The organism is Embleya sp. NPDC005575 (genome assembly GCF_040605455.1).
GTDB lineage: Bacteria > Actinomycetota > Actinomycetes > Streptomycetales > Streptomycetaceae > Embleya.
Map to the genome: position 1 here is coordinate 1 of NZ_JBEXCV010000014.1, position 57,671 is coordinate 57,671.

Consider the following 57,671-nt stretch of genomic DNA (forward strand, 5'->3'; position numbering starts at 1 on the left):
CGGCCGAGCCGGCCGCCGGGACGCAGCCGGCCCGGGCCACCGCTCCCGCCGCTCCCGTCGCGTCCTCGCCGGCGCGCGTGGTCGACCCCGAGGAGCGGATCGACGTCGGCGGCGGCAACTCCACGTGGCTCACCACGAGCGGCTTCCACTTCGTCCAGGACGCGGCCCAGGGTGCACAGTTCGGTAAGGCCGTGCTCTTCAAGGACTTCCCGGTCGGCACCGTCGACATCCGCGCGTACGCAGGACGAGGGTCCAACCTGTACGCCGGTGCCTACCGAGGCAACGGCGTGGTCGCCCGGGTGACCGTAGAAGTGGCCGGCCGGACGCTGGAGGCGAAGCTGCTGACCCTCGCGGGCTCCCCGGGCTGGTCCGCGTTCTACGTCGACGGCCCCGTGGTGCCCCTCCCGCAGTCGAAGCTCGACCCCCCGTTCACCGCCCCCGTCAAGGTCTACGCGGCGGACGGCACCGTGCTCGCGAGTCTGTAGACCCGCTCGGCCGACTCCTCGCCCAAGCGCGCGGGTTCGCACGATGACGTGCCGGTGCTGCGAGGCGAGCGCTCGCCTCGCAGGACCGGCACGCCGTCCGATCTCCGGCGCAGCCGGGCCATCCTGTTGAGGAATCGCTTGAACACCACGAAGGACGCGGAATTCCGGGACTTCATGACCAGCCGCTGGCCGCACCTGCTGCGGACCGCGTTCCTCCTCACCGGCGGCCACCACCACGACGCCGAGGACCTCGCGCAGAGCACGTTGGCCAGGGTCTACGCGAAATGGGAGCGGGTCCGACGCACCGAGAACATCGACGGCTACGTACGGCAGATCATGGTCAACGTGCACACGGATCGGCATCGACGACGCCGCGTCCGGGAGTGGATCACCGCCCGCGTACCGGACGTTGCCGCCGCCGACCGAACCGTCCGGCTGGCCGACCGCGACGTGCTGCTGACGGCTCTCGCCCGGCTGCCCGCCCGGCAACGCGCCGCGGTGGTGCTGAGCTATTTCGAGGACATGTCGCAGGCGGAGGTCGCGGCGGCCCTCGGGGTCGGGCTGGGCACGGTGAAGAGCCAGGTCTCCCGGGGGCTGGCGAAGCTGCGCCAGGACGGCGCGTTGAACGATTTCCGGGGCACGGACGCGTCGGCGAAGGAAGAAGTCCGGTGAACGAGGAACGTGACGTACTGCGCGCGATGCTCGGCGAATCCGCCGCGCGAACCCCGGTGGGCGCCGCACCGGTCGAGGCGACGATGCGCCGTGGCCGAGCACTGCACAAGCGCCGTCGGGCGGCCGGCCTGGCCGCGACGGTGGTCGCACTCGGCGTGCTGGGCCTGGGCCTGGGCGACGTGTTCGACTCCTCGCCCTCCGCACACCAGTCGGCCGTCGCGCCGGAACAGACCCGCCGACCTCTGCCGCCGCCCACCGTGCAGCCGCTGGTGGTCGCCGCCGAGCAGCGCGTCGACACGGGCTTCCGGCACAGCACGTGGCTCACCTCGAACGGCTACCACTTCGTGTCGAACGCCGCGCCCGCCGGCGCCCAGTACGCAGAGGCGGTCCTGGAGCCGAGGTCCCACCCCGATGGCGTCGATCTGCGCGTGTTCCGAGGCCCCGTCTCGACCCTGTACACCGGCGCGTACCGAGGCGTCGCCCCGGTCGGCCGAGTGTTCGTCACCGTGAACGGTCGGACCCTCGAAGCCCGAACCCTCACTCTCGCCGGAAAGCCCGGCTGGTTCGCGTACTACCTCGAAGTACCCACGGCCGAGACCCACTTCCCGACGACCACACCCGAGACGCCCGACGGCGCCGACGTCTACACCACCGACGGCACACTCCTCACCCACACGTCCTTGTTCGAGCCGACCGTCGACCTGTAACGGGGCTGCGTCGCCCGGAACTGAGCCACGCAGCCTATGCTCGATCGTGCAATTGGCCCACTCGCTGGGCCTGCGCGTGGTCGCCGAGGGCGTCGAGAACGAGGCCACCTACCAGCGCCTGCGCGAACCGGGCTGCGACGCGGCCCAGGGTTGGCTGATGTCCAAGGCGCTCCCCGGCGACGAGGCCACCGCCTGGCTCCTTCGCCACGGCGCAGGCGCGCACGCGACTCCTGCGGCACCGACGGAGCTGCACCACCACCGCCGAGCGGACGTCGGCTGAGCCGCCGGCCGACGACGCGCACCCGGTTGCCGCACCGGCCGCCGGGCTGCACGCCTCGCGTGCCGAACAGGCGGCCCGGCGGCCGGCCCGGTACGGAGTCGGACTGTTCGCGGATGCTCCGGCAACGCCGGTGTGAACTCGGGCGAGACTCGCATACCTCCCACAGGACGGGCCGCCCCCATCGTGGGCAACACCGGGCCGGGCGAACTGCGCGATTCCGGCCGAGGTCCGGTCGTTCGGCGATTGCCCGCACCGGGGTCGCCAATCCGCGCCGACGGGCCGTGCCTACACTCTGGGTCCATGACCTCGACAGCACACACCGCGGCGGACTCGGATCGGGCCACCGAGCACGTCCTCAACTTCGCTTCCGAGTCGGCGGCACGTGCGGCGGCGGAGGAATTGGCGTCGCTGGGACACCTGTTGGTCGCGGTTCGGGTGGCGGATGAGCGGGCGAGGACCTGGGACCGGTTGCCGGCGGGGTGGTGGCAGGTTCGGTCGGTGGCAGCGATCGTCGGGGACTCGGACGACGCGCGGCACTGGGCGTCCGTCCGGATCCTCATCCGGGTCGCGGCCGCGGCGCGGCGGCACGGCGGTTTCGCGAGCGGGGGCGACAACGGGAACTGCGAAAGCATGCTCCGCGGGTTCGACCGCGACGGGTTGGTGTACGAGGCGCCGGTCGGGATGTCGATGCCGAGCGTGGCCGTCGTGCCGTCCTCGGAGGTACCGGTGCCCGGGTGGACGTGCGGCGGGTTCGGCGCCGGTTCGGATCTCGTCGATGCCGTTCGCGCGGTGGCACAAGGGCTGTACGGCGATGCCTCCGGTCTGCCGGAAAGCCTGGATTGGCTGTTCGACGACGACCGTTTCGACTCGCCGTCCGAGCGCGACGCGGAGTTCATGGCCCGTCTGTGCGAAGCCGTGTCGTCCGACGGACAGGCGTGCGACGTCGAGGCCGACGCCGTCGAGTTCGTGGCCGCGTTGGCGGCCGACGACCACGTAGCCGCAGGCGAACGTGCGCACTTTTTGTTCGCGTTGTTGAAATCGGCGACCTCGGCACACGCCTACCAGGTGGACATGATGGACCAGGCCGCCGCGCTCGGGGAGAGCACCGACGAGAGCGCGGACGAGCGTGCGGTACGACTGGCCGTGCAGGCGCAGATCCCCACTCTGCTGGCCCACTGGGACACCGAAGTCGACGCGGGCCGCCTGCTGTTGGCGGCGCTGGCAACTCTGGTGCCCGAGTCCGCAGCCTTCGTCGGGCCCCGGCTCGCGGCGCTCCCGGCTCCGGCCGAAACCCGGCGCGCCGACGTGATCGGGCTCATCCACGCCCTGCTCCACGACGAGCACGTCGCCGACGCGCTCGACGCCGTGGCGCGGTGGGAGGGCGAAACCGCCATTCGCGCCGCAACCGAGGTGGATCGCCGCACGGTGGCCCTGGCCATGCTCGCGGACCTGGTCGTCGAGGAGACGGGCCCGACCACCCACCGCGACGAGGTTCACCACGCCTAGTACCGCAACGGTGTGTTGGCGGCGGACCTGGTAGTCGTCCGGGCCGCATTGAGTGCGTCGAGCCTGTACGTGGGCGCCTATCGCGGCGAGCCGCCGGCCGCCCGCTCCCGTGCCGACACTGCGGCGCGGTCCGCCTGGCTCGCCTCGATGCAGAACTCGTTCCCGGCGGGGTCCGCGACGACCGCCCAACCACGGCCGTTCGGCTTACGCCGGTCGTCCACGAGCACACCGCCGAGCGCGAGCACCCGCTCGACCTCCTCTTCCCGCGAACGCCCGGGCTCCAGGTCCAGGTGCACCCGGTTCTTCAGCGTCTTCGCCTCCGGCACGCGCAAGAACAGCAGCGTCGGCTGCCCGGCGGGTGCCTCCAGCGCGACCTCGTCATCACCGGGCGAGTCGTCCGGGTGCACCGGCAGATCGAGCACCTGCCCCCAGAAGCGGGCAAGTTCGTAGGGCTCGTGCGGCGGGGCGCAGTCGAAGGTGATGTGCCGGATCGTGGATCCCACATGCTCTCCCGAATTCGAAAGGAACCGAACACCACCCACCGAACACCAAAGCGAGCCGCCCGTCTCGGCAATTTCGCCGGACCGACGCCAATCGGCCACACCGTGCCGGGTCGCAGGTCCGCCACCCGGCCACGCGCCCTGCCGCCTGCCGCCTGCCGCCTGCCGCCTGCCGCCTGCCGCCTGCCGCCTGGCCGAAACGGTCGGCGGAGCAGGGACGTTCGTTGGGCTTGGCACGGGGGGCGCCTGGCTCGACAGCCCGAACACGGCGCCGTCCCAACGCCACACCCTCGGCCCCGACCGCATGAAGAAACAGCCTCCCGCCGCCATTGTCGAGCAGTAACCTGCATCATCGGTTGGGATCGGCGGAAGCCGCACGCTCGTACGAACTTTCGCGGATCACCCGGACACCGAATCCAAGGGGGCGAAATTTATTCGTATCACGTAGGGGCGATTCCGTCCCTGGCCACCGGATTGACTGCCGGAGCGGCGGCGATTCCGTGGATTCGCAAGGAAAATCGACTCCAATTGTCCTTCGCGGTGGGCGTGGCCGCGGCAGTGGCCTCTCTCGTATACGCCCTCCTGAACCCGGCGCTTCAGACCGAGCATCTTTCCGCTGAATTCCTCCAGGCAGAGATCGCGAACGGGCGCCTTGCCCTCAGAGCCACATCCGTCATCGCCGGCATCTCGTTCTGCTTGTAGCTCTGGCGGGTCTCCCGGGAGCCGCTGCCCGAGTGGACCGGAGGATCCGATCCCGAGGAGGACTACCAAACCTTCCTCGAAGAGATGAAGAGGGGAAAGTGGCCACCGGAGCGGGCCGCCGCACAGGGCGTGCTCTTCATGGTCGTCCTCGTCGGCCTCTGGATCTTCGCGGTCACCTCGCGATCGTCGACGCTGATCGCCGTACTCAACTGGACGTTCGCTTTCATCGTGGACGACTTTGCGATGAGCGCGAACTATGCAACCGATCGGCGTGTCGCCCCGCCATTTCTGGATGCCGTAAAAATCATCGCCGGCTCACTGGCGACCGTCGTTCTTTTTCTGATCGTCCTATTCCGAGAGTATTCCACTGGGTGGGATGGACCACCTTGGCTTTCACTCTGTTCGTGGCTCTCTCGGCAGTCATCCGGGCCTACGAGCCGCTGGTCAGGGCGGGGATATCCACATTCGGCATTCTCCCGGACGAAGACGACTGGCTATCGGAGGAAGAAATACGATCGCTCGAAGAGAAACTGAGATTTCTGCGGGAACAGAGGGTGCTTACGGAGGAGGAACTACTGGCCAAGCTACGCCTCCTCCCGACGCTCCCCAGGCTCGGTACGCAGACCCACGAAATCGCTCGCGGCGAGGCTGAGCCCTCGGAACCACGCGCCACGGACGGCACCGCCGACACGTCCGACGGAGGAATCGACACCGCGTTCACCGCCTGAAGTCCGCCCGGGGACTCGTGCTCCCCAGGCAGCGATCCGGGCTCCGCCCCCATGAAGTGGGGGGCGGAGCCCGGTGGTTCGTCAGGCCGTGCGCAGGGTGGTCAGCAGGGCCGACCACGAGGCGGGGGCGATGGTGAGGTGGCCGAGGGCGGGGGCCTTGCTGTCGCGGACGGGGACGGCTGCACAGCCGTCGGCGACCTCGACGCAGTTGCCACCGTTGTTGCTGCTGTATGTACTTTTGCGCCAATGCTCGGACGCAGTGGTGTTTGTGATCACGGGCTCACAGTTCCTTCAGCGCGGAAGCAATCAGATCGATTGATCGCGTGGTCGAGAGGGCCTCGGCGGTCAGCAGATCGTAAGTACGGTGAGCCGCCTTCACGTCTGCTGGTTCGGCCATGATCTGCCCTTGCAGAAATCCGTCCACGTAGACCACGTCTGGTCCTTCGTCCAGCGTAAGCGCTGCGAACGGCCCGCCGACCCCCGCGTGGCTCCCCGATTCGTAAGGGATCACCTGAATCACGAAGCGAGGCTGCTCGGCCAGCTCAATCACGCGTTCGAGCTGTGCTCGCGTTACATCACGCCCGCCCCACGTGCGACGCAGTACGTTTTCGTCCAGGACTACACGCAACTCGGGTGGGTCCGCCCGTTCGAATACGCGCTGGCGCTGGAGGCGTGCACTCACTTGCTCGTCCAGATCCTTCAGGTCCAGACGTCCCGCCGCCAGGACTGCCCGCGCGTACCGCTCCGTCTGAAGCAATCCCGGCACGACCTGCACCTCGAACGACCGAATGATCGAAGCAGCCTCCTCCAGTTCCACGAACGGCCTGAACCACGCCGGATACGCGTACCGGATCACCAGCGGCCACAGCCGCTGGAACCGGTCGCCCGTCCCGAAGAGTTCGTCGGCCAACTTCGAGAGGTCCTCCGTCGGCAACCGCTTCGCCGACTCGATCTTGTTGAGCAGCGACGGCGCCATCCAGGCCCGTTTCGCCATCTCGCGCTGAGTCATCCTGATGCGCTCACGCTCGCGCCGGAACTCGGTCGCGTAGAAGGTGAGTACGGACGCCGAGGGGTCCAGCTCGGTGGCAGCGGACACATTGCCCCCAGAAAGGGTTGAAAGCGAACGAAGTCAATCCCCGGCCCCTGCCGATCGTAGACGCCCACCGTCACGCTTGGCGTACAAACAACTGCATTGAGCTTGTATGCCAACGAAAGGCGCATCGACATGAGCCACCACCGCCGGGCGTCCGCCGCATCCCAACTCGCATCCACGGACGGCGAACCGTATCCGGAACCGCCGGGCAGCGGCATCATGATCGCCGTCTACCGGGTGGGCCCGGACGGTACGCAGGTCGTCGTACCGCCCCAACTCCACAAGCGTTCCTCGCGCGATCCGTGGCCGAGCCCGAACCCGCCCTGTACGTGCTCGCCCAACTGCCCGATGCGGTGAGCTGCGCGCGGTGAACCGACCGTCGCCGCAGGGCCGGACGACCGCCGACCGGTCATGGAACCGGCGCGGGCGGGGCCGGGCCACGGACGTCGGGCCCGGCTCTCTTCACTCTCGGCTCTCCCGATTCTCGGGACATTTCCGGCTAGGGTTGCCGTGTCAGGGATCGGCCCGAAGGGACGTGGGATGACATGTTGGTGATCCGTGCCGCACGCGCCTTCGACGGCGAACGGGTTGTCCCCGAACCGGTGTCCGTCTTCGTGGCGGACGGCCGAATCGTCGGGGTGGAGCCCGGCGCAGCCCCCGTTCCGGACGGCTGGCGCTCGGTCGAACACCCCACGGCGACCGTCCTCCCCGGCCTGTTCGACCTGCACAGCCACCTCGGCGGCGACAGTCGAGACGGCGCGCTCGACCGGCTCCCCGACTACTCCCCAGACGAACTCGACGCCGTGATCGACGATTCGCTGCGGCGCGAACTGGCCGCCGGGGTGACCGTGGTGCGCGATCTCGGCGACCGCGACTGGTCGGTGTTGCGGCGCCGGGATCGGGTGGTCGACGGCCTGCCCGCGCCGGCGATCCTGGCCGCCGGGCCGCCGATCACCAGTGCCAAGGGGCACTGTTGGCGGTTCGGCAGCGAAGCGGTCGGCGCCGACCAACTGCGCGCGACCGTGCGGGAGCGGGCCGAGCGCGGTGCGGACGTGGTCAAGGTAATGGCCAGCGGCGGCACGATGACCCCGGGTACCGACGTGATGCGCTGTCAGTTCACCCTGGCCGAACTGCGCCTGATCGTGGACGAGGCACACGCCGCCGGGTTGCCGGTGACGGTGCACGCACACAACCTGCCCGCCGTCGAACAGGCCCTCGCCGCGCATGCCGACGGCATCGAGCACTGCACCTGCCTGACCGACCGGGGCGTCGAGATCTCCGACGACCTGCTGCACCGGCTCGCAGCGCGGCGGGTCGCCGTGTGTCCCACACTCGGCACGGACCCGGACGCGCTCCCGCCGCCGGCCGTACGGCAGTTGCTGGAGCACTTCGGAGCGACCCGGGAGGTCCGGCTCGCCCACGCGGCCCGCGCACACCGGGCCGGGGTCCGCATCGTCTCCGGAGCCGACTCGGGGATCAGCGCCGCCAAGCCGCACGGCAGCCTGCCGGTGGCCATCGCCGATCTGGTCGCCGGCGGCGTCCCGGCCGCCGAAGCCCTCGCGTCGGCCACCTCCGTCGCCGCCGACGCGGTCGGCCTCGGCGGGCGCAAGGGTCGACTCCGGGCCGGCCACGACGCCGACCTCCTACTGTGCGACGGCGACCCACTCGACCGCATCGAGACACTCACCGCCGTCACGGCGGTCATGATCGGCGGCACCTGGGCGAATCTCGCCTGAGCCGCTATCGCGACCGACGTCCGTTCGCCTCCTGGCGCAGCCTCGTGGCCAGGGCCACGAAAACCGACCGATTCCGGACCGCCTCCACGGGGAGCGTGGCCCATGGTTTCCGTCGCCGCGCCGATGGATCTCCAGCCGGCCCTGTTTCACCGCGACCCGATCGACCTCGCGAAGAGCGGAAAACCGGCCGAAGCATCGGTTGCACAATTGACCCATCCCGCGCTCTCGGCCGGAACGGGCCTCCCGCCTCGTGGGCTGAGCCGCGTCGTGCGATGCCGCGCCTCGGCCGTTCCAGGGGAGCGGCGGGGTGCGACGACGCGTACCCAGCGGGGAGCCCGACGAGCCAATGCCCGGCAGCCGCCGGTTCGCCAAGCTCCGCCGCGCAGGACGCCCGGCGCCGCAGGCGGTGGATCAGCTCGGCGCGTACGTCGGGCGCGGCGGGATCGGCCCGGGTGCGATCGGTGGCCGGCGGCGGGCGATGCGACGTCGCCGCCATACGAGGACCGCGACGAGCAGCACGACGAGCGCACCGAGTACCGACAGGAGCCAGACCGGGATGCCGGCGACGGTCAGCAACTCGTCACGGTAGTCGGCCCGTTGATAGCCGTCGTCCCGTGCCGTCGGATGCAGTTCGTGGTCGTCGACGATGCGTGCCGGAGTCGGGAAGTTCTGGTCGATCGCGGTCAGGAAGGCCGGCTTGCCGTCGATCGGGGCCAACCGGTCCGCGATACCCGTCGACTGCCCCGGGCCCGCCGATCGCCCGGTGTCCGGCCGGCCCGCGTACAGCACCTCCGGCGGCGCGCCGCCGATGTCCGAGCGCGGCTGCATCCGGTGGGCGGCGACCACGTACAGCCGCAAGTGCTGCGGCACCTTGGCCAGTTGGGACAGGCGCATCGGATAGACGAGGCGCTCCGAGGCGAAGCTCAGGTGCAGCGGATCCAGGCTGCCGCGCAGCGTGGTCGGCCGAGCGCCGCCGCCGGCGGGCGCCTCGGGCGCGAGCCGGATCGCCACGTACTCCCAGTGTTGCCGCACGTACGGCTCCAGCGCGGTCGTGAGCGCGGCAGGCAGATGGAAGCCGTTCTGGGTGAGCCAACTACCCAAGACCTGCGGGTTGTCGGCCGCGAGACGAGCGACATCGAACGGGCCCAACCGCTCACGCCCGACCACCTCGACCCCACCGGCTCCCGGCGGCGCACCGGCGCGAGCGGACTTTTCACCGCCGCCCGAATCCCCGGAGAAGGGCCAGTCACCCGACTTCGGCCAAAAGTAGTGCCGAACCCGCTCGACGGGTGCCACCACGTGCTCCAACTCGTCGAACATCGCGCTGTTCCCGAGCGTCACGCTCGCCCGCGACGGCACAGGCATGATCCACGCCGCCTGCTCCGCGTCCCCCGACACGGTCAGTTGCATGTCGATCTCCTCGACGCGCCCGTCCCAGCGCACCACGGACGTCTCCTGCCCCACCGTCAGCGTCCGCCCACCCGCGGGCACCGCCGCCCCACACCCACAAGCCCACGCGGGCTGCGCCACCATCAGCACCTGAATCGACACCACCGCCAACAACAACCGCAGCACCCGATCCCACCAGGCCCCCCGTACACCCATCACGCACGCACCATCCCCATCGCCGCACAGCCGAACACCTCTGCGACGCAACACCGGCCAATCCGGTTCCACGCCACGCAAAGCGCAAGAGGCGAGGGCGCGGGACGCGGAGCCGGAGGAGACGGGAGGCGGGCCGCCGGAAGCCGGACGCGGGACGCGAAGGCGAAGCCGGACGCGGGACGCCCAGCGTGAAGACGGAGGCGCTCAGGGGTTGGAGGGCAGGGGGTTGGGGGGTAGGCGGGGGCGGAGTCGGGGGGTGTATTCGACAACTTTTGGATGGGCGGGATCAACTTTCGATACTGCCGTGTCCCTGTCGGGGCCGGCATCGTCGGTGGCGCCTAGACAGCCCGCACGGTGCCGAAGGCGGTGCGGGCAGCGCCGTGCGGGCACCCATCGGCCCCCGGGTACACCCCCGGCTCGGGGGCCGACCCCCGGGACCGACGAGGGTGGCAGCGCCCCCACCGGCGCCTACCCGACGGGCGCCGCAGCGTGTGGGGCGCGGCCCCCCACCCATCCTCACCCGCCGCCGCAGACCCGCTCCCGCGTAGCCGCGTCAACGGCGGCGGGCAGGCCGCCCTCGCCTACCTGCGGACTCGCCAACGTGCCCGGCGCGGGCGGCCTCTCGTCCAAGCGGAGATACACCTCCCGGCCCCATGGGCGATCCCCGGCGCGGACGTACACAGCGCCCCACACCTCGTACGTACGCACCGCCTCTCGTCCCTTCACGAACACGAAGGTGACCGGCTCGTCGTCGCTGCTGCGAGGCAGCCGTACCGACTCGCCGTACTGCCGCACCATGGCGTCCTCCGCGGCGCCCAGATGGACGGCGTCCCAGGCGAAGTCCGTCACATCACGCAGCCGCAGCACCCCATCCCGACAGATGTCCCGCTGCGCCCGCTGCTGGAAGGAACGCTCGTCCTCCTGCCGAAACACCTCCGACACAAGGGATCGAAAACTCCCCGATACCGCATACAGCCCGCCCACCAGCACAAACGGCGTGATCAACACTCCGATCAGGCACCCCAGAAGGGGAGACTTCCAATCGATCGGCTCCCCAACCTCTTCGGCGGCCTCGTCGACCTCCCCAGCTTCCCCACCCTCCTCGACCCCACCGACTCCACCAACCCCGGAATCCGCGTCGTCCACCTCCTCAAACATCGAACGACTCCGTCTTGCCTTTTCGATCCGCTTCCCAAGTGCGACCGGGTGGTACGTAGTCGCTGTAGGTAAGTTGCCCATCGACCCCGACCACCACGGTCTGCCCGTTGCGCACGGCGTGTTCGACCATGTCCGCCAGCTCTTCGGTGGACTTGCCGTTCGCTTCGACGGCGACCCTTCGACCGACCTCGTTGTTGAAGAGGTCCATCGACTCCGCGGTGCGCTTGAGTGGATCCGGGTCCGGGCCCATCTCGTGCGCCGTCGTGTACCGCGCGGTCCATTCGGGCCCGAAATTCCGGACCAACAACGCGTTCCAATACGTGTGTCGAAACGCGTCGGCATGGCCCTCCAGCTCACCCTGGCCGGGGAATCGCTTGCGGCACTCCTCCCACGCCTGATTGCCGATCAGCATGTACAGGGCCCGTTCCTCGGTGGAGAGTTCGAGCAGCATGGCCTGCTCGGACGCGGGCCGCCGGTCGTTGAGATGGGGGATGCGACTCTCGATCGGGTTGGGCGCGAAGTCGACCAACTCCTGGTCACCGACCTGATATTGCGTGGCGATCTCGCTCAAGGGCACCCGCATGGTGCGTTCGAGCGCGTAGTCGGCCTCGACGGCCTTGCCCCGCGCGTCCGCGAGCAATCGGTTGAACTCCTCGGCCAGACCCGAGCGTTGTGCCATCTCGGCGTCGGTCAGCCGGCTCGTCGGACCGCAGTCGTAGGACTGCGGGATGAGCAGCTCCGGCCGCATGGCGGACTGCTCGACCAGGACGGGTTCCATCCCCAACTGCGCGGCGATCTCCAGACAGCGACCGGCGGTCGCCTGGGCTGCGGCAAGCGTGTCGGCATAGCCGTACAGGGCCTGCACAATGACCCCGACGCGATCGGAGAGCTCGGTCAACCGGGCGCGCCGGAGACCCAGTTCGGCCCGCAATCCCTCGGCGGCCGCCCCCTGCCATGTGGCCGAGGTCTGTTCCACGACTCGGCCCAGCGTCTCATTGGCGCGGCCTGCGCCCATGCAGTTGAGAAGAAGGTTGCCGGCGCCGGTGCGCACGGACATCGGGTCGCCGGGGATGAGGGCCCGGACGTCGTTCACTGGCCCTCGAACATCGCCGCGATCCGGGACCGCGCGGGCGCGGGCGGGATCGCGAATGAATCCTTGTTCCGAATCTCCGTCGAGGTGTACTGCGCCGCGTTCGCCCCCAGCCCGCGACGCGCGCTCTCGACCTGCTCGGCAACAGTCGCATACGCCTTCGCCACGTACTCGAAGGCTCGCTCGGTGGTGGCGGCGGATATGGCCGAGTAAGTGTCGGGATGTGGCATCCGACCCACCAGATCGCCACTCGACCGTAACGCCCCCACCACTTCGCCCAGTTGTAATCCGGCCTGGGCCAACTGCTCGGCATCGACCTCGAAAGCTTGGGACATTCTTTCCTCCCCCATGGTTGGTTCACCAATCAGGAGAAAAGCTAGCGGCCCAACCCCACGGCCGGGAAGGACGCACGGCAACGGCACCCCCACAACGCGCGCTCACCCGCTGATGGCTTGGCCATAAACACGAGCTGGATCGCCCCCAATTCCCAACCCCGGCCACCCCCCCCCCGGCGTGTCAGCGCCCCCGACCCGCGCCCACCCAAGTGATCGAGCGCCAATGAAGGGTGACTAACTGATCGTTTCAGAATGAGGATTTGACCTTGATGTCTCGGCGGGGGCGGCGCCCGGTGGTGTCGCGGAACCGGTTGCTCTGCCTGGACGTTCGCTCGACAGACCTTTGATGGAGGAGAGCCTTGTCGAGTTTGAGCTTCCCGCCGCTACGGGCGTTGGGACGCGGGGCGGGCTGGTACCGCGGGGACTGCCACGTCCACTCCATTCACTCGGACGGAGAACTCGCTCCCGAAGAGTTGGCACTGCGGGCACGGGTTGCCGGCCTCGACTTCATCGCGACGACAGAGCACAACTCTGCCGCGACACCCGATGTATGGGCGCATCTGGCTGCCGATGACTTCTTGATAGTGCTGGGTGAGGAAGTCACCACGAAGACCGGGCACTGGCTTGCCCTCGGCATTGGCCCCGGTCAGGTCATCGACTGGAACCACCAGGTCAGGGACGGACTGATCGATCGGTGTCTGCATCAGGTCCAGCGAGTGGGAGGCCTGTGCGTGGCCGCGCATCCGCACACGCCCTATCCGTCGGGCGACTTCATGTTCCCCTTCCGGGGCTTCGACGTGGTGGAGGTGTGGAACGGGCAGTGGACTTCGGACCGGCCTTGGAACGCCGACAACGAGGCTGCCCTGGCCGAGTGGGGACGGAGCCTCGCAGCCGATATCCGGACGGGCTCCTGGCGGCCGGCGATGGGCAACAGCGACACGCATCTGGAGGGTCAGATCGGCATCCCGCACACCGTGGTCTTCGCCGAGGAGCTGAGTACCCGGGCGATCCTTGCCGGGATCCGCTCAGGGCGCAGTTGGATCGCCGAGTCGGCGGAGGTGGAAGTGTCGTTCACCGCCGGCGTCGACGGTCGCATCGCCGGGGTGGGCGAACAGCTCGCAACTCGTGGTGGGCGGGTCGAAGTGCGGGCAGCAGTACTTGGCGTGCCGGCGGCGACCGTCAGTTTCCACACCGATGGAGGGAAGGTCCATCGCGTGTCGCTTCCCGGTGACGCAGCAGGTGCGGTGCAGTGGTACACGACGGCGGAGGACTCGGCGTTCGTCCGCATCGAGGTCCGCCATCCCAACGGGCACGTCGCCGCACTCACCAACCCGATCGTCCTGACCTGACCAATCGCCTCAACATGCCGGAGCCGAGCGGCAGCGTGCTCCGACTTCGGAGGACCGCTACGCGTCGACCAGGTGGAAGCGGCTTCGGGCTGCGTTCATCTACGCGAACCCGTGGTGTGTGCTCTGCGCTCAACCCGCCGTTGTCGCCGACCACTTCCCGCTCAGCCGGCGGCAGCTCATCGACCAGGGCGCGACCGACCCCGACGCACCCGAGCGTCTGCGTCCGCTGTGCGTGCGCTGCCACAACCGCGAGACGGCACGACATCAGCCGCGCGGCTTCGCTGCCGAGCGTCGTTCCGAGCGTGAGTCCGGGCTGAGCTGAGCGCGCTGCCCAGGCGGGGATCCCTGCCGGGGCCTCATCAGTCGGCAGGAAGGGGACTTTCCCGTGCTCCGCGTTGTACCGGGTCAAGCCGCCGAGCCGACCCCCACGTACGCCGCCCCCGCGACCTCGCCCTACGCCGTCCCGTCGATCGTCGCCGACCCGATGACGCGCGTCCCGTCGTACAGGACGACCGCCTGCCCCCGGGCGATGCCTCGGATCGGCTCGGCCAGTCGGACGCGGACCTCGTCGCCGATCGCCTCCGCGATCGCCGGGGTCTCCTCGCCGTGCGCTCGGACCTGGGCCGTGCAGGCCACCTCGCCGACCGGGGCCGGACCGCACCACCTCGGGCGGATGCCGACCAAGCGGTCCACGTCCAGCGCCTCGACCGGGCCGACCGTGACGGTGTTGCTCACCGGCGAGATGTCCAGCACGTACCGGGGCTTGCCGTCCGCCGCCGGCCGGCCGATCCGCAGGCCCTTGCGCTGGCCGATCGTGTACGCGTACGCACCGTCGTGCTCGCCGAGCTTGGTGCCCGTCGCGTCCACGATGTCGCCGCGCTCGGTGCCCAGGTGCTTGGCCAGGAAGCCCTGGGTGTCGCCGTCGGCGATGAAGCAGATGTCGTGGCTGTCCGGCTTCTGTGCGACCGCGAGGTCCCGCCGCTCGGCCTCCGCCCGCACGTCGCCCTTGGTGTCGCCGCCGAGCGGGAACATCGCGTGCGCGAGCTGCTCGGTATCGAGCACGCCCAGCACATACGACTGGTCCTTGCCCATGTCGACCGAGCGGTGCAGCTCGCGCGAGCCGTCCGGGTGCTCGACGACCTGCGCGTAGTGCCCGGTGCACACCGCGTCGAAGCCGAGCCCGAGCGCCTTGTCGAGCAGCGCCGCGAACTTGATCTTCTCGTTGCAGCGCAGGCACGGGTTCGGCGTGCGCCCGGCCTTGTACTCGGCCACGAAGTCGTCCATGACGTCCTCGCGGAAGCGCTCGGCCATGTCCCACACATAGAACGGAATGCCGATCACGTCCGCGGCCCGCCGCGCGTCCCGGGAATCCTCGATCGTGCAACAACCGCGGGCACCCTCACGCAGCGTCGCGGGTTTCGCCGAGAGCGCGAGGTGGACACCGACCACGTCGTGTCCGGCCTCGACCGCTCGGGCGGCGGCAACGGCGGAGTCGACCCCGCCGGACATGGCGGCGAGCACCCGAAGGCGGCGGCCGTTGGCAGGGGGAAGCGTGTAATCAGACATGGCGCCTCAAGAGTACGTGGTCACCCCGCCGACCCCCGAGGGGATTACCCGAGCCGAACACGACCCGCCGATCGGCCCGATCCCAAGGAACCACCGGCCCCGCCCCGAAGGATCACCCGAACCGAATCCGCACCCGATCCCAGCCCCAGTCCCCGGCCCCACCCAAAGCGTGCCCTACCGGCGCGCCGCCACCGACCCCGCCGATCGGGCCCGGGTGACCACCGGCAGGATCGCCTCGGCCAGCTCGGTGACCTCGGCCTCGGTCGTGGTGTGCCCCAGGCTGAACCGCAGCGAGCCGCGGGCCCGGGCGCTGTCCGCGCCCATCGCGAGCAGTACGTGGCTCGGCTGGGCGACACCCGCCGAGCAGGCCGACCCGGTCGAGCACTCGATCCCGCGCGCGTCGAGCAGCAGCAGCAGCGAGTCGCCCTCGCAGCCCGGGAAGGAGAAGTGCGCGTTGCCCGGCAATCGGTGCGCCGGGTCGAGCCGCCGATCTCCGTTGAGCTGCGCGTCCGGCACCGCCGCCACGATCCGCCGCACCAACTCGTCCCGCAGCGCGCCCACCCGCCGCGCGTACTGTGTCTGTTCGCGCACCGACTCCTCGGCCGCCACGGCAAGCGCGGCGATCGACGCGGCGTCCAGCGTTCCCGAGCGCACGTCGCGCTCCTGGCCGCCGCCGTGCAGCACCGGCACCGGCGTGATACCGCGCCCGAGCACGAGCGCGCCGCAGTTCCCCGGGCCGCCCAGCTTGTGTCCGGTGACCGTCATCGCATCCAGGCCGGCCGCCGAGAAGTCGACCGGAATCTGGCCGACCGCCTGAACCGCGTCGGAGTGGAACGGGATGCCGAACTCGTGCGCGATCTCGACCAGCTCGGCGATCGGTTCGACCGTGCCGACCTCATTGTTGGCCCACATCACCGACACCAGCGCCACCGACGCCGGATCGCGTTCGATGGCCACCCGCAGAGTGTCCGGCTGCACCCGCCCGTCGGTGTCCACGTCGAGCCACTCGACCTCCGCGCCCTCGGCCGACTCCAGCCACAGCACGGGGTCGAGCACGGCGTGGTGCTCCACCGGACTGACGAGTATCCGCCGCCGCGCCGGGTCCGCCGCGACCCGCGACCAGTAGATCCCCTTGACCGCGAGATTGTCTGCCTCGGTGCCGCCGGCGGTGAAGACGATCTCGCTCGGTCGCGCACCCAGCGCATGGGCCAGCGACTCGCGGGACTCCTCCACCGTGCGGCGCGCGCGTCGCCCGGACGCGTGCAGCGAGGACGGGTTCCCGAGTCGGGCAAGCTGTACGGTCATCGCCCGGATTGCCGAAAGGCGCATCGGGGTGGTCGCCGCGTGATCGAAGTAGGCCATCGCACTGCGCAGCTTAGTCGGGTACGCGCGGGCGCCGGCGCGGACGGCCGTACACCCGTCCGTAACGCGGCCCTCCGGGCACGAATCGGCCGAGCCACAAGCGCCGGGACGGCAGCACCGCGCTCACGTACGCGACGATTCGCCGGCGCAGGCGCCCGTCCTTCGGATCCGGTTGTCCCGGCTCTGGTGGTCGTAGGTCAACGGCTGCCGGGTCTCCCACACATCCCGGTGCAACGCGCGCCGAGGCGGATCGGGCACGGTCCACCCTTATGAGTGGCGCATTGCGCCTGCCGGCCGACGACGAAGGCCGGTGCTGCGGGCCGGCGAAGTCGCCGGAAGAGGGTCGGTACGAGCGCATGCCGCCGGCTCACTGCTCCTCGGCGCTGGTGCCCGAGTTCCGGCGCCACGCGCGCGGCGCCCGCCACCCGCGCCGGAGCGCGAGCACCCGGAGCAGGAACGCGAAGGTCACCGCCGCCGTCGCGGTGACCGGCCCGAACAGGTCGAACTCGATCAGCGCGGCGGTGATGCCCGCGCCGAGCAGCGCCGGGAAGGTGTAGATCTCCCGGTCCCAGCGCAGCAGCGTGGGCACTTCGCGCGCCAGCACATCGCGCATCGCGCCGCCGCCGACGGCGGTGGTCACCCCGAGCGCGGCGGCCGGGATCGGATTCAGGCCGTACGCGTACGCCTTCGCGGTGCCGGTCACGCAGAACAGGCCGAGCCCGGCCGCGTCCAGCACGTCGATCGCCGACATGATGCGCTCGACTTGGGGGTGCAGGAAGAAAACCAGGCCCGCGGCGAGCAGTGGAGTGGAGAAGTAGCCGAGATCGGTGAAGGCCGCCGGTGGCACCGACCCGATGATCACATCGCGTATCACCCCGCCGCCGAGGGCGGTGACCTCGGCGAGCAGGGTGATCCCGATGACGTCGAAGTTCTTCCGGACGGCCATCAGCGCGCCGGCGGCCGCGAACACGAAGATGCCGATCAGGTCCAGGACCTGTTGCAGCGTGTGGTGGAAGATCTCGGGCGGCACCTCGGGCGACATAACGGATGTTCTACACCGCCGGGTACGGCCCGTTACTCACGGGGCAGATGTGGGCGGTGTGTCCTCCCGATCGGGCTTTCCATCCGGCTTCCCGTCGGCCTTCGCGTCGGTCCTGCCCTCGGCATTCCCGTCGGCCTTCTGCTCGACCTCCGGCGCGGTCTCCGGCTCGGCCTCCACGGCCTCGGGGGCCGCGTCCGTCGAAGGTGCCTCCGTCGCCGGCGCGTCCTTCGAGAGCGCGTCCTTCGAAGGCGCGTCCGCCGCCGGCTTCACCAGCTCCACCACCTCGACCGCGCCCTCCCCCGCAGGCACGTTCTCCGGGAAGTGGCAGGCCACCTGGTGCCGTCCGGCGATCTCGGTCAGCGGTGGCTCCTGGGTCTTGCAGATGTCCCGCACCTTCCAGCACCGGGTGTGGAACCGGCAGGCCGGCGGCGGGTCCATCGGACTGGGCACGTCGCCCTTGAGCAGGATGCGATCGCGGATCTCGCGCCGGGCCGGGTCCGGCACCGGGACGGCGGACATCAGGGCGACCGTGTACGGGTGCTTGGGCGAGGAGTAGAGGTCCTCGCGGTCCGCGATCTCGACGATCTTGCCGAGGTACATCACCGCGACCCGGTCGCTGGTGTGCCGGACCACCGACAGGTCGTGCGCGATGATCAGGTAGGTCAGCCCGAACTCGCTCTGTAGGTCGTCCAGCAGGTTGACCACCTGCGCCTGGATGGACACGTCCAGCGCGGACACCGGCTCGTCGGCGACCACCAGCTTGGGTCGCAACGCCAACGCGCGCGCGATGCCGATCCGCTGGCGCTGGCCGCCGGAGAATTCGTGCGGGTAGCGGTTGTAGTGCTCGGGGCTGAGCCCGACCAGTTCCAAAAGCTCCTGCACGGCCTTCTTGATGCCGCCCTCGGGGGTGACCTTCTGCAACCGGAACGGCAGCCCGACGATGGTGCCGACGGTGTGCCGGGGGTTCAGCGAGGACTGCGGGTCCTGGAAGATCATCTGGAAGTCGCGCCGCAGCGGCCGCAGTTGACCGCGAGAGAGTCCGGTGATGTCGCGCCCGCCGAACTCGATGGTGCCCTCGGTGGGCTCCAGCAGCCGCATCACCATCCGCCCGGTGGTCGACTTGCCACAGCCCGACTCGCCCACCAGACCCAGCGTCTCGCCCTCGCGGATGTCGAAGTCGAGACCGTCCACGGCCTTGACCGCGCCTGCTCGGCGCCGGGTGACCCCGGACCGGATCGGGAAATGTTTGCGCAGCCCGCGCACGCGCACCAGCACGTCCCGCTCCCGCACGGCCGGGGAATCGGCGGCCGCCTCGGCGGCCTGCGCAGCTTTCACGTCGTCTCCCGCTCGGGCGCCCTCGGTCACTTCAGCGTTCCCGTTCCCTTTGTTTCCGGCCGTGCCACCGGCCGTGTGCCCGTCCATGTGACCGGCCGTGTGCCCGTTCGCTTTCACGTTCGCCGTCTCGCTCACAGGCGCGGCCTGATGTCCTCGGTCCAGATCCGCTCGCGCTCCTGGATGTCCAGGTGGCATGCGGTCCGGTGGCCCGGCTCGATCTCGAGCAGTCGGGGGACCTCGGTCTTCTCGCGCCCGTCGTTGTGGTCCGCGTACGGGCAGCGGGTGCGGAACGCGCAGCCCGAGGGCAGCGAGATCAGGCTCGGCGGGCTGCCCTTGATCGGCATCAGCCGGTCCTGGCGGTCCCGGTCGAGCCGGGTCAGCGAGCCCAACAGGCCCCACGTGTAGGGGTGTCGGGGCTGCTCGAACAGGGTCCGCGAGGGGCCGTGCTCGACCGCCCGACCGGCGTACATCACCAGCACGTCGTCGGCGAGCTCGGCGACCACACCCAGGTCGTGCGTGATCATCACCACCGCGGAGTTGAACTCCCGCTGCAGGTCCCGGATCAGGTCCAGGATCTGGGCCTGCACGGTGACGTCCAGCGCGGTGGTCGGCTCGTCCGCGATCAACAGTTCCGGGTCGCAGCTGAGCGCCATCGCGATCATCGCGCGCTGGCGCATGCCGCCGGAGAACTGGTGCGGATAGTCGTCCACGCGCCGGTCGGGACGCGGGATGCCGACCCGGCCGAGCAGGTCGATCGCGTGCGTGCGGGCCTGCTTGGCGGAAACCTCGTTGTGCACCTGGTAGGCCTCGATGATCTGGTGGCCCACTGTGTAGTACGGGTGCATCGAGGACATCGGGTCCTGGAAGATCATCGCCATTCGACGGCCGCGCATCAGCCGGACCTGCTCGGGCGTCGAGCGCACCAACTCCTGTCCGTCCAGCCAGATTTCGCCGCCTATTCGGGCGCTGGTGTTGCCGTGCAGGCCCATGATCGCCAGCGAGGTGACGCTCTTGCCGGAGCCGGATTCGCCGACGATGCCCAGGGTGCGCCCGCGCCGGAGCGAGAAGTCCACCCCGTCGACGCTGCGCACCAAGCCGTCGTCGGTGGGGAAGTGCACGGTGAGACCGCGCACTTCCAGGAAGTTGTCGGCCTCCGGCGGCGGGCCGGCCGGGGCGAGCTCGGGTATATCGGCCGCGGTGTCCCGCTTGCGGCGCGGTAGCAATCTGGGCATCAGGTCCTCACCCGGGGATCGACGACCGCGTAGAGCAGGTCCACGACGAGGTTGGCCAGGATCACGAAGATGGCGGCGATCATCGTCACGCCGAGCACTTCGGGCAGATCCTGTTGCGTGATCGCCTCGACGGCGAACTTGCCGATTCCGTCGAGCGAATAGACCTGTTCGGTCAGGATCGCGCCGCCCAGGAGCAGGCCGACGTCCATGCCGAAGATGGTCAGGATCGGCGTGAGCGCCGCGCGCAGCCCGTGTTTGACGATGACGTCCCGTTCGCGCAGGCCCTTGGCCCGCGCGGTGCGGATGTAGTCCTCGCTCATCGTTTCGAGCATGCCGGCGCGGGTGAGTCGGGCGTACAGCGCCGCGTACAGGAACGCCAGGGTCAGCCAGGGCAGGATCAGGTTCCAGGCCCAGCTGCCGGGATTGTCGAAGAACGGCACGTAGTGCACGCCCTTGAAGATCGGCCATTGATAACTGAACAACGCCAGTGCCACCAGGCCGGTGAAGAACGGTGGCAGGGACACTCCCGCGAGCGCGAAGCCCATCGAGAAGCGGTCCCAGAGGCTGCCGCGTTTGAGCGCCGAGATCACCCCGATCGACACGCCCGCGAGCAGCCAGATCACCGCGGCGCCCGCGGCCAGCGACAGCGTGACCGGGATCCGGTCCTGCAACCGCGGCCACACCTCCAGGTTGTTGCGGAAGGAGAAGCCCAGGCACGGCGGCGCACAGTGCACCTTGCGTACGCCGGTGTCGTAGTCCTTGCCGGCGATCATGCCCTTGACGAATTTGCCGTACTGCTCGGGCACCGACTTGTCCAGCCCGAGACTGTGCTTTACCTGCGAAATCGCCTGCGGGCTGGGCGATTTGCCGACATACCGCGCGGCGAGTTGGTCGCTTGTGGCGCCTCCCAGACGCGGAATGAGGAAGAAGATGGCGAAGACCGCCATGGTGACGATCAACAGGAGCACCACCGCTCCCGCCAGTCGCCTGAGCAGATAGAAAATCATGAGCCGGCGACCCGGTCCGGTGCGGGGAGCGGGATCACCACTCCCCGCACCGGAACTGACGGGCCTTCACCTCTCCTTCGGGCTACTGACCTCGTCGCAGGCTTACTGGATACCGATGTTGAGGTAGTCGTACATCCCGGAGTACGCGGGCGTGACGACCAGGTTGGTCACGTTCGGCGGGCGGTAGAGCAGCGACTTGGTCCATGCGAACGGAACCATCACCGCCGACTCCATGACCTTCTGGTCCAACTGCTGCCAGATGCCCGCGCTCGCGTTCGGGTCGATCGTGCGGGTGGCCTGGTCGATCAGACCGTTGACCGCCGGGTCGTTCAGCTCGGACAGGTTCGTGCCACCGGCGGGCTTGATCGCCCGGCCGTCCACGATCTGCTGGAAGAAGCCGAACTGGGTCGGGAAGTCGGGACCCCACTGCATGAACATGATGCCGACCTTGTTGTCCGCCACCCACTTGGGCACACCGGCGAACTGGGTGAAGTAGTCACCCGAGGGGTACTGGCGGATCTCGATCTTGATGCCGACCTTGGCGAGCGCGTTCTGCACCGACGTGGCGCCCGCGACCTCCTTGGGCCGGTTGCTGCGCGCGGTGAGCACGGTGCTGAAGCCGTCCGGCTTGCCGCACTGCTTGAGCTCGTCCTTGGCCTTGGCCACGTCACCGGTGTGCTTGTCGCCGTTGGGGTACATGTCGGCGACCTTGGAACCGGCCAGCGTCGGCGGCATCAGGTTCGTCGCGATGTCGGCGCCGACCTCACCGCCGACCGCGCGCTGCATCTGCGCCTTGTTCACCGCGTACTGCACGGCACGCCGGCAGTGCACGTTGTCGAACGGCGGGGTCTTCGAGCTGATCGCGAGGTACGCCAGCGCACCGGAGACCGCGTCGTCCGAGTTCGCGGCGAGCTTCTCGTCGGTCAGGATCTTGTTCTGCGCGGCGGCCTGGACACCGGTACCGACCACGTCGAGCTGCGCGGTGTTGGCGAAGAGCCGGTTGTCGACGTCGTTCGCGTCCTGCTTCTCCAGGAGCTCGATCCGGTCCGGCAGCGCCTTGCGCAGCGGGTCGGTGCTCGGGTCCCAGTTCGGGTTGCGGACCAGGTTGACCGCCTTGCCGGGCTCGTACTGGCCGTCGACCATGTACGCGCCGGAGGCGAGGGGGTGCTTGACGTACTCCTTGCCGGTGTCCTTGGCGCGCGGTACCGGCGCGGTCTGCGGGAGCGCGGCGAGGTAGTTGAAGTCCGCGAACGGCTCCTTCATCTTGAAGATGATGGTGTAGTCGTCCGGCGTCTCGATCGCGCTCAGGCCCTGCTTGTCCGCGGAGTCCTTGTACGGGCCCTTGTAGGTGCCGTCCGGGTCCAGGTACTGGGTGAAGTACGCCGGGCCGTTGGGCAGGATCTCCTTGTCGAAGGTCCGCTCGACCGCGTACTTGACGTCCGCGGCCTTGACCTCGGTGCCGTCCTCGTACTTGACGCCCTTGCGCAGGTGGTACGTCCAGGTCTTGCCGCCGTCGTCGGTCTTGCCCACCTCGGTGGCCAGGTCCGGCGCGAACTCGTAGCTCGCGTTGCCCGGGGCGGGCTTGAAGGTCAGCAGCGGACGGGCCATCAGCCGGGAGAAGTTCCAGGCCGAGGCGTAGTACATGTCGCCCGGGTCGAGCGAGTCGAACTTGTCCGAGCTGACCAGCTTGAGCGTGCCGCCCTTCTTGGTCGACTGGTTGACGACCTCGGTGATGGCCTTGTTGCTCGGCGAGTACTTCTTCTTCGAGCCGCCGCCACCACCGCCACACGCGGTTGCGGCCATCGCGGTGACCGCAACGACGCCGATCAGCGCTTGGGCCCTGCGCCTGCGAGTTACCGGGTGTTTCATCGCTGGTCGTGCCTCCTCGTGGGGACTTGCGGGATATTCAGCGGCTGCGTGGGTCGAGGGCGTCTCGAAGCCCGTCGCCGAGCAGGTTGAACGCGAGCACGGTGATGAAGATCGTGACTCCGGGGACGACCATGAACATCGGTGCGTCCTCGTACCGGGAGGTGGCGCGCGCGAGCATGCCACCCCACGAGGCGGTGGGTTCTTGAACGCCGACCCCCAGGTACGAAAGGGCGGCCTCGAACAGGATGTTGGTCGGGATCAGCAGCGTGGAGTACACCAGGATCGGACCGACCAGGTTCGGCAGCAGTTCCTTGAAGATGATGTGCCGATCGGTGGCCCCGAGGCTGCGGGCCGCCTCGACGAACTCCCGCTCGCGCAGCGACAACGTCTGGCCGCGCACGATGCGGGCGATGTAGGGCCAGCTGAAGAAGCCGATCACGAAGATCAGCACGGTGACCCGGAGCGTGTCGCCCTTCATGCCGAACGCCTCGCCCTGGAGGCTGCTGCCGATCGCGATCGCGAACAGGAGCAGCGGGAAGGCCAGGAAGACGTCCATCGCGCGGCTGATCAGCGCGTCGACCCAGCCGCCGAAGTAGCCCGCCACGGTACCCAGTACGACGCCTATGACCACCGACAGGAGCGTGGCGAGGAAGGCCACGAGCATCGAGATGCGGGCGCCGTAGACGATGCGCGAGAAGATGTCCCGGCCGTTGACCGGCTCCAGACCCAGCGGATGGTCCCAACTGGCACCACCGAAGCTGCCATTGGGAATGTTCAACACCGGGTCGAGCAGATCGTCGTGGTACTCGGCGGGATCGCCGCCGACGAAGGAGGTGATCACCGGGGCGAAGATCGCCACGAGGACCATGAAGATGATCACCACGCCACCGGCCATCGCGACCTTGTCGCGACGGAATCGGGCCCACGCGATCTGGCCGAGGGAACGACCCTCGATGCGTACGCCGGCGGACTCGGCGATCGCTTCGGGGTGCGCCTCTCGGGCCACACCGGTGGTCTCGATCGGTGCCGTCATGGATCGACCCTCCCCGCTCACGGATGCGACGGCGGCTCGGGATCGCCGATCCCGTCGCCATACCCGGCATTGCGATCCCGATGATCTTCGGGATCTGTCGTCCGGGTGAGACTCCTCCGTGACGGGGGGCACCAACAGGGGTCGAGGGATACCTTTACTGAACCGTGATTACGGCGACACGATTCACGGGTTGATCCGCGTAGATCGGTCACGAAATCACAACAAGGCAGTGGTTGATGACGTGACGTCAGTTTTTTGGGGGCATCAGTGCCTGTTACCCCCTCCCGCCACTGTGTGCCGATCTTCGTTCACTGCGTGTTGCGCGCGGCCTCGTCGAGCATGTCGATGCCGATGAACGGCCGGGTGTGCTCGCGCATCCACGCGGCGACCGGGTCGAACGGGTCGTCCAGTGCGACCGAGGACAACGTCAGGCCGGCCGGCGCGGCGGCCGAGGCGGCCGCCATCGCGTCCCGCATCCGTTGCATCGTGGCGGGCTGATTGTCCGTCAGGCGCAGGCCGATCACGAGGCGTTCGGGTCCGACCGTGGGCCGTACCCAGGCCCGGTGCGCGGCTCGCACCACCTGGGTCTGGAACAGTTGGCCGCCGAGCAGGGCGTAGAACGCCGGGTCCCACAGGGTCGGTTCGCCCACTTCCAGGGGGCCGGCCATCAACCGGTCCAGGCCGCCGACGATCCGCCGGAGGTCGAGGTAGGGCACGCCGACGCCGCCGCCCTGAGCGTGCGGATTCAGCCACAGGCCCCAGTGGTCGGTGTACAGCGAGGAGGCGATCTCGGTGACCGGGCAGACCTCGAAGGAGCGATCCCAGCCACTGAGACGCAACTGCTCCTCGGACGTGAACGCCGGGGCGTAGCGCCACCCGGCCACGTCCATGTTCCCGTACTGGGCATCCGGGCTGCCCGGTTGTCCCTGCCACAGCAGCATCCACACGTGCGCGCCGGTGAGTGCTTCGAGCAACCGCTCGTAGGCGTCGTAACGCCCGGGCGTCACCTGGCTCAATGCCTGTTCGACCTGGTTCACGACGTCCTCCCCGAATCCGAACCGATGTACCGATGTACCGCCGGACCGATCGCCGGTCCGATGACATGATTTCGATGAATGCCGCGGCGCCGGAACCCGGGCGCGCCGGTGTGTGCCGCGCACGCGGGTGCGCGGAATGCACGGGTGCGGGCTCAGCGCTGGTCGGCCCGTAGGTAGAACGGCTGGGTCTGTTCCAGCATCCAGTCCCCCACAGGATCCTGCGCGACGTCCAACAGCACCACGTTCACCGGCCACGGGGATGCGGCCCGGCCGAGCGCGCGCTCCAGGGCGCCGACCGCGGCCAGCCGGTCCTCCTCCTGCCAGCGATCCAACTCGACGCCGATGAACAGGCACGGCGGATCGGACTCGATCACGCCCAAGCCGCGTCGCGCACTCAGCACCACCGGCACGTGGGTGAACTCGGCGGCGGCCGCGATCAGGAACTCCATCGGCTCCTCGTCCGGCTCGTACAACCGCACCCGCGCGCCGCGCACACCCGCGCCGGGCAGCCGGGCCAGTTCCAGCACGCCCGGCGGTGGGATCGGAATGCCCGCCTCGCCGCCCGGGTTGACCGCGATGCCCACGTTCGGCGGCATCCCGCGGGCGAACTCGCGCATCGGCGCGACCGTGCACGGCATCGGGCCGGCGATCCGCCGGAACTCCTCCTCCGAGGAGAACACCGGCACATACGGCCGGCCGTCGATCTCGGTGGTCGGCAGCGTCAGTTCGCTGTCGGCCGGGTTGCCGCCCTCGGGCAGCGGCACCCACACGTCCGCCTCGGCCAGGGCCTCGAAGAGAGCCTCGGCCCGGGACGGGTCGTGCATCGCCGCGACGAGCGCGCTCTCCACGGGATTGGCCGGAAACGGCATGGTGGTGCTCCTCTGGTGTCGGCCGCAGTTTACGACTCGGTCGGCTGTCGCCGTCGGGACTGTCCGGGTACGGGGTCTGCGAAAACGATCCGGCTGAGCTTCCGGGCGGCCGAGCGGTCCAGCAGTACGCACGACGTGAAGCCGCCGGGAGCGGACGCCAGGGTGGGGCCCGCGTCCAGCCACGGCGTCAGTCGGGCGAGCAGTTCACGCCACTCGCGGTGGTGCCGGGCGAACACCGATGTGGACACTCCGCGCCCACGCGCGCGTTGGCCGGAAAGCGCCTGATGGGCGGTCACGTCCAACAGCAGTGCGTGTGCCGAACTGCCGCGCCGACGAGCGACGAGCACCAGCACCCGGCGCAGCATCGGGTTCCGGCCGCTGTCGTGCACGACCACGGCGCCCGGGCCGCGCAGCGCCCGGGCCACCTCGCCGTAGTGCGAGAGCCGCACCAGCGGCCGATAGGCCCGATACGGGATGCGCCCGGCACGCACCGCCCAGCGCGCCCGGACCAGGTCCGCGTCGAGCACGGCCACGGTCGGCCCGGGGGTGACCACCCGCGCGAGCAGCGTGCTCTTGCCGGCCCCGGGCAGGCCGGTGACCACGAGCACACACGAGGCCGGATAGGCCAGCACGTCCACCACCCGGTCGCCGATCCGGTTTCCCGGGCCATCGCGCTCCTCGCGGAGGTCGTGCACGGACCGGGGCATCAGTACGCCGCCCGTCGCGGCGCCGGTATGCGCCCCCGCCGAGTCCGTCTCCACGAGCCCTCCCTTGTCCCGAACCGTCCTGCCTTGCGCATGGTGTCGCACCCTCGCACCCTCGCGCGCGAGCGCGTGTCGGCCATCTCTCCAAGTCGGCAGCCCTCGGACTCGGCGGGTCCCGGTCCCGGCGGGGGATTGACGACACGCGCTAGCATGCCGGGCACAACCTCATATCGGCCGTCGACCCCACGCGGAAGAGTCCTCGCCCACGAGCGGGGCGCCGAAGGAGCAACTCCTCCCCGGAATCTCTCAGGCACCGATACCGCATGGGTCAGGCACTTCTGGAAAGCAACCGCACCGCTGGTGCGGTTCACCCACGGTGCAAATCGCAGTTTTCGCGCGGATGCGCTCGGACGCGATGAAGCTCTCAGGTTCCGATGACAGAAGGGGAGGGCACCCCACTTTTCGACCGACTCTGGTCGAAAAGGGCTGAACGCCATGGCAGGGAGCCCCCTTTGTTGTCGTATTCGCCGCACCGCCCGTCACCTTTCGCCGCACTCCGCGCCGGCACCCGCTCCTCGTCCGCGCGCCGCGTCCGCGCTCCGCGCGTGGTGCGCGCGGCCGAGCGCGCGGCCGTTCGCCATGCCCCCGACCGGCCCGCGCCCCTCGGGTGTTCCCGCCGGCGCCCCCTCGAAGGAGCCTTCGCATGACCACCGACCGCCGGACCCCGCTCGACGCCGTGCACGACGCGCTCGGGGCCACGATGACCGATTTCGCCGGTTGGCGGATGCCGCTCCGGTACGGGAGCGAGCGCGACGAGCACACTGCGGTGCGCACCACGGCCGGCCTGTTCGACCTCACCCACATGGGTGAAATCGAGGTCACCGGCCCGGACGCCGCCCGCGCGCTCGACCACGCCCTGGTCGGTTTCGTCTCGAAGATCGGGGTCGACCGCGCCCGGTACACGATGATCTGCACCGAAGAGGGCGGCATCGTCGACGACCTGATCGTCTACCGGCTGGGCGACGAGCACTTCGTGGTGGTGGCCAACGCGTCCAACGCGGATGTGGTCGCGGGCAGCCTGAAGCACCGCTCGGAGAACTTCGACGCCACGGTGCGCGACGCGTCCGAGGAGTACACGCTGCTCGCCGTGCAGGGCCCCGCGTCGACCGCGATCGTCGGCTCGCTCACCGACGCCGACCTGCCCGCGCTCAAGTACTACGCGATCCTGCGCACCGAGGTCGCCGGCGTCCCGGTGCTGCTCGCGCGCACCGGCTACACCGGCGAGGACGGCTTCGAGCTGTTCGCCGCGCCCGACGACGCGGTCGCGCTGTGGGAGGCGTTGCTCGCGGCCGGGAAGCCGCACAGCCTGGTGCCGGCCGGGCTGTCCTGCCGGGACACGCTGCGCCTGGAGGCGGGCATGCCGCTGTACGGTCACGAGCTGACCCGGGACACCACGCCGTACGAGGCCAACCTGGGTCGGGTGGTCCGGCTGGACAAGCCCGAGGACTTCGTCGGGCGCGACGCGCTGGCCGCGGCGCAGGCCGACGTGCGCCGAACGCTGGTCGGGCTCACCTCGCCGGGCAAGCGGGTCCCGCGTGCGGGCTACCCGGTGGTGGACGCGGAGACCGGCGAGCGGGTCGGCGAGGTCACCTCCGGCGCGCCCTCGCCGACGCTGGGTGTGCCGATCGCGATGGCGTACGTGGCTTCGGAGCGGGCCGAACCGGGCACCCGGCTGGCCGTGGACATCCGCGGCAAGGCGGAGCCGGTCGAGGTCGTCGCGCTGCCGTTCTACAAGCGGGCCTGACCCGAGCCGCACGCGGGGCCCGATCCCGGGTCCTCGGGCGCGACCGACGCGGGCCCTCGGGCCGGCGGCACGAACCGGCGGCACAAACCGGCGGCACAAACCGGCGGCACAAACAATTACAAAACCACCTGAGGGACAGACCCTCCTCATTCGAATGGAGAATGGACCCGTGCACGCACCCCAGCACCTGCGCTACAGCAAGGAACACGAGTGGCTCGACGAGGCGGCCTCCCCCGCCCTCGTCGGCATCACCAAGCACGCGGCCGACGCGCTCGGCGACGTGGTGTTCGTCCAGCTTCCCGAGGTCGGTCAGACGGTCGTCGCCGGCGAGCCGTGCGGCGAGCTGGAGTCCACCAAGTCGGTCAGCGACATGTACGCGCCGGTCTCCGGCGAGATCGTCGAGATCAACGACGCTGTCGCCGAGGACCCCGCCCTGGTGAACTCCGACCCCTTCGGGGCGGGCTGGCTGTTCAAGGTGCGCATCGACGGCGAGGCCGAGGGCCTGCTGTCGGCCGACGAGTACGCCGCGTTCTGCGGCGAATGATCGAGATCGACCCGATCGAGGAGCTGACAACCGTGACGATCCTGGACCGTCCGCTGAGCGAGGTGGACCCGCAGGTCGCCGCCGCCGTCACCGACGAGCTGCACCGCCAGCAGAACACCCTGGAGATGATCGCCTCCGAGAACTTCGCCCCCGTGGCGGTGTTGGAGGCACAGGGTTCCGTCCTGACCAACAAGTACGCCGAGGGCTACCCCGGCCGGCGCTACTACGGCGGCTGCGAGCACGTCGACGTCGTCGAGCAGCTCGCCATCGACCGGGTCAAGGAGCTCTTCGGCGCCGAGGCCGCCAACGTGCAGCCGCACTCGGGCGCGTCCGCGAACGCCGCCGCGATGTTCGCGCTGCTCACGCCCGGCGACACGATCCTCGGCCTGGACCTGGCCCACGGCGGCCACCTCACCCACGGCATGAAGATCAACTTCTCCGGCAAGCTCTACAACGTGGTCGCCTACCACGTCGACGAGAAGACCCACCGGGTCGACATGGAGGAGGTCGAGCGCCTGGCCAAGGAGCACCGACCGAAGCTGATCATCGCCGGTTGGTCGGCCTACCCGAGGCAGCTCGACTTCGCCGAGTTCCGCCGGATCGCCGACGAGATCGGCGCGTACTTCATGGTGGACATGGCGCACTTCGCGGGCCTGGTCGCCGCGGGTCTGCACCCCAGCCCCGTGCCGTACGCGGACGTGGTCACCACCACGACGCACAAGACCCTGGGCGGCCCGCGCGGCGGCGTCATCCTGTCCAAGGCGGAGTACGCCAAGAAGATCAACTCGGCGGTCTTCCCGGGCCAGCAGGGTGGCCCCCTGGAGCACGTGATCGCGGGCAAGGCGGTGGCCTTCAAGGTCGCCGCCTCCGACGACTTCAAGGACCGCCAGCGGCGCACCCTGGAGGGCTCGGTCATCCTCGCCGAGCGGCTCACCCGCAAGGACGTCACCGACGCGGGCATCACCGTGCTCACCGGCGGCACCGACGTGCACCTGGTCCTGGTCGACCTGCGCGACTCGGAGCTCAACGGTCAGCAGGGCGAGGACCGCCTGCACGAGATCGGCATCACGGTCAACCGCAACGCGGTCCCGTTCGACCCGCGCCCGGCCATGGTCACCTCCGGCCTGCGGATCGGCACGCCGGCCCTGGCCACCCGCGGCTTCGAGGCGGCCGACTTCGAGGAGGTCTCCGACATCATCGCCGAGGCCCTCCTCCCCGGCTTCGACGACACCCGCAAGGCTGCCCTGGCCACGCGCGTCACGGCCCTGGCGAAGAAGCACCCGCTGTACCCGAACCTCTGATCCCACCTCGCGGATCCACGTTCACGCCGACGGCCGCGGGGCCGGCGGGGCACTCGCCCCACCGGCCCCGCGGCCGTTTCGCGGTCGCGATCAGCGGCCCGTGAACTTCGGCTTCTCCTTGGCCACGAAGGCGCGCATGCCGGTGGAGCGGTCCTCGGTCGCGAACAGTGCGGTGAACTGGAGGCGTTCGATCTCCAGGCCGGTGTCCAGGTCGACGTCGAGGCCGCGGTCGATCGCTTCCTTGGCCGCGCGCAGCGCGTATACCGGGCCGTTGGCGAACTGCGTGGCCCACTTCACCGCCTCGGCGTACACGTGCTCGGCCGGGACCACCCGGTCCACCAGGCCGATCGCGAGTGCTTCGTCGGCGGCCACGAAGCGGCCGGTGAAGATCAGGTCCTTGGCCTTGGCGGGGCCGATCAGTCGGGGCAGCCGCTGGGTGCCGCCGGCGCCCGGGATGATGCCCAGGGTGATCTCCGGCTGGCCCAGCTTCGCGGTGTCGGCGCACACCCGTACGTCCGCGCACAGCGCGAGTTCACAACCGCCACCGAGCGCGAAGCCGGTGATCGCTGCGACGACCGGCTTGGGGATCTCGGCGACCGCGGTGAACGAGGACTGGAGCGCGGCACCCCGGTCGGCCATGTCGACGTACGCCATGTCGGCCATCTCCTTGATGTCCGCACCCGCCGCGAACACCTTCTCACCGCCGTAGAGCACGACCGCGCGCACGTCCGCCCGCTCACCCGCCTCGTGCGCCGCCGCCCGAAGCTCCTCCTGGAGTTGCCGGTTCAGCGCGTTCATCGGCGGCCGGCTCAGCCGGATCGTGCCGACGCCGTCGGCCACTTCCAGGTTGACGAATTCGCCCATGACGCTCTCCTTTGGTCAGCCCTGATGTGCTGACCCGACCTTAGGCGCCGGCACCCCGCGCGGCCGTGCGTGGGGCCGCCGGCGCGTGGGTCGCGGCCCCGCGCCCGAAGGCTCGGTGCCCGTGCCTCAGTGCGTCGGCGTCGTGGTCTTCGGCGCGCCGCCGCCCGGTGTACCGCTCGCGATCCACTCGTTCCAGGGCAGGTTCCAATCGCCGAAGCCGTTGTCCGGGTCCACGGTGCGCTCGTCGGAGCCGGAGATGTCCACGACGTCGCCCGGGATCACCCGGTCGTACAGCCACTTGGCGTTCTCCTTCGTCATCGAGACGCAGCCGTGACTGGTGTTCTCGCTGCCGAAGACACTCGGGTCGGCCCAGTAGTTGCCGTGCACGAAGGTGCCCGACGTGGTGATCCGCATCGCGTTCGGCACGTCGTCGATGTCGTACTCGCTGCCCAGACCCACGGTCTGCGAATTCATCCGGGTCTTCTCGAACTTCTCGGTGATCGCCATCCTGCCGTTCCACGTGCTGTACTTCGGCGACTTGCCGGCCGTGATCGGGATGGTCTTGATCAACCGGTCGTTCTCGTACACCTTCATGGTGTGCGCCTTCACGTCCACCATGGCGACCCGCTTGGTGGCGGCCACCTTGAAGCTGTAGCTCTTGAACTGGTTGGCGATCGCGCCATTGCCGACGTCGACCCCACGCAGGTTCAGGTTGACCTTGACGCTCGTACCGGGCGCCCAGTAGTCCCTGGGCCGGTAGTCCACGCGGGTGTTGTCGAACCAGTGCCAGGCACCCTCGACCCTGGGCTCGACGTCGACGGACAGCGCCTTCTCCACGGCGGCCCTGTTCTTGACCGGGTAGTCGAAGGTCAGTGACACCGGAAAGCCCACGCCGACTGTGGCGCCGTCCTCGGGGCTGAACCTCGCGGTGACCTTCTTGTCGCCGGACAACGTGCCGAACGTCGCCCGCGCGGTGGTGGGCGTGTTATCGGGGTTGGTCGCGGTCGCACTGACCGTGTACTTGCCGCCGAGGGTGAAGGCGACCTTGGGCTTCCAGGACTTGCCGTCCGGGTCGAGTGCGCCGTCGACCGGTTCGTTCTGCGCGTTGACGACCTTGACCTCGCCGAGCCTGCCGCCGTTGACCGCGATCGTGATCGGCGCCTGTGGGTCGATCGCGGTCGCGCCGTCCGCCGGGGTCAGCGTGATCGCCGCCGGATCGGCGCCCTTCTTCTGATCGCCCTTGGCCGTCGAGGTGTTCCCGCCCTCGGTCTTCTTGCCGGCGTCCTTGCCGTCGTCGGAGCTACAGCCCGTCACGAGCAGGAGCGCGCCGAGCATCAGTGCGGGCAGCACACGCCATCGAGCCGGCGACCGCCTCGACGAGAGCGGCTTCGATCCTGCTGACATGTACGGGTAGTCCCTTCATCCGGAGCCGAGTCGTGACCCGGCCTGGGCCGAGAACCACATCTCACATTCCATGTGACGAATCGAACATCCGCCGCGGTTCCGAAGTCTCGGTCACCTGCGGGCAAATGCGGCCATCACGGCCATCCTCTCGGACAACGGGCAGCCGGCTCACCGCGCTTGCGCCGCGTCGACGTGCCTCACTCGGCCCGCCGATCGGCCTCCACCAGTTCGTGGACCAGCGCCGGATCCGGGTATCCCGGCCGATCGGCCCCGCCGGCGGGCAACTGACGGATGATCAATTCGTACCCCCATTCGCCCTCTCGGGCCCGAGGGCGGGTCGGTGGCTGTGGTAGGACCGTGACGATCCGCTGGAGATCCGTACCCTCCGCGGCCTCCAGCAACCACCCCCAGGTGTCGCCTGGTGAACCGTCCCCGTCGGCGCCGCGATCGAGGTGCACCACGGTGTGCGCACCCTCCAGCACCGCGCCCAGTCGCGCCGGGTCGCACAGGTCGCTCACCGCGACCCGGATGCCGGCCGCCCGCAGCGCGCCGACCGCGCCGCGATCGCGGACGGTGGCCCGCACCTCCCCGCCCGAGGCCGCGAGTTCGAGCGCGACGGCACGACCGAGAGGTTGGTCGGCTCCGGTGACTACGACGGGCATACCGGCAACCTAACTCAAACCCGGCATTCGTGAAGCTCACGTGAAGACGGGAGCGCGCGCCCCTCGGAGCGGTCGCACAAAACGATTCGGGGCACATTTCCGCGCTCCGCCGGTAGGGAACAACACCTTGGTGACTCACCGTTCATCGACAAAGCCATGAAATCCGGCCACAATGGCCGAAACTCTAGGCCGAATCGGCGGAAATTCCGCCTCGACCGCAACCCTCCGTGTCGGCGCTCGTTGGGGGTTCGGGGCTCCCCTGTCACTCTCCCGAGGGAAGCCGGGCCATATGACTGGATTTATTGTCACTGTTTGCGACAGCTTGGTCACACGAAGTCGCTTCGGAGGCCGGATCGTTCGCCCCCCGCGGCGGCCCGTGCACCTGATGGGATGCCCCGGGCCCAGCCCGGATCCGCAACAGACGGAGGATCCACATGAACCGCAAGCTCGGCGCTCTCGCCGTGGCCCCCCTCGCCGCCGGCCTGCTCTTCCTGGGCGCCGGCGCCGCCTCCGCCGACGGGGGCAACGGCACGGTCGGCGACAACGGCTCGACCGCGTCGACCACGACCTCCTCCACCACCAACAGTGGCAGCGGGAACGTGCTCGGCGGCGTGGACGGCAACTACAACGCCACCCAGCAGAGTGCGACCGGTGCCGGTGCCTCGAACCAGAACAACACCGCGGGCGTCAACGGCAACTCGGGCGTCGTGGTGATCGAGCAGGGCAACATCGCCGAGTCCCCGACCGCGGTTCACCACTGGCACCCCTGGTTCTGAGCAGACCCGATCGGCCGCACCGACCCGGCCGATCGTCACTCCGCTGCGGCGGCATCCCTCGGGGGATGCCGCCGCAGCGGCGTACCGGGACAGGTCCTGTCCGGGGGATCCGGGCACGGGCGTGTAGGTGTGGGGGCCCGGCGGGAACATCCTGGGGACCGGGATGGGAGGCGGGCCGTGACGCTCGAGTGGGAATCGACGGACCCCGAGGTCGACGCGCGTGACGTGCTCGGCGGATATGCCATGTCCAACGGCCATGTGCCGCCGCCCTGGCCGGGCCGCCGGTTGCCGCTCGGTGCGCGCTTCGACGGCGCGGGCACCAACTTCGCGCTGTGGGCCGGCGACGCGGAGGCGGTCGACCTGTGCCTGTTCGAGGAGGGACCGGACGGAACGCTGCGCGAGAGTCGGCTGCCGCTGCGCGAGCAGACCTTCCGGGTGTGGCACGGCTACGTACCCGGGGTGCGTCCCGGACAGCGGTACGGCTACCGCGTGCACGGACGCTGGGAGCCGGGACGGGGTGCCCGCTGGAACCCGGCCAAACTGCTCCTGGACCCCTACGCACGGGCCGTGGACGGCGATTTCGTGCTGCACGACGCGGTGTTCGGGCACGTGCGCGGCCGGGACGACACGGTGCGCGACGATCGCGACTCGGCCGCGTACGTACCCAAGTCGGTGGTCGTGGCGGACGACAGCGACTGGTCACAGGACCGGCGGCCGAAGATCCCGTGGGCCGAGAGTGTCATCTACGAACTGCACGTCAAGGGCTTCACCGCGCGCCACCCGCGCATCCCGGACCACCTGCGGGGGACCTACGCGGGCCTGGCCCACCCGGCCGCGATCGACCACCTGGTCCGGCTCGGGGTGACCGCGGTCGAGTTGCTGCCGGTGCATCAGTTCGTGTCCGAGGAGCACCTGTTGCGCGGCGGCCGGACCAACCACTGGGGCTACAACACGGTGGGCTTCTTCGCGCCGCACGCCGGCTACAGTTCGGCGGGCGGGCGCGGCGGTCAGGTGCACGAGTTCCGAGACATGGTGCACGCGCTGCATGCGGCCGGACTCGAGGTGATCCTGGACGTGGTCTACAACCACACCGGCGAGGGCGGCCCGGCCGGGCCGACGTTGTGCTTTCGGGGCATCGACAACGGCGGCTACTACCGGCTGGCCGACGGTGGCCGGCACTACACCGACTACACCGGCTGCGGGAACACGCTCAACGTGGTCCAGCCGCACGTGCTCCAGTTGATCACCGACTCGCTGCGCTACTGGGTGATCGAGATGGGTGTGGACGGCTTCCGGTTCGACCTGGCGGCGGCTTTGGCCCGGTCGACGCACGACGTGGACAAGCTGTCCTCGTTCCTGACCGTGATCGCCCAGGACCCGGTGTTGTCCCGGGTCAAGCTGATCGCCGAGCCGTGGGACCTGGGCGCCGGCGGCTACCAGGTGGGCGCGTTTCCGCCGCTGTGGACCGAGTGGAACGACCAGTATCGGGACGCGGTCCGCGACTTCTGGCGAGGCGCCCGCCCGGATGTGCGCGGGCTGGCCTACCGACTGTCCGGCTCGTCCGACCTGTACCAGCGCGACGGGCGCAACCCGTACGCGTCGATCAACTTCGTCACCGCGCACGACGGCTTCACAATGCGCGACCTGGTCACCTACGAGCGCAAGCGCAACGAGGCGAACGGCGAGGACAACCGGGACGGCACCGACAACAACCGGTCGTGGAACCACGGCTACGAGGGCGAGACGTCGGACCCGAACGTGGTCTCGCTGCGCAAGCGGCAGATCCGCAATCTGATGACCACCCTGCTGCTGTCCACGGGCGTTCCGATGATCGCCTCCGGCGACGAGATGGGCCGCACCCAGGTGGGCAACAACAACGCCTACTGCCAGGACAACGAGCTGTCCTGGTTGGACTGGTCGGCGCTGGACTCGCCGCAGTGGCGGCCGCTGCTCGATCTGACCGCGCGGCTGATCCGGCTGCGGCGGGCGCATCCGGTGTTGTGCCGGCGGGCGTTCTACTCGGGTCGCCCGGTGGCGCCGGACGGGCTGCGCGATCTGGCCTGGTTCACGCCGGCCGGGCGCGAGATGACCCGCAAGGACTGGTTCGCGCCGACCGCGACGCTGGGGATGTACCTGTCCGGCCTGGACATCGACCGACGGGGCCCGCGCGGCGAACGGATCCTGGACGACAGCTTCCTGTTCATCCTGCACGCGTCCTCACAGCCGATGCGCTTCACGCTGCCGGACGAGCCGTGGGCGCACAGTTACGAGGTGGTCCTGGACACGGGGCTGGAGGACGATCCGATGGCGCGCTACAGCGAGCCGGTCGCGGGCGGCAGCGGACTGCGGCTGGCCGGGCGCTCGGCGATGTTGTTGCGGGTCGAGCACGCGGTGTGGGCGCCCACGTAGCTGCGATCCGCGGTCCGCAGAGGGGACGGGGCGTCGAGATGGTCGCGTACGAACGCCCGGATGGCCGGAGGTGATCGCCCACATTTCCGGATGTGGGCAGCGACATCCTCCGCCGTACGCTCACGTAGGGTGGATGTACCCACCCCGGCAGCCGCCCGTCCGGCATCCGCTCGCCCGGCATCTCCTCGAAGCGAAGGACCGCGCACCATGACGTCCCCGACGCCGATCCTGGTCACCGCCCCGAACTTCCGTGACGCGGGTGGGCATGCCACCGCGGACGGCCGCAAGGTGCGCACGGGTCTCGTGTACCGCTCCGACGGCCTGGGCGAGGTGGATGCGGCGGACGCCGCGACGCTGCTGCGGCTGGGCATCGGCCTGGTGATCGACCTGCGCTCGGACACCGAGCGCGACCGCGAGCCGGACCGGGTGCCGGAAGGCGCCGAGCTGTTGATCGCGGACGTGATGGGGCGCCAGAACGACGAGCTGTTCGGTGAGGTGTTCGCCGACCCGGACCGTGCGGGCGAACTGCTCGGCGGCACCGCCGGGCGCGACCTGATGTGCGAGGTGTACCGGCGCTTCGTGACCACCGAGGGCGCCCGGGCCGCCTACCGCGAGGTGTTCGAGCGGATGGCGGCCGTGGAGGCGCCGACGGTGTTCCACTGCTCGCAGGGCAAGGACCGGACCGGGTGGACCTCGGCGGTGCTGCTCACCCTGCTCGGCGTGCCGCGGGCGACCATCGTCGAGGACTACCTGGCCAGCGCGAAGCACCTCGCGGACAAGAACGGCGAGATCCTCAGGCACATCGCCGAGCGCGGCTTCGACCCCGCGCACCTCAAGCCGGTCTTCGACGTGCACGAGGACTACCTGAACACGGCGTTCACCACGGCGGAGGAGCGGTACGGGTCGGTCGAGGGTTATGTGCGGGACGGGCTGGGGCTGACCGACGCGGAGGTCGCGCGGCTGCGGGAGCGGTTGTCGACGCACTAGCTGTATCGACCCGCGGTGTTCTCGGCGCGCGCCGGGGGTGGGCCGGATGGGCCGGCACCCCCGGCGGAGCACGAGGTCAGCCGCGCGGCGGGCCCCATGGCGGCGGCGGGGGGCGGTGGTAGCCGGACGGCGGCTGCTGCCAGGCCGGGTGTTGCTGCGGGTTCGGTGCCTGTTGCGGCGGGGCCGGCGGGAAGAACCCTTGCGGGGGCTGCGGCTGCCACGGGTTGGCCTGGTTCGGGAACAGCGGCATCGGCGGCGGGACCGGCTCCGGCCGGCGGGTCGGGTGCGGTCCGCCGCGGAAGGTGACGCCGTAGCGGCTGCGCACCCGGCGGATCTCCCACAGCGACATCAGGGTGATGGTGACCGGGCCGCCGAGCGTGCCGACCAGCCGTACGCCGGTCGGCAGCGCACCCTTGCCGCCGTCGTCACCGAGGTCGACCAGCGCCCCACACCAGGAGAGCCAGGGCGCGATCACGGCGGGCAGCAGGGGGTGTCCGTCCACGGCACGGAACAGGTGCTGCGGGATCGCCCGGACCGCGAGGAACCAGAAGCGCAGCACCCACAGCGACACGATCAGGCCGAGCAACGTGACGAAGAACGAGGTCACGTCGGCGCCCGCGTTGACCCTTCGGGATCCGTACGCCAGCGAGCTCAGACCGCCGAGCGTGACCACCGAGACGAGCACGAACAGGCCGAGCGAACGCAGCGGCAACATCAGGCTCTTGCGCGTCTCGGTCCGCACCTCGGGGCGGGTGAGGGCGACGATCACGGCCACCGCGATCGGGCACGCGATGATCGCCACGAAGACGGACGCGATGAAGCTTGCCATCCAGCCCTGGGCGGCGTCGTTGGTGCCGCCGTAGGTGACCGCGATCCAGATCAGTACGCCCAGGCCGAGCCAGGACCGGATCGCGCGCACCCGCTCCAGGGTCACATCGCGCCCGATCAGCCGATAGTCCGGCACGAAGTATCGTTCGGCGACTCGCTTGGGCAGCGGAATCCAGCCGAAGGCGAACATCGCCTTGCGTTCGATTCCGGCGGCTCCGGGCGGATGGAAAGACTGCGTCACAAGTACGCCTTTCTCGACGACGCGCCCCCGTACAGGCGCCGACTCGCCCCGATGCTAGGGGGTATCGCCGGGGGTGCCGTCGCCGGCTCAGGCGCGCAGTGCGGCGCGCAACGCATCCGCGATCGACCGGATTTCGCTCAGCGAACCGTCCGCCACGGCGATGATCAGGTCGAACGTCGCGTCCTCGTCCAGGAGTCCGACATCGATTCCGTTGTATTCGAGGAACACCACGGCAGCCACCAAGCCGGTGCGCTTGTTGCCGTCGACGAACGGGTGATTGGCCACGATCGAGTGCAGGAGCGCGGCGGCCTTGGTCCACGGGTCGGGATAGGCGTCGGCACCGAACGCGGACGCGCCGGGGCGGGCCACGCCGGACTCGATCAGGGCGCGGTCGCGAATCCCGGGGTTCCCGGTGCTCTCCTCGGCGACGGCGATCGCATCGGCGGCGGTGAGCAGGTACATCCGCTCACGCCTCCTTCAACCGTCGCAGCAACTCGGGATGGCGCTCGGCAAACCGCCGCGCCAACTCTCGAATCCGCTCGGCGGCCTCCTGCTGCACATCCTCCGACATGCCCGAACCCTACGGCCCCCACCGCTCACCTCGCCCGCACATTTCCCGGGGCGGGGCGGGGGTCGCCTCGACCGAACCGGGTTCGCGCCTCGGCGCAGCCTGCGCAACTCGTCGGAACGAACGGTCACCGGGAACGGTGCGGGCGGCATGGCCGCGTGCGTTCCTTCGACGCGGGTCACGAACGCGTACGCCCCATAGGCCCGGTGACCGCCTCGTTACCTCTGCGACCAGTCCTTTCGCGGGAGTTCCGCGCGGCCCTGGGGGGTGTCGGCGTTGGCACGCAGGAGGATCTCGGTGGGAAAGATGCCCTGGGGGAGGTCGAACCACAGGTCCTCGACCAGGGTGTCGGAGGCGCCGAGGGTGAACTCGCGGAGTTGGCGCTTGATCTCCATCGATTCCAGGTCCATGCCGAGCCGGCTGCCGTCCGCCAGGACCAGGCGCTGCTCCAGATTGGCGATCTGCACGGTGGCCAGCGAGTTGTTGGCGATGGAGACCTTGACCCGGCACAGTCGGCCCTTGGCGAAGTGCTCGGCGTGGGTGCCGGTGATCCACTCGATATCGCAGGTGAGGCCCTGCACGGTGAACGTGGCCGGCCCGCTGAGCACGGCCGGGGCCTTGACCGGTATCTCCCACTCGCGCATCGTCATCTTCAGCGGCTCGTCCTTCTCCGGCCAGTACAGCGCCGCCGCGCCCGCGGCCAGGCCCGCGCCGATCAGCAGCCCGAACACGAACCCGATCGCGATCCACTGCCGGATCCGCCGCCGGATCCGGAGATGCCCGACCACCTCGTCCCGTAACTCCTCGGTCTTCCGCCCCACCACGCCCATCCGCCGTCCCCGTCTCCCGTCCCGAGGCCCGCATCGTACGGGCGGGCTCCCACCCCTGACGAGAGCTTCCGAGGAGGCCCTCCTGCCGGCCGGGTGGTGACGACGGTTCAGCCGTTCGGAGCACGGCCGTGATCGATCAGAGTCGCGGCAGCTCTGGTGATGGCGGTGTCGAGGGGGCCCAGCGGGGTGGGAATCGGGTTTTCGGTGGGCGAGACGAACCAGACGAGGGGGCCGGCGCCGCTGCGCGGCGGTGGGAAGGTGACCCACGCACCGAGGCCGTGCCGACTGGGTCCGCGCTGGTCGCGCAGGCGGGTGCGGGCGGGGGAGGTGACCGGGACCAGGAAGCCCATCTTGGCGCAGCGCCGGTCGTGGATCACCGGCCCGACCCGAACTCCCGCGGCACGCAGGTGCTTCACCACCTCGCGCCCCAGCCGCGCGTCGACCTCGACGACATCGAACGTCTGCCCGGCGGCCACCAGGCGCGGAGCGTAGGGATTGCCGGATGAGTCACTCATGGGACGGCACCTTCGCCAATCGGGTCGAACCGGCCCCCGCAGGCTCCATTCCAGCCTGTCGAACCCGCCCGCGGGGGCCACACTCACGAGTTGATGCCGTTCCGTCACCCGTTCGGCTTACGGCAACGACCGCCGGAACCCGACACACCGAAAGCCCGGCGCCCACGCGGCTTGCTGCCCCCGGCCCTCGGCGTCGTGTCGATACACCGGCCGGCGGACCTTGGTGCCGAACGCCGCAGGCATCAACGCGACCCGCTCGTCGAAGCCGTGACGCGCTCTTCGACAGCCAAGTCCCATCCGCCGGGAAACCCTCCTTACGGCGTCCGCCCCGCCTGGACCACGCCGGATTCGTAGGCGAAGACGACTGCCTGGGCGCGGTCGCGGACGCCGAGTTTGGCGAACAGGCCCGTGGCGTGGTTCTTGACGGTCTGCACGCCGATGCTCATCGCCTGGGCGATCTCGGCGTTGTCCAGACCCGCGGCGATCAGTCGGAGCACCTCCACCTCGCGCGGGGTCAGGTCGCGCAGGGCGGTTGTCGAGGGCTGCGGGGCGGAGGGGGCCTTGACGAAGGACTCGATCAGCCGGGTCAGCAGTCGCGGGGCGACCGCGGCCTCGCCGAGGTGGACGGTGTAGACCGCCGCGATCAGGTCCTCGGGAGACACGTCCTTGGGCAGGAAGCCGATCGCGCCCGCACGCAGCGCGCCCACCACGTACTCGTCCATGTCGAACGTGCTCAGCGCGAGCACCCGGCACTCGGGCAGTTCCTCGGTCAGCCGCGCGGTGGCCTTGACGCCGTCGAGCACCGGCATCCGGATGTCCATCAGGATCACGTTCGGGTGCAGTCGGTGCGCCGCCTCGACGGCCTGCGCACCGTCGCCCACCTCGCCGATCACCTCGATGCCGGGATCCGAGCGCAGAATCAGGGCCAGGCCCCGACGCACAAGGGGTTGATCATCCGCGAGCAGCACGGTGATCGGGGGCACGTCCACGCTCATCCGGATTTCAGTCCTCTCCTGGCTCCATCGGCGGCAACGGCACGACGGCGGCCACACGGTACCCGCCTTCGGGTCGCCTGCCCGCCTCCAGCGTGCCGCAGTGCACGGCGACGCGCTCACGCATGCCCACGAGACCGTACCCGCCGCCCGCCATCGTCGACCCACCGCCGTCGCCGTCGTCGCAGATCTCCACCGTGACCCGGTCCGAGCCGTACTCGAGTCGCACGAAGGCGCGCGCGTTGCCCGCGTGCTTGCGCGCGTTCGTGAGCGCCTCCTGCACGATCCGGTACAGCGTCAGCGCGGTGGTCAACGGCAGCGGACGCGGCTCGCCGAGCGCCTCGTACTCGACGGGCAGGCCCGCCGCGCGCGACTCGGTGATCAGCCGGTCGATTTCGGTGACCCCCGGCTGTGGTTCCGAGGGTGCCTCCTCGGCGACGTCCGAACCGCGCAGGACGCCGAGCAGTTGGCGCATCTCGCGCAGCGCCGTGCGGCCGGACGACTCCAGCGTGACCAGCGCGGCCCGGGAGGCCTGCGGATCACGATCCAGGGTGGACCGCGCACCGCCGGACATCAGGTACATCGTGGTGATGTGGTGCGCCACGATGTCGTGCAGCTCGCGCGCGATCCGCCGGCGCTCCTCGGCCACCGCCCGATCCGCCAGCAACCCTCGGTTCAGCTCCATCTGGTCCTGCCACCTGCGCACCCCGATGCCGGCCGCGCTCGCCACACAGATCGCCGTCAGATCGGCGAGCGTCGCCATCGGAAGCGACCATCCGATCCGAACTCCGCACACCACCTGGCTCACCAGCGTCGCGGCCCCGGCGGCGGCGACCACGCGGGGGGAGCGGTAGCGGGCCACCGAGTACAGCGCCACCGTGAGCGGCAGGCCGAAGTTGTACGCGGTCGGCGTGACCAGCACCAGCGCCAGGTACAGCGCGGCCACCGCGCCGAGCACGTGCACCGGATACCGCCGGCGCATGATCGTCGACGCGCCGCCCGCCACGAGCAACAGCAGCGCGAGCACGGGCAGGTGCCGACCGCCGCCGTGCCCGGACGACAGGAACGAGGTGACGTCGGCCGCGGCGCACCCGAGCGCGATCAGCAGGTCGTTGCGTCGCCATGGGAAGGCTCGGACCCGGCGTCCGGCCGGCCGCGGCAGTCCGGTCGGCGGCCCCGGGTCGGCCGGCGCGGGACCGGCGAGGGTCGCCGGCGTCGCGAGGCTCGGCTCGACGACGAGGAACACGCCCCCCTCGGCCGCTGAGCGATGGTCGGCGCCCATCCGAAGGCCTCCTTCGTGGTTTCGTGCAGTCCGTTCGGCCGCCACCGGCTCGGCGTCTCCCCCGGCGCCGGCACCCGGCACCGGGGTGCCGGCCGTCGTGCCGATCGCGGACCCGGCCCGCGCCGACACGCGGCTCATCGACCCATTCCATCCTCTCCGCCCCCATTCCTGAACCGCTTCACAGACGATCCCCGGCCCCGGACCGGAGTCCTGGTTGCGCGGTACTCCCGGACCGAGGTCCCGGTCCACAGCCGTTCCCCCGGTCGATGCCCGAAGGGGGCCACGCGTGATGACCTTGAGTCAATCCGGAGTTCCCGTATCGAGCTCCCGCGTTTCGACCCGACGGCGGAGAAGGAAAATGATCCGTAGAACAACAGCGTTCGCCACTCGTCATCGATGGATGACCATCATCGTCTGGGCGGTTTTCGGTCTCGCGCTGTCCGCCGTCGGAACCCCGTTGATGAACAGCGTCACCGATTCCTCCACCGGCGACTTCCTGCCGAAGAAATACGACTCGGCGGCGGCTCTGCAGATCGCCGAGAAGAAGTTCGACGAAAAGCCCGATCCCAATATGGTGACCGTCCTGGTGGCCCGTGCGGACGGCGCCAAGATCGGCCCGGCGGACCAGAGGAAGATCGCCGACACCTCGGCTGCGCTGGCCAAGAAGCCGATCAAGGCGGAGCCGGAGCAATTCGCCAAGGACTTCTCGCAGACGCCGCGCTACACCGTCGGGGTGGTCGCCCCGGACGGGACGTTCCAGCTGGTCTCGCTGTCACTGAGCGGGAATATGAACGACGTCGGCCTCCAGGACGTCTACCGGGACGCCCGTGATCTGGCGAAGACCGATTACGAGGCCGCCGGATTCCGGGTCGGATTCACCGGCGGTCTCGCGAACACGGTCGACAACCTGGACGAGGAGAAGGACACCGAGGCTCTCGTCGCCATGTTGACGATGGGTCTCATCGTCCTGCTGAACGTATTGGTCTTCCGCAGTGTCCTGGCCGCTCTGCTGCCGCTGCTCGCGGTGGTGATGATCAGCGGTGTGGCCACCGGCGCGGTGGCCGGCAGCGCGAAGCTCCTGGACATCAAGCTGGACCCGTCCGTGCCGTCGCTGATCACCGTCGTACTGCTCGGCATCGGCATCGACTACTTCCTGTTCCTGATGTTCCGCTTCCGTGAGGAGTTGCGCGCCAACCCGGATATGGACAAGCGCGAGGCCGCCGCGATCACCGCCGGTCGGGTGGGCAACGCGATCACTTGCGCTGCGTTGACCATCGTGGCGGCGTTCGCCACCCTGGGCATCGCCAGCTTCGGTCAGTTCAAGGTGCTCGGCCCGGCCATCGCGGTCTCGGTGCTGGTGGCCCTGCTCGGCAGCCTGACCCTGATGCCCGCACTGCTCGCGGTCACCGGTCGGGGGATGTTCTGGCCGGCCCGTGCGTGGAAGAAGGAGCGTCCGGCGGGCTTCGCCGCCCGTCTGGGTGAGAAGGTCAGCGCCCGTCCGGTGCGCTACCTGGTCGGCAGCCTGGTCCTGCTCGGCGCGCTCGGCGCGGGTGCGGTCGGCGTCAAGATGAGCTACGACCAGGAGGGTCAGCCCACCACCAACGCGACCCGGACCGCCGACGAGATCTCCCGCTCGCTCCCGGCGGGCGTGTCCGACCCGCACACCGTCTACGTGCAGACCAAGGCCGGCGGCAAGCTCGACGAGCGCTCGCTCACCGGGCTGACCGGCGCGCTGGGCAAGGTCGAGGGCGTCGGCCAGGTCGCCAAGCCGGTCCTCAACCCGGACGGTTCGGCCGCTCGGATCGATGTGTTCCTGGCCGCAAAGGCCGACTCCTCGGCGGCGCGTGACCTGATCACCGGCCCGGTCCGGGGCACCATCGCGAAGAACACCCCGAACGGCGCCGAGGCGCACATCACCGGAACGGCGGCCATCTTCGCCGACGTGTCGAGCGCGGTGGACAAGGACCTCAAGCTGGTCTTCCCGGTCGCCGCGATCCTGATCGCGCTGATCCTGTTCCTGCTGCTGCGCTCGCTGCTGGCGCCGCTCGTGCTGATGCTCGCGGTCGGGTTGGGCTTCGTGGCCACACTCGGCGCCGGCACGCTGGTCTTCCAGCACATGCTCGACCGGCCCGGTATCTCCTTCACCCTGCCGCTGGTGCTCTTCCTGTTCGTGGTCGCGCTGGGCACCGACTACAACATCCTGATGAGCGACCGGCTCCGCGAGGAGATGGACAAGCCCATCCCGGCCCGCAAGGCCGTGGCCAAGGCGGTCGAGCACACCGCACCCGCGATCGCCACGGCCGGTCTCGTCCTGGCCGGCTCCTTCGCCAGCCTGGCGGCCAGCCCGGCGACCGCCGAGATCGGCTTCGCCACCGCGGTCGGCATCCTGCTCTCCTCGATGCTGCTCTCCATCGTGCTGGTGCCCGCGATCGCCGCGATCCTGGGTCGGGGCCTGTGGTGGCCGCGCCGAGGCGGCAAGGCCAAAGGGCACGGCGGTGGGACGGGCGCGCCCGAGGCATACGGCCACCCGGATGCGGACCGCACGCTCGTGACCGAGCCGCAGATGGCCGGCGGCTACGGGCCCGCGCCGTACCAGGGACAGGAGCCCTACCAGGCGCAGCAGCCCTACCCGGGGCAGCCGTACCAGCAGCACTACCGCCCGGACCAGCCGCACGGCTGACCGAGAGGGACACGAACCCCACGAACACCCCGAAGGGGGCGGCGCCGGTGACCCGGCACCGCCCCCTTCGGGCGTACGCGCTCCGCGGATTCGGCGCGGTCCGACGAGCGAACGATCGGGCCGATCAGCTCGCCGCCGTCCAGCCGGCCCAGTCCATCGACCAGCCGCTCCAGCCGTTGTCCGGGGCGATCACCTTGTCGGGCGAGTGGATCACCTCGACCACGTCGCCGATCAGCGACTCCTTGTAGAACCACGCGGCGGCCATGCTCGGGTCGCCGCCGCCCTTGACGTCCTGCAGGCTCACGCAGCCGTGGCTGGTGTTCTCCTTGCCGAACGGCGGCGGGTCGCGCCAGTAGTTGCCGTGCACGTAGGTGCCGGTGACGTTCAGCCGCATGCCGTGCGGGACGTCCGGGATGTCGTACACGCCCTTGGCCAGGCCCACCGACTGGGAGTTCATGTGCACCGTGGGCTCTTTGGACATGATGGTCATCTTGCCGTTGTACGTGGCGTTCTCCGGGTCTCCCAGGCTGGCCGGCAGCTTCTTGAGCACCGCGCCGTCGCGGGTGACGGTCAGCGTGTGCGCGGTGTTGTCGGCGACGCTGGTCTGCGCGCGGCCGACGGTGAAGGTGACGTCCTTCTTCTGCATTCCGTAGACACCCGGGGAGGTCTGCTTACCGTCCAGGTCCAGGTGCAGGGTCACCTTCGTGCCGGGCGCCCAGTACTTCTCCGGGCGAAAGTCCAGCCGCTGGTTGCCGAACCAGTGACCCTTGACGTCGACCGCGGGCTCCGAGGTGACGGTGACCGACCGGTTCACCACCGCCCTGTCCTGGACCGGCTTGGTGAACTCCAGCGACACGATCATGCCGACGCCGTACGTTTCGTTCGCGGCGATTTCGAACACGCCGTAATTGGTGTTCGCCGGGGTCAGCGTGGTGAACGAGGATTGCAGCGCCGAGACCAGCCCGGCGGCGTCGGTCGCGGTCGCCGACACCGCGTACTTGGTACCGGTCTGCAACGCCGCCGACGGCACCCAACTGGCCCCGTCCGGTGCGATGGTGCCCTCGACCGGCCTGCCGCCCTCGGAACCGGTCACGGTGACCTGGGTCAGCTTCCCGGCGCTCGCGCTCACCTTCAGCGCGCCGTCGGTGGCCACCGCGGTCGCGCCGTCCTTCGGGACGATGGTCACCACCGCCTGGGAGGTCTTCGGCGCGCCGTCGCCGCCGGGTGCCTTGGTCTGGGAGACCGGCTCGACCTTGTCGTCCTTCTTGGTCTTCTTGTCGTCGCCCCCGCCACACGCTCCCGCACCCAGGAGCGCGACACACACCGCGAGCGCCGGCAGGGCCCTGCGTATCCGTCGTCGCGAGCGAGGTCTCCGTGCGTCCGAACCGGATGTCGCCCCTGCTGCCGTCGTCGGCATGGATCTCCCTAAGTCGCTGCGCTACCAAGGGGGACGACGACATTTCCCACCCTCACCGTCTCGCCTCGGCGGTATGAGGTGCATCACCCTCCCCGGCGCGGAACCGTATCCGGGAGTCGGCCGTCCGCGAGGCGGATGACGAGGCCGCAACGCACATGCGAGGGCCGCTCGTTCGGCCGGCACACCGCGGGCAAGGCACGCGGATCGACGCGGCACCTGCGCCGGCCGCCCGGTGAGACGCCTCGGGCCCCACCGCCACGAAGGACGGTGGGGCCCGCAGGCGATCCGGTCACCACTTTCAGCGCAGCGGCATGCCCTCCGCGAAGCCCTCGCTCTCCGGAGGTGCCGCGATCAGGCCGAGTTCGGCCGGGCCGGCGAGCAGCGGGTGGGTCGGCATCACCCGGACGGTGTAACCGAACGGGCCGGTCCGGTCCAGGGCCAAGGAGCCCTCGTAGAGCCGGCGGTCGTGCTCGTCCCGGCGGCCCGCCTTGAGCGGGCCCACCGTGCCGTCGACGATCCGGTCCGCGTTGTCGACCCGGCCGTGCACGACCTGGACCTCGACGTCGGCGGGCGCGAGTGCGCCCAGGGAGACGAGGACCCGCAGGTTCAGCGTGTTGCCGACCTCGGGGGCGTCCCCTATCCCACCCGACTCCACGTGATCGACCCGCACGCCGGCCCAGGACCGCCGCACGTGTGCCTTCCACTCGGCCAACTCCCGCGCGGCCCGGCCGGTGATCGCCCGGCCGGACAGCGCCGCCGGCGCGTACAGCACGTCGACGTAGTCCTTGACCATCCGGTCCGCGAGCACCTTCGGGCCGAGTGTGGCCAGCGTGTGCCGGACCATTTCCAGCCATCGGGTCGGCAGGCCCTCGGGCCCCCGGTCGTAGAACCGGGCCGCGACCGAGTTCTCGATCAGGTCGTACAGCGCCCCCGCCTCGAGGTCGTCGCGGCGGTCGACGTCGGTGATCCCGTCGGCCGTCGGAATCGCCCACCCGTTCGAGCCGTCGTACCACTCGTCCCACCACCCGTCCAGGATGGACAGGTTCAGGCACCCGTTCAGCGCGGCCTTCATCCCGGAGGTGCCGCACGCCTCCAGCGGCCGCAGCGGATTGTTCAGCCACACGTCGCACCCGGGGTACAGGTGCTGGGCCATCGCGATGTCGTAGTCCGGCAGGAACACGATCCGGTGCCGCACGTCCTCGCGGTCGGCGAACCGCACCAGTTCCTGGATCAGCCGCTTGCCGCCCTCATCGGCCGGGTGCGCCTTGCCCGCGATCACGATCTGCACCGGCCGCTCGGGGTGCAGCAGCATCTTGCGCAGCCTGGCCGGATCCCGCAGCATCAGGGTGAGCCGCTTGTAGGACGGCACCCGACGGGCGAACCCGATGGTCAGCACGTCCGGATCGAGCACGTTCTCGATCCAGCCCAATTCCGCGTCACCCGCGCCACGTTGCTTCCAGGACGCGCGCAGCCGCAAACGGGCCTCGGTGACCAGCTTGGCGCGCAGCGTCCGGCGCAGCTCCCACACCGAGCCCGCCGACAACCGGTCGATCGCCGCCCAGGCCGAGGGATCCTCGGCGAGTTCGACGCCGGCTTCGCGGCCGGCCAGGTCGAGCACGTCGGCATCCACCCACGTGGGCGCGTGTACGCCGTTCGTGATCGAGGTAATCGGTACCTCGGTGATGTCGAAGCCCGGCCACAGGCCGTCGAACATGCCCCGGCTGACCCGTCCGTGCAACTCGCTCACGCCATTGGCCCGTTGGGCGAGCCGCAGGCCCATCACGGCCATGTTGAACACGCCCGGATCGCCGTCCGGGTAGGTCTCCGCGCCCAGTGCGAGGACCCGATCCACCGGAACCCCCGGACAAGCGAGGTCGCCGCCGAAATGCCGCTGGATCTGGTCGCGTCCGAACCGGTCGATACCGGCCGGAACGGGCGTGTGCGTGGTGAACACCGTGCCCGCCCGGGCGGCTTCCAGCGCCGCGTCGAAGTCCAGTCCGTCGGCCTGGGTGAACTCGCGGATGCGCTCGATGCCCAGGAAGCCGGCGTGGCCCTCGTTGGTGTGGAAGACCTCCGGCGCGGGATGACCGGTGATCTCGCAAAAGGCCCGCAAAGCCCGCACACCACCGATGCCCAGCAGCATCTCCTGATGCAAACGGTGTTCGCTGGTGCCGCCGTACAGCCGGTCGGTCACCTCGCGTTCGGCGGGCTCGTTCTCCTCGATGTCCGAGTCCAGCAGCAGCAGTGGCACCCGGCCGACCTGGGCCTTCCAGATCCGCGCGTGCAACTCACCCGTCGGGAGTGCGATGACCACCCGTGCGGGTGCACCGTCGGCACTCCGAAGGAGGGTCAGTGGCAACTCGTTGGGGTCCAGGAGCGGGTAGCGCTCCTGCTGCCAACCGTCCCGGGACAACGACTGTCGGAAGTACCCGTGGCGGTACATCAGGCCGACTCCGACGATCGGCACACCCAGGTCGCTGGCGGCCTTGAGGTGGTCGCCGGCGAGGATGCCCAACCCGCCGCTGTACTGCGGAAGTGCCGCGGTGATGCCGTACTCCGGCGAGAAGTACGCGATCGCCGCCGGCGGCGAATCCGGAGCCGTGCCCGGCTCCGAGAGGGTTTGATACCAACGAGGTCCGGTCAGGTATTCGTGCAGGTCTTCGGCCGCCACCCGCAATCGGGCGAGGAAGCGGCGGTCGTCGGCAAGGGCGCCGAGTTTGTCGTTCGGCACGGTGCCGAGCAGGCGGACGGGGTCCCGGCCGACCGAGGCCCAGGTGTCCGGATCGATCGACTCGAACAGGTCGCGGGTCTCCGCGTGCCAGGACCAGCGGAGGTTCATCGCCAGTTCACCCAGTGGCTCCAGCGGAGCGGGCAGAACCGTACGCACGGTGAATCTGCGGATTGCTCTCACGCTGCGACCCTAGCCGGAAGGCGGCAGAACTTGCGACAGTGGATGCAGTGCGCTTGCAAAGTCGGCAAGATCTTGCGGATGGGTCTGGGGGCGTTTTTACACCATATGGACCGTACCCCGAGCGACTTGATGATCGTTGAACAGCCGGGTCCTTCCGTCCCGGCGTACCGCGGACACACCAGACATCCGCCGTCCGCGGTCGCGGGACGGGCCCCGCCCGGTCCCCGCCTGGTGGTCGCGTCACGAACAATGGCCGCCGCGCAGCGGTGAGTGGTGGACCCGAGCGATCCCACCGGTCGCCGCCGGGTCGGTTTTCCGCCACTCCCGGGTCCGGCAATCGGGGTATCGAGTGGGTTTCCGTACGGGTGCATCGCGCGCGACGCGCACGGGATGCCCGTCCGTGGGTACAGGAGTTCGGCATGACCAGTTCGGCTGAGAAGGACCCCGGGGGCGCCCGCGCACCCCGGGCGGGGCAGGTCGCGGCCGGCAAGGCCGCGGCACGGAAGACGACCGCCAAAAAGCCGCGAGCCGCCGGGCCCGCGACCGAGTCGGCCGGCCCACCGGCGGCCGGCCCGGCCACGACCGAGGCGGGCGCGGTGCGGCCGGGGCCGGCGAACCGCGCCGTCGCCGAACCGGCCGCTGCCACCAAGTCGCCGATGCGGGCCGGGAAATCGGCCAAACCGGTGACGCCGCGCATCGGGCGCATCCCGATCCTCGACGTCGAACCGGCTGTCGACGGCGGCACCCGGCCGGCCCGGGCGGTCCCGGGCGAGACGTTCCACGTGGGCGCCACGGTCTTTCGCGAGGGCCACGACGCGGTGGCCGCGAGCATCGTGTTGCGCGATCCGCGCGGCCGGACGGGCGCGCTCACCCCGATGCTTCCGGGCGCGCCCGGGACCGACCGGGTGCACGCGAGCATCACGCCGACCAGCGAGGGCCTGTGGTCCTACGCGGTCGAGGCGTGGGGCGACCCGATCGCCACGTGGCGACATGCGGCCGGCATCAAGATCCCGGCCGGCCTGGAGGTCGACCTGATGCTGGAGGAGGGCGCGCAGTTGCTGGAGCGGGCCGCCGACGGCGTGCCCAAGAAGGACGGCCTGCGGGCGGTCGTGCTGGCCGCGGTGGACGCGGTCCGGGACGAGACGCGCAGCCCCGCCGAACGGCTGGCCGCGGCGCGCTCCGCCACGCTGGACGAGGTGCTGGCCGCGCATCCGCTGCGCGAGTTGCTCACCACGTCGGCCCGCTATCCGCTGCGGGTCGAGCGCCAACGCGCGCTGTACGGCTCCTGGTACGAGTTCTTCCCGCGCTCCGAGGGCGCGGTCGTGGACCCCACCGGCAACCGCCCACCGCGCAGCGGCACTTTCCGTACCGCGATGCGGCGCCTGCCGCAGATCGCCGCGATGGGCTTCGACGTGGTCTACCTGCCCCCGATTCACCCGATCGGCCAGGCATTTCGCAAGGGGCCCAACAACACGCTCGAGGCCGGTGAGCACGATCCCGGCTCGCCGTGGGCGATCGGCTCGCCCGAGGGCGGTCACGACACGATCCACCCCGACCTGGGCACGATCGAGGACTTCGACGCGTTCGTGGCCCGGGCGGGCGAACTGCGGATGGAGGTGGCGCTGGACTTCGCGCTCCAGGTGTCCCCCGACCACCCGTGGGTTGCGAAGCACCCCGAGTGGTTCCGGCACCGCGCCGACGGCACCATCGCCTACGCGGAGAACCCGCCGAAGAAGTACCAGGACATCTACCCGATCGACTTCGACGCCGACTTCGAGGGCCTGGTCGCCGAGACGCTGCGGGTGTTGCGGTACTGGATGGCGCACGGTGTGCGGATCTTCCGGGTGGACAACCCGCACACCAAGCCGGTGATGTTCTGGGAGCAGGTGATCGCCGCGATCAACGCGACCGACCCGGACGTGATCTTCCTGGCCGAGGCGTTCACCCGACCGGCGATGATGCGCACGCTGGCCAAGGTCGGCTTCCAGCAGTCCTACACGTACTTCACCTGGCGCAACGGCAAGGACGAACTTCAGGAGTACCTCACCGAGTTGACCACGGGCGAGGCGTCCGCGTACATGCGGCCGAACTTCTTCGTGAACACGCCCGACATCCTGCACGCCTACCTGCAGTACGGCGGGCGGGCCGCGTTCAGGATCCGGGCCCTGCTCGCCGCCACGCTGTCCCCGTCATGGGGCGTCTACTCGGGCTTCGAGTTGTACGAGCATCTGGCGGTCAAGGCCGGCAGCGAGGAGTATCAGGACTCGGAGAAGTACCAGTTGCGCCCGCGCGACTGGGCCGGTGCCGAACGCGAGGGCCGCTCGCTGGCGCCGTACATCACCACGCTGAACCGGATGCGCCGACGTCACCCGAGCCTGCAACGTCTGCGAAACCTGACCTTCCATCACGTGGACGACGATGCGGTCATGGCCTTCTCCAAGCGCACCCGTGTGGGTGACGTAGACGACCTGGTCCTGGTCGTGGTGAACCTGGATCCGCACAACACACGCGAGGCGACCGTCGCCCTGGACCTGCCCGCCCTCGGGTTGGACTGGCAGGACACCTTCGCGGTGCAGGACGAGTTCACCGGAGCCGGTTATCGCTGGGGTCGGCACAACTACGTGCGGCTGGATCCCGCGCACGAACCCGCGCATCTCTTCTCGGTCCGGAGGAACAGCCCGTGATCGTCAACGAACCCGTCCGCGACACCTTCGACGACACCCCGTCGCGGGATCGCGATCCCCTGTGGTTCAAGCGAGCCGTCTTCTACGAAGTCCTCGTGCGGTCCTTCCAGGACAGCAACGGGGACGGGGTGGGCGACCTGAAGGGCCTGACCCAGAAGCTGGACTATCTCCAGTGGCTCGGCGTCGACTGCCTGTGGTTGCCGCCGTTCTTCGCCTCGCCGCTGCGCGACGGTGGTTACGACGTGGCCGACTACACCGCCGTGCTGCCCGAGTTCGGCGACCTCGCCGACTTCGTCGAGTTCGTCGACTCGGCGCACAAGCGTGGCATGCGGGTGGTGATCGACTTCGTGATGAACCATACGAGCGATCAGCACATGTGGTTCCAGGAGTCGCGGAACAACCCCGACGGACCGTACGGCGACTACTACATGTGGGCCGACGACGACAAGGCGTACGGCGACGCCCGGATCATCTTCGTCGACACGGAGTCCTCCAACTGGACCTACGACCCGGTGCGCAAGCAGTACTTCTTCCACCGCTTCTTCAGCCACCAGCCGGATCTCAACTACGAGAACCCGCGCGTGCAGGAGGAGATGCTCGCCGGGCTGCGGTTCTGGCTGGACCTGGGCATCGACGGGTTCCGGCTGGACGCGGTGCCTTACCTGTTCGCGCAGGAGGGCACCAACTGCGAGAACCTGCCCGCGACCCACGAGTTCCTCAAGCGGGTGCGCAAGGAGATTGACGACAAGTACCCGGACACCGTGCTCCTGGCCGAGGCCAACCAGTGGCCCGAGGACGTGGTGGACTACTTCGGCGACGGCGACGAATGCCACATGGCGTTCCACTTCCCGGTGATGCCGCGCATCTTCATGGCGGTGCGCCGCGAGTCGCGCTACCCGGTCTCGGAGATCCTGGCCGGCACGCCGTCCATCCCGGACAACTGCCAGTGGGGCATCTTCCTCCGCAACCACGACGAGCTCACCCTCGAAATGGTCACGGACGAGGAACGCGACTACATGTACAAGGAGTACGCGAAGGACCCGCGGATGCGGGCCAACGTGGGCATTCGCCGTCGGCTCGCGCCGTTGCTGGACAACGACCGCAACCAGATCGAGCTGTTCACGGCGCTGCTGCTGTCGCTGCCGGGCTCGCCCGTCCTGTACTACGGCGACGAGATCGGCATGGGGGACAACATCTGGCTCGGCGACCGCGACGGTGTGCGCACGCCGATGCAGTGGACCCCGGATCGCAACGCGGGCTTCTCCACGTGCGACCCGGGTCGGCTGTACCTGCCGAACATCATGGACCCGGTCTACGGCTACCAGGTCACCAACGTCGAGGCGCAGATGTCCAACGCCTCCTCGCTGTTGCACTGGACCCGCCGGATGATCGAGGTCCGCAAGCAGAACCCGGCCTTCGGGCTCGGTGTGTACAACGAGCTGACCTCGTCCAATCCCAGCGTGCTGGCGTTCCTTCGCGAATACGAGGACGACATCGTGCTGTGTGTTCACAACTTCTCGCGCTTCGCCCAGCCCACCGAGCTGGATCTGCGGCAGTTCGAGACGTACGAACCGGTCGAGCTGCTCGGGGGGGTGACGTTCCCGGCGATCGGTGAGCTGCCGTATCTGCTCACCCTCGCGGGGCACGGTTTCTATTGGTTCCGCCTCACCCGTGGAGAAATGACGCTGTGACGGATTCCACCCGACCCCACGATCCGACTGCCTCCGCGGTGATCGCTCTGCTGCGCGACTGGCTGCCGCAGCAGAGATGGTTCGCCGGCAAGGGCCGGCCTCTTCGTGGGGCCGGCGTGGTCCACAGTCTCGAAGTGGTCTCCGGCGACCCCGCGCTGCACCACGTGCTGCTGCGGGTCGAGCACGGCGGCACACCCGAGCACTATCAACTCCTGCTGGGGGTCCGCGAGACCCTGCCGGGCCGGCTCACGCACGCGCTGATCGGCCGGCTGCCCAACGGCAACAGCATCTACGACGCGGTGCACGACGCGGAACTGACCCGGTGGCTGCCGGAACGCTTCGTCGCGGCGGACACCGCGGGCCCGCTGGCCTTCCACCGCCCCGGCGCGCAGACCCCCGACCCCGAGCACGTCGGCCTGGTGATCGGCGCCGAGCAGTCGAACACGTCGATCATCTTCGGCGACGACGTGATCCTCAAGCTGTTCCGGCGGGTGGTACCCGGGGTCAATCCGGACCTGGAGGTCTCGCTCGCGCTGGCCGGCGCGGGTTCGCGGCGGATCCCGGCGCCGATCGCGTGGTTCGACATGCCCTTCCCGGACGGGCACGCCGAGCCGACCACGCTCGGCCTGCTCCAGGAATACCTGCGCACCGGCACCGACGGCTGGGAACTCGCCAAGACCTCGGTCCGCGACCTGTACGCCGGCCAGGAGGTGCGCGGCGCCGGTCCGCACGCGCACGAGACCGGTGGCGACTTCGCCGGCGAGTCCTTCCGACTCGGCGCGGCCACCGCCGAGGTGCACGCCGACCTGGCCCGCTCGCTGCCCACGGCGGTGGCGGGCGAGGTGGAGCTGGCCGCGATCGCCCGGGACATGGAGCGCCGATTGCACGCGGCGGCCGAGGCGGTGCCGGAGCTGGCGCCGTTCACCGACCGGCTGTGCGAGGCGTACCGGGACCTGGAGACGCTGGGCCGGGACGGGCATCCGGTCCCGTTGCAGCGCATCCACGGCGACTTCCACCTCGGCCAGGTGATGCGCACCGCCACCCGGTGGGTGCTGCTCGACTTCGAGGGCGAACCGGCCCGGCCGCTGAGCGAACGGCGCTCCCTGCACTCGCCGCTGCGCGATATCGCGGCGATGCTGCGCTCGTTCGACTACGCGGCCCGGCATCTGCTGGCCGGTGGTGGTGGGTTCTGGGGTCGCGGGGCGCCCGCGCCGCATCTGGTGCGCCGTGCGGAGGAATGGGCGACCCGCAACCGGGAAGCCTTCTGTGCGGGATACGCCGACGCGGGCTCCTTCGACCCACACTCCGAGCCCGTGCTGCTGCGGGCCTTCGAGACCGACAAGGCCGTGTACGAGGTCATGTACGAGTCGGGCAACCGACCCTCGTGGCTACCGGTTCCGATGTCGGCGATCCGGCGCCTGGCCGAACGTGCGCCGCAGCCGCACTGACGATCCGTGGATTCCCGTTCAGCACCAACGTCCCAGGAGGTCCCAGCCGTGACGGCCCGTCAGGACATCAGCGCGTCACCCGAGGGCGGCGGGGTCACCGGCCGCCCCACCCAGCGTCGGGACAAGCGCCCCCGATCCCGCCCGACCGCCGGCCCGGTCGTGCCGCCTCTGGCCGCCGACGAGTTGCGCCGCCTGGTGGAGGGCGGTCATCACGATCCGCACGCGTTGCTCGGCCCGCACCCGAACGTGCCCGGCGTCGACGGCGTGGTGGTGCGGGTGCTGCGGCCGTGGGCCGGCGAGGTGATCGTGGTCACCGGCGAGCGCCGGGTCGAACTGACCCACGAGGCGGAGGGCCTGTTCACCGGCGTGCTGCCGGGTGCGCAGGTGCCCGACTATCGGCTGGAGGTTCGCTACGAGGACACCGAACTGCACACGGACGACCCGTACCGGTTCCTGCCCACCCTGGGCGAGTTGGACATACACCTGATCGCCGAGGGCCGGCACGAGCGGCTATGGGATGTGCTCGGCGCGCATGTGCGCTCGTACGAGACCCCCAACGGGCCGGTCGCCGGCACCTCGTTCGCGGTCTGGGCGCCGAACGCGCAGGGCGTGCGGGTGGTGGGCGACTTCAACTACTGGGACGGCATCGGGCACCCGATGCGCTCCCTCGGCTCGTCCGGGGTGTGGGAGCTGTTCGTCCCCGACGTCGGCGACGGCACCAAGTACAAGTACGAGATCCTCGGCCGGGACGGGGTGTCCCGGCAAAAGGCCGACCCGCTGGCCTTCGCGACCGAGCTGCCGCCCTCCACCGCGTCGGTCGTACACACCTCGACCTACTCGTGGTCGGACAAGGAGTGGTTGTCCAAGCGCGCCGAGGTCACCCACCACACCTCGGCGATGAGCGTGTACGAGGTCCATCTCGGCTCGTGGCGACCGGGCCTGAGCTACCTCCAACTCGCCGAGCAGTTGCCCGCCTACGTCGCCGAGATGGGCTTCACGCACGTCGAACTACTGCCGGTGGCCGAACATCCGTACGGGCCGTCCTGGGGCTACCAGGTGTCCTCGTACTACGCGCCCACGTCGCGGTTCGGCAGCCCCGACGAGTTCCGCCACCTCGTCGACGCGCTGCACCGCGCGGGCATCGGTGTCCTGGTGGACTGGGTACCGGCGCACTTCCCCAAGGACGCGTGGGCGCTGGCCCGGTTCGACGGGACGCCGCTGTACGAGCACCCGGATCCGCGTCGGGGCGAACATCCCGATTGGGGCACGCTGGTCTTCGACTACGGCCGCCACGAGGTGCGCAACTTCCTGGTCGCCAACGCGGTCTATTGGTGCGAGGAGTTCCACATCGACGGGCTGCGGGTGGACGCGGTCGCCTCGATGCTCTATCTGGACTACTCGCGCGAACACGGCCAGTGGGCGCCGAACCAACACGGCGGCCGGGAAAACCTGGACGCGGTGGCCTTTTTGCAGGAGATGAACGCGACGCTGTACCGGCGGGTGCCCGGCGTGCTGACCATCGCCGAGGAGTCCACCGCGTGGGACGGGGTGACCCGCTCCACCGACGGCGGCGGGCTCGGCTTCGGCTTCAAGTGGAACATGGGGTGGATGCACGACTCGCTGGAGTACATCCAGAAGGAGCCGATCCACCGGCAACATCACCACAACGAGATCACCTTCTCGCTGATGTACGCCTGGAGCGAGAACTACATCCTGCCGATCAGCCACGACGAGGTGGTGCACGGCAAACGCTCGCTGGTGGACAAGATGCCGGGCGATCGGTGGCAGCAGATGGCGAACGTGCGCGCCTACCTCGGCTTCATGTGGGCCC

Annotated in this window: 49 protein-coding genes, 1 pseudogene and 1 riboswitch (1 of these 51 running past the window's edge); of the genes and pseudogenes, 21 read left to right on the forward strand and 29 right to left on the reverse strand. The window is 69.8% G+C overall.

The features are described 5' to 3' along the window. The 5 genes and pseudogenes from ABZS54_RS07155 to ABZS54_RS07175 all read left to right on the forward strand — a co-directional run. The coding region (locus tag ABZS54_RS07155) for a hypothetical protein (RefSeq protein WP_355531945.1) at positions 1-485 on the forward strand (485 nt) is incomplete at its 5' end. A 138-nt stretch (positions 486-623) separates the two neighbouring features. Then, on the forward strand, positions 624-1,157 hold the full coding sequence (locus tag ABZS54_RS07160) for a SigE family RNA polymerase sigma factor (protein WP_355531947.1): 534 nt from the start codon (positions 624-626) through the stop codon (positions 1,155-1,157). Continuing rightward, complete coding sequence (locus ABZS54_RS07165) at positions 1,154-1,864, forward strand: hypothetical protein (protein ID WP_355531949.1); 711 nt, start codon at positions 1,154-1,156, stop codon at positions 1,862-1,864. Before ABZS54_RS07160 ends, ABZS54_RS07165 begins: the two co-directional genes overlap by 4 nt. Positions 1,865-1,910: 46 nt before the next feature. Then, a pseudogene (locus ABZS54_RS07170) lies at positions 1,911-2,144 on the forward strand (EAL domain-containing protein); the annotation flags it as partial. 300 nt (positions 2,145-2,444) lie between these two features. Continuing rightward, positions 2,445-3,650 (forward strand): hypothetical protein, encoded by a 1,206-nt coding sequence (locus ABZS54_RS07175; protein WP_355531951.1) that lies wholly within the window; start codon positions 2,445-2,447, stop codon positions 3,648-3,650. Between the two features lie 77 nt (positions 3,651-3,727). On the opposite strand, the gene ABZS54_RS07180 is transcribed toward ABZS54_RS07175, so the two are convergent. Next, a complete protein-coding gene (locus ABZS54_RS07180) occupies positions 3,728-4,153 on the reverse strand; it encodes a VOC family protein (protein WP_355531953.1) in 426 nt (141 codons plus the stop codon). A 1,085-nt stretch (positions 4,154-5,238) separates the two neighbouring features. Here ABZS54_RS07180 and ABZS54_RS07185 point away from each other — a divergent pair. Next, positions 5,239-5,580, forward strand: a complete 342-nt coding sequence (locus ABZS54_RS07185) for a hypothetical protein (protein WP_355531955.1) — start codon at positions 5,239-5,241, stop codon at positions 5,578-5,580. A gap of 81 nt (positions 5,581-5,661) precedes the next feature. Here the strand turns inward: ABZS54_RS07185 and ABZS54_RS07190 are convergent, their stop codons facing one another. Together ABZS54_RS07190 and ABZS54_RS07195 are read right to left on the reverse strand one after the other, a co-directional pair. Beyond that, positions 5,662-5,856 carry a DUF397 domain-containing protein gene (locus ABZS54_RS07190; RefSeq protein ID WP_355531957.1) on the reverse strand — a complete coding sequence of 65 codons (195 nt, stop codon included), beginning with the start codon at positions 5,854-5,856 and terminating at the stop codon, positions 5,662-5,664. Between the two features lie 4 nt (positions 5,857-5,860). Beyond that, entirely contained in the window at positions 5,861-6,676 is an 816-nt protein-coding gene (locus tag ABZS54_RS07195) for a Scr1 family TA system antitoxin-like transcriptional regulator (RefSeq protein WP_355531959.1), read from the reverse strand. A gap of 129 nt (positions 6,677-6,805) precedes the next feature. Between ABZS54_RS07195 and ABZS54_RS07200 the strand changes: the two genes are divergently transcribed. Next, positions 6,806-7,030, forward strand: coding sequence for a hypothetical protein (locus tag ABZS54_RS07200; protein WP_355531961.1), 225 nt, complete (start codon positions 6,806-6,808; stop codon positions 7,028-7,030). Positions 7,031-7,218: 188 nt separating this feature from the next. After that, positions 7,219-8,409, forward strand: coding sequence for an amidohydrolase family protein (locus ABZS54_RS07205; protein ID WP_355531963.1), 1,191 nt, complete (start codon positions 7,219-7,221; stop codon positions 8,407-8,409). A 411-nt stretch (positions 8,410-8,820) separates the two neighbouring features. Here ABZS54_RS07205 and ABZS54_RS07210 read toward each other — a convergent pair whose 3' ends face one another. From ABZS54_RS07210 to ABZS54_RS07225, 4 genes are all read right to left on the reverse strand, one after another. Continuing rightward, complete coding sequence (locus ABZS54_RS07210; protein ID WP_355531965.1) at positions 8,821-10,014, reverse strand: DUF2330 domain-containing protein; 1,194 nt, start codon at positions 10,012-10,014, stop codon at positions 8,821-8,823. Positions 10,015-10,530: 516 nt separating this feature from the next. After that, positions 10,531-10,956 carry a hypothetical protein gene (locus ABZS54_RS07215; RefSeq protein ID WP_355531967.1) on the reverse strand — a complete coding sequence of 142 codons (426 nt, stop codon included), beginning with the start codon at positions 10,954-10,956 and terminating at the stop codon, positions 10,531-10,533. Positions 10,957-11,164: 208 nt separating this feature from the next. After that, a complete protein-coding gene (locus ABZS54_RS07220) occupies positions 11,165-12,265 on the reverse strand; it encodes a hypothetical protein (protein WP_355531969.1) in 1,101 nt (366 codons plus the stop codon). Next, the gene (locus tag ABZS54_RS07225) at positions 12,262-12,597 is read right to left on the reverse strand and encodes a hypothetical protein (protein WP_355531971.1); all 336 of its coding nucleotides are present in this window, start codon (positions 12,595-12,597) and stop codon (positions 12,262-12,264) included. The genes ABZS54_RS07220 and ABZS54_RS07225 overlap by 4 nt, the downstream gene beginning before the upstream one ends. A gap of 368 nt (positions 12,598-12,965) precedes the next feature. Here ABZS54_RS07225 and ABZS54_RS07230 point away from each other — a divergent pair, with 368 nt between their 5' ends. Together ABZS54_RS07230 and ABZS54_RS07235 are read left to right on the forward strand one after the other, a co-directional pair. Next, a complete protein-coding gene (locus tag ABZS54_RS07230; RefSeq protein ID WP_355531973.1) occupies positions 12,966-13,946 on the forward strand; it encodes a CehA/McbA family metallohydrolase in 981 nt (326 codons plus the stop codon). A 118-nt stretch (positions 13,947-14,064) separates the two neighbouring features. Then, a complete protein-coding gene (locus ABZS54_RS07235) occupies positions 14,065-14,268 on the forward strand; it encodes a hypothetical protein (protein ID WP_355531975.1) in 204 nt (67 codons plus the stop codon). 131 nt (positions 14,269-14,399) lie between these two features. On the opposite strand, the gene mnmA is transcribed toward ABZS54_RS07235, so the two are convergent. The 11 genes from mnmA to ABZS54_RS07290 form a co-directional block, all read right to left on the reverse strand. After that, positions 14,400-15,512: a tRNA 2-thiouridine(34) synthase MnmA gene (mnmA, locus tag ABZS54_RS07240; protein ID WP_355531977.1), complete on the reverse strand. Its 1,113-nt coding sequence runs from the start codon at positions 15,510-15,512 to the stop codon at positions 14,400-14,402. 174 nt (positions 15,513-15,686) lie between these two features. After that, a complete protein-coding gene (locus ABZS54_RS07245; protein ID WP_355531979.1) occupies positions 15,687-16,874 on the reverse strand; it encodes a cysteine desulfurase family protein in 1,188 nt (395 codons plus the stop codon). Positions 16,875-17,241: 367 nt separating this feature from the next. Further along, positions 17,242-17,916, reverse strand: coding sequence for a trimeric intracellular cation channel family protein (locus ABZS54_RS07250; protein WP_355531981.1), 675 nt, complete (start codon positions 17,914-17,916; stop codon positions 17,242-17,244). A 36-nt stretch (positions 17,917-17,952) separates the two neighbouring features. Next, entirely contained in the window at positions 17,953-19,338 is a 1,386-nt protein-coding gene (locus ABZS54_RS07255; RefSeq protein WP_355531983.1) for an ABC transporter ATP-binding protein, read from the reverse strand. A 44-nt stretch (positions 19,339-19,382) separates the two neighbouring features. After that, positions 19,383-20,483, reverse strand: coding sequence for an ABC transporter ATP-binding protein (locus ABZS54_RS07260; RefSeq protein ID WP_355531985.1), 1,101 nt, complete (start codon positions 20,481-20,483; stop codon positions 19,383-19,385). Beyond that, positions 20,483-21,490, reverse strand: coding sequence for an ABC transporter permease (locus ABZS54_RS07265; protein ID WP_355531987.1), 1,008 nt, complete (start codon positions 21,488-21,490; stop codon positions 20,483-20,485). The genes ABZS54_RS07260 and ABZS54_RS07265 overlap by 1 nt, the downstream gene beginning before the upstream one ends. A 102-nt stretch (positions 21,491-21,592) precedes the next feature. Beyond that, on the reverse strand, positions 21,593-23,359 hold the full coding sequence (locus tag ABZS54_RS07270; protein ID WP_355531988.1) for an ABC transporter substrate-binding protein: 1,767 nt from the start codon (positions 23,357-23,359) through the stop codon (positions 21,593-21,595). A gap of 37 nt (positions 23,360-23,396) precedes the next feature. Continuing rightward, positions 23,397-24,392 (reverse strand): ABC transporter permease, encoded by a 996-nt coding sequence (locus ABZS54_RS07275; protein WP_355531990.1) that lies wholly within the window; start codon positions 24,390-24,392, stop codon positions 23,397-23,399. A 308-nt stretch (positions 24,393-24,700) separates the two neighbouring features. After that, positions 24,701-25,429 carry an enhanced serine sensitivity protein SseB C-terminal domain-containing protein gene (locus ABZS54_RS07280; protein ID WP_355531992.1) on the reverse strand — a complete coding sequence of 243 codons (729 nt, stop codon included), beginning with the start codon at positions 25,427-25,429 and terminating at the stop codon, positions 24,701-24,703. A gap of 152 nt (positions 25,430-25,581) precedes the next feature. Further along, on the reverse strand, positions 25,582-26,298 hold the full coding sequence (locus tag ABZS54_RS07285) for an enhanced serine sensitivity protein SseB (protein WP_355531994.1): 717 nt from the start codon (positions 26,296-26,298) through the stop codon (positions 25,582-25,584). A gap of 29 nt (positions 26,299-26,327) precedes the next feature. Next, complete coding sequence (locus tag ABZS54_RS07290; RefSeq protein ID WP_355531996.1) at positions 26,328-27,059, reverse strand: AAA family ATPase; 732 nt, start codon at positions 27,057-27,059, stop codon at positions 26,328-26,330. 181 nt (positions 27,060-27,240) lie between these two features. Beyond that, positions 27,241-27,334, forward strand: a riboswitch (glycine riboswitch). A 371-nt stretch (positions 27,335-27,705) separates the two neighbouring features. Between ABZS54_RS07290 and gcvT the strand changes: the two genes are divergently transcribed. The 3 genes from gcvT to glyA all read left to right on the forward strand — a co-directional run bounded on the left by gcvT (position 27,706) and on the right by glyA (position 30,651). Continuing rightward, positions 27,706-28,806: a glycine cleavage system aminomethyltransferase GcvT gene (gene gcvT / locus ABZS54_RS07295; RefSeq protein ID WP_355531998.1), complete on the forward strand. Its 1,101-nt coding sequence runs from the start codon at positions 27,706-27,708 to the stop codon at positions 28,804-28,806. A 169-nt stretch (positions 28,807-28,975) separates the two neighbouring features. Next, positions 28,976-29,350 carry a glycine cleavage system protein GcvH gene (gene gcvH / locus ABZS54_RS07300; RefSeq protein WP_020556128.1) on the forward strand — a complete coding sequence of 125 codons (375 nt, stop codon included), beginning with the start codon at positions 28,976-28,978 and terminating at the stop codon, positions 29,348-29,350. 32 nt (positions 29,351-29,382) lie between these two features. Next, positions 29,383-30,651: a serine hydroxymethyltransferase gene (glyA, locus tag ABZS54_RS07305; protein ID WP_355532081.1), complete on the forward strand. Its 1,269-nt coding sequence runs from the start codon at positions 29,383-29,385 to the stop codon at positions 30,649-30,651. A 90-nt stretch (positions 30,652-30,741) separates the two neighbouring features. Here the strand turns inward: glyA and ABZS54_RS07310 are convergent, their stop codons facing one another. The 3 genes from ABZS54_RS07310 to ABZS54_RS07320 all read right to left on the reverse strand — a co-directional run bounded on the left by ABZS54_RS07310 (position 30,742) and on the right by ABZS54_RS07320 (position 33,581). Next, complete coding sequence (locus tag ABZS54_RS07310) at positions 30,742-31,515, reverse strand: enoyl-CoA hydratase-related protein (protein ID WP_355532000.1); 774 nt, start codon at positions 31,513-31,515, stop codon at positions 30,742-30,744. 126 nt (positions 31,516-31,641) lie between these two features. Then, the gene (locus ABZS54_RS07315) at positions 31,642-32,865 is read right to left on the reverse strand and encodes an Ig-like domain-containing protein (RefSeq protein WP_355532002.1); all 1,224 of its coding nucleotides are present in this window, start codon (positions 32,863-32,865) and stop codon (positions 31,642-31,644) included. Positions 32,866-33,116: 251 nt separating this feature from the next. Beyond that, the gene (locus tag ABZS54_RS07320) at positions 33,117-33,581 is read right to left on the reverse strand and encodes an NAD(P)H-binding protein (protein ID WP_355532004.1); all 465 of its coding nucleotides are present in this window, start codon (positions 33,579-33,581) and stop codon (positions 33,117-33,119) included. A gap of 434 nt (positions 33,582-34,015) precedes the next feature. Here ABZS54_RS07320 and ABZS54_RS07325 point away from each other — a divergent pair, with 434 nt between their 5' ends. From ABZS54_RS07325 to ABZS54_RS07335, 3 genes are all read left to right on the forward strand, one after another. Next, positions 34,016-34,357 (forward strand): hypothetical protein, encoded by a 342-nt coding sequence (locus ABZS54_RS07325; RefSeq protein WP_355532006.1) that lies wholly within the window; start codon positions 34,016-34,018, stop codon positions 34,355-34,357. Positions 34,358-34,600: 243 nt separating this feature from the next. Next, entirely contained in the window at positions 34,601-36,766 is a 2,166-nt protein-coding gene (glgX, locus tag ABZS54_RS07330; protein ID WP_355532083.1) for a glycogen debranching protein GlgX, read from the forward strand. Between the two features lie 207 nt (positions 36,767-36,973). Beyond that, entirely contained in the window at positions 36,974-37,753 is a 780-nt protein-coding gene (locus ABZS54_RS07335; protein ID WP_355532008.1) for a tyrosine-protein phosphatase, read from the forward strand. Positions 37,754-37,829: 76 nt separating this feature from the next. Here the strand turns inward: ABZS54_RS07335 and ABZS54_RS07340 are convergent, their stop codons facing one another. From ABZS54_RS07340 to ABZS54_RS07365, 6 genes are all read right to left on the reverse strand, one after another. Then, positions 37,830-38,822 carry a hypothetical protein gene (locus tag ABZS54_RS07340; protein ID WP_355532010.1) on the reverse strand — a complete coding sequence of 331 codons (993 nt, stop codon included), beginning with the start codon at positions 38,820-38,822 and terminating at the stop codon, positions 37,830-37,832. Between the two features lie 87 nt (positions 38,823-38,909). Further along, complete coding sequence (locus ABZS54_RS07345; RefSeq protein ID WP_355532012.1) at positions 38,910-39,284, reverse strand: type II toxin-antitoxin system death-on-curing family toxin; 375 nt, start codon at positions 39,282-39,284, stop codon at positions 38,910-38,912. A 324-nt stretch (positions 39,285-39,608) separates the two neighbouring features. Then, positions 39,609-40,220: a hypothetical protein gene (locus ABZS54_RS07350; RefSeq protein WP_355532014.1), complete on the reverse strand. Its 612-nt coding sequence runs from the start codon at positions 40,218-40,220 to the stop codon at positions 39,609-39,611. 107 nt (positions 40,221-40,327) lie between these two features. Next, positions 40,328-40,735 carry a hypothetical protein gene (locus tag ABZS54_RS07355; protein WP_355532016.1) on the reverse strand — a complete coding sequence of 136 codons (408 nt, stop codon included), beginning with the start codon at positions 40,733-40,735 and terminating at the stop codon, positions 40,328-40,330. 314 nt (positions 40,736-41,049) lie between these two features. Continuing rightward, positions 41,050-41,730, reverse strand: coding sequence for a response regulator transcription factor (locus ABZS54_RS07360; RefSeq protein ID WP_355532018.1), 681 nt, complete (start codon positions 41,728-41,730; stop codon positions 41,050-41,052). Between the two features lie 7 nt (positions 41,731-41,737). After that, complete coding sequence (locus ABZS54_RS07365; protein ID WP_355532020.1) at positions 41,738-43,009, reverse strand: sensor histidine kinase; 1,272 nt, start codon at positions 43,007-43,009, stop codon at positions 41,738-41,740. 400 nt (positions 43,010-43,409) lie between these two features. Here ABZS54_RS07365 and ABZS54_RS07370 point away from each other — a divergent pair, with 400 nt between their 5' ends. Further along, complete coding sequence (locus ABZS54_RS07370; RefSeq protein WP_355532022.1) at positions 43,410-45,689, forward strand: MMPL family transporter; 2,280 nt, start codon at positions 43,410-43,412, stop codon at positions 45,687-45,689. Between the two features lie 124 nt (positions 45,690-45,813). Here ABZS54_RS07370 and ABZS54_RS07375 read toward each other — a convergent pair whose 3' ends face one another. After that, positions 45,814-47,013 carry an Ig-like domain-containing protein gene (locus ABZS54_RS07375; protein WP_355532024.1) on the reverse strand — a complete coding sequence of 400 codons (1,200 nt, stop codon included), beginning with the start codon at positions 47,011-47,013 and terminating at the stop codon, positions 45,814-45,816. Positions 47,014-47,404: 391 nt separating this feature from the next. Further along, complete coding sequence (gene glgP / locus ABZS54_RS07380; protein ID WP_355532026.1) at positions 47,405-50,017, reverse strand: alpha-glucan family phosphorylase; 2,613 nt, start codon at positions 50,015-50,017, stop codon at positions 47,405-47,407. Positions 50,018-50,673: 656 nt separating this feature from the next. Here glgP and ABZS54_RS07385 point away from each other — a divergent pair. The 4 genes in view from ABZS54_RS07385 to glgB are tightly spaced (at most 48 nt apart) and all read left to right on the forward strand, a layout consistent with a single transcriptional unit that may run on beyond the window. Then, positions 50,674-52,701 (forward strand): alpha-1,4-glucan--maltose-1-phosphate maltosyltransferase, encoded by a 2,028-nt coding sequence (locus tag ABZS54_RS07385; RefSeq protein WP_355532085.1) that lies wholly within the window; start codon positions 50,674-50,676, stop codon positions 52,699-52,701. Further along, the gene (gene treS / locus ABZS54_RS07390; protein WP_355532028.1) at positions 52,698-54,392 is read left to right on the forward strand and encodes a maltose alpha-D-glucosyltransferase; all 1,695 of its coding nucleotides are present in this window, start codon (positions 52,698-52,700) and stop codon (positions 54,390-54,392) included. The genes ABZS54_RS07385 and treS overlap by 4 nt, the downstream gene beginning before the upstream one ends. After that, on the forward strand, positions 54,389-55,840 hold the full coding sequence (locus tag ABZS54_RS07395) for a maltokinase (protein ID WP_355532030.1): 1,452 nt from the start codon (positions 54,389-54,391) through the stop codon (positions 55,838-55,840). The genes treS and ABZS54_RS07395 overlap by 4 nt, the downstream gene beginning before the upstream one ends. Before the next feature lie 48 nt (positions 55,841-55,888). Further along, positions 55,889-57,671 carry the 5' portion of a 1,4-alpha-glucan branching protein GlgB gene (gene glgB, locus ABZS54_RS07400; RefSeq protein WP_355532032.1) on the forward strand. The gene runs 497 nt beyond the window's last position, so 1,783 of the gene's 2,280 nt are visible here — the first part of the coding sequence; the start codon lies at positions 55,889-55,891; the stop codon falls past the right edge of the window.

What these genes read in the sequence shown, in the direction of transcription:
- ABZS54_RS07175 (WP_355531951.1), top strand. Translation starts at nt 2,445, where the DNA reads ATGACCTCGACAGCACACACCGCGGCGGACTCGGATCGGGCCACCGAG.
- ABZS54_RS07200 (WP_355531961.1), top strand. Translation starts at nt 6,806, where the DNA reads ATGAGCCACCACCGCCGGGCGTCCGCCGCATCCCAACTCGCATCCACG.
- ABZS54_RS07205 (WP_355531963.1), top strand. Translation starts at nt 7,219, where the DNA reads ATGTTGGTGATCCGTGCCGCACGCGCCTTCGACGGCGAACGGGTTGTC.
- ABZS54_RS07210 (WP_355531965.1), bottom strand. Translation starts at nt 10,014, where the DNA reads ATGGGTGTACGGGGGGCCTGGTGGGATCGGGTGCTGCGGTTGTTGTTG.
- ABZS54_RS07225 (WP_355531971.1), bottom strand. Translation starts at nt 12,597, where the DNA reads ATGTCCCAAGCTTTCGAGGTCGATGCCGAGCAGTTGGCCCAGGCCGGA.
- mnmA (WP_355531977.1), bottom strand. Translation starts at nt 15,512, where the DNA reads ATGTCTGATTACACGCTTCCCCCTGCCAACGGCCGCCGCCTTCGGGTG.
- ABZS54_RS07245 (WP_355531979.1), bottom strand. Translation starts at nt 16,874, where the DNA reads ATGGCCTACTTCGATCACGCGGCGACCACCCCGATGCGCCTTTCGGCA.
- ABZS54_RS07250 (WP_355531981.1), bottom strand. Translation starts at nt 17,916, where the DNA reads ATGTCGCCCGAGGTGCCGCCCGAGATCTTCCACCACACGCTGCAACAG.
- ABZS54_RS07255 (WP_355531983.1), bottom strand. Translation starts at nt 19,338, where the DNA reads ATGGACGGGCACACGGCCGGTGGCACGGCCGGAAACAAAGGGAACGGG.
- ABZS54_RS07260 (WP_355531985.1), bottom strand. Translation starts at nt 20,483, where the DNA reads ATGCCCAGATTGCTACCGCGCCGCAAGCGGGACACCGCGGCCGATATA.
- ABZS54_RS07265 (WP_355531987.1), bottom strand. Translation starts at nt 21,490, where the DNA reads ATGATTTTCTATCTGCTCAGGCGACTGGCGGGAGCGGTGGTGCTCCTG.
- ABZS54_RS07270 (WP_355531988.1), bottom strand. Translation starts at nt 23,359, where the DNA reads ATGAAACACCCGGTAACTCGCAGGCGCAGGGCCCAAGCGCTGATCGGC.
- ABZS54_RS07275 (WP_355531990.1), bottom strand. Translation starts at nt 24,392, where the DNA reads ATGACGGCACCGATCGAGACCACCGGTGTGGCCCGAGAGGCGCACCCC.
- ABZS54_RS07285 (WP_355531994.1), bottom strand. Translation starts at nt 26,298, where the DNA reads ATGCCGTTTCCGGCCAATCCCGTGGAGAGCGCGCTCGTCGCGGCGATG.
- gcvT (WP_355531998.1), top strand. Translation starts at nt 27,706, where the DNA reads ATGACCACCGACCGCCGGACCCCGCTCGACGCCGTGCACGACGCGCTC.
- ABZS54_RS07310 (WP_355532000.1), bottom strand. Translation starts at nt 31,515, where the DNA reads ATGGGCGAATTCGTCAACCTGGAAGTGGCCGACGGCGTCGGCACGATC.
- ABZS54_RS07320 (WP_355532004.1), bottom strand. Translation starts at nt 33,581, where the DNA reads ATGCCCGTCGTAGTCACCGGAGCCGACCAACCTCTCGGTCGTGCCGTC.
- ABZS54_RS07325 (WP_355532006.1), top strand. Translation starts at nt 34,016, where the DNA reads ATGAACCGCAAGCTCGGCGCTCTCGCCGTGGCCCCCCTCGCCGCCGGC.
- glgX (WP_355532083.1), top strand. Translation starts at nt 34,601, where the DNA reads ATGTCCAACGGCCATGTGCCGCCGCCCTGGCCGGGCCGCCGGTTGCCG.
- ABZS54_RS07335 (WP_355532008.1), top strand. Translation starts at nt 36,974, where the DNA reads ATGACGTCCCCGACGCCGATCCTGGTCACCGCCCCGAACTTCCGTGAC.
- ABZS54_RS07345 (WP_355532012.1), bottom strand. Translation starts at nt 39,284, where the DNA reads ATGTACCTGCTCACCGCCGCCGATGCGATCGCCGTCGCCGAGGAGAGC.
- ABZS54_RS07350 (WP_355532014.1), bottom strand. Translation starts at nt 40,220, where the DNA reads ATGGGCGTGGTGGGGCGGAAGACCGAGGAGTTACGGGACGAGGTGGTC.
- ABZS54_RS07355 (WP_355532016.1), bottom strand. Translation starts at nt 40,735, where the DNA reads ATGAGTGACTCATCCGGCAATCCCTACGCTCCGCGCCTGGTGGCCGCC.
- ABZS54_RS07360 (WP_355532018.1), bottom strand. Translation starts at nt 41,730, where the DNA reads ATGAGCGTGGACGTGCCCCCGATCACCGTGCTGCTCGCGGATGATCAA.
- ABZS54_RS07365 (WP_355532020.1), bottom strand. Translation starts at nt 43,009, where the DNA reads ATGGGCGCCGACCATCGCTCAGCGGCCGAGGGGGGCGTGTTCCTCGTC.
- ABZS54_RS07370 (WP_355532022.1), top strand. Translation starts at nt 43,410, where the DNA reads ATGACCATCATCGTCTGGGCGGTTTTCGGTCTCGCGCTGTCCGCCGTC.
- ABZS54_RS07385 (WP_355532085.1), top strand. Translation starts at nt 50,674, where the DNA reads ATGCGGGCCGGGAAATCGGCCAAACCGGTGACGCCGCGCATCGGGCGC.